Annotated in this window: 54 protein-coding genes (1 of these 54 only partly in view); 18 read left to right on the forward strand and 36 right to left on the reverse strand. The window is 35.0% G+C overall.

Annotated elements, in window-relative coordinates; genetic code table 11:
• Positions 1-49: 49 nt before the first annotated feature.
• The 6 genes from EHC72_RS13455 to EHC72_RS13480 form a co-directional block, all read right to left on the reverse strand.
• Positions 50-1,696 (reverse strand): Ig-like domain-containing domain, encoded by a 1,647-nt coding sequence (locus EHC72_RS13455; RefSeq protein WP_131538231.1) that lies wholly within the window; start codon positions 1,694-1,696, stop codon positions 50-52.
• Between the two features lie 121 nt (positions 1,697-1,817).
• On the reverse strand, positions 1,818-3,680 hold the full coding sequence (gene mnmG / locus EHC72_RS13460) for a tRNA uridine-5-carboxymethylaminomethyl(34) synthesis enzyme MnmG (protein WP_131538232.1): 1,863 nt from the start codon (positions 3,678-3,680) through the stop codon (positions 1,818-1,820).
• 123 nt (positions 3,681-3,803) lie between these two features.
• A complete protein-coding gene (locus EHC72_RS13465; protein WP_131538233.1) occupies positions 3,804-5,663 on the reverse strand; it encodes an ABC-F family ATP-binding cassette domain-containing protein in 1,860 nt (619 codons plus the stop codon).
• A 229-nt stretch (positions 5,664-5,892) separates the two neighbouring features.
• Positions 5,893-6,522 (reverse strand): GIN domain-containing protein, encoded by a 630-nt coding sequence (locus EHC72_RS13470; RefSeq protein WP_131538234.1) that lies wholly within the window; start codon positions 6,520-6,522, stop codon positions 5,893-5,895.
• Between the two features lie 334 nt (positions 6,523-6,856).
• A complete protein-coding gene (ybeY, locus tag EHC72_RS13475; protein WP_131538235.1) occupies positions 6,857-7,294 on the reverse strand; it encodes an rRNA maturation RNase YbeY in 438 nt (145 codons plus the stop codon).
• A gap of 51 nt (positions 7,295-7,345) precedes the next feature.
• Positions 7,346-10,660 (reverse strand): DUF4175 family protein, encoded by a 3,315-nt coding sequence (locus EHC72_RS13480; protein ID WP_131538236.1) that lies wholly within the window; start codon positions 10,658-10,660, stop codon positions 7,346-7,348.
• 171 nt (positions 10,661-10,831) lie between these two features.
• On the opposite strand from EHC72_RS13480, the gene EHC72_RS13485 reads away from it, so the two are divergent.
• Both EHC72_RS13485 and EHC72_RS13490 read left to right on the forward strand, forming a co-directional pair.
• Positions 10,832-12,337 (forward strand): glycerophosphodiester phosphodiesterase family protein, encoded by a 1,506-nt coding sequence (locus EHC72_RS13485; RefSeq protein ID WP_131538237.1) that lies wholly within the window; start codon positions 10,832-10,834, stop codon positions 12,335-12,337.
• Positions 12,338-12,468: 131 nt separating this feature from the next.
• Complete coding sequence (locus EHC72_RS13490; protein WP_131538238.1) at positions 12,469-14,844, forward strand: phosphocholine-specific phospholipase C; 2,376 nt, start codon at positions 12,469-12,471, stop codon at positions 14,842-14,844.
• A gap of 63 nt (positions 14,845-14,907) precedes the next feature.
• Here EHC72_RS13490 and EHC72_RS13495 read toward each other — a convergent pair whose 3' ends face one another.
• From EHC72_RS13495 to EHC72_RS13510, 5 genes are all read right to left on the reverse strand, one after another.
• Positions 14,908-15,123 (reverse strand): hypothetical protein, encoded by a 216-nt coding sequence (locus EHC72_RS13495; RefSeq protein WP_131538239.1) that lies wholly within the window; start codon positions 15,121-15,123, stop codon positions 14,908-14,910.
• Between the two features lie 204 nt (positions 15,124-15,327).
• Entirely contained in the window at positions 15,328-15,897 is a 570-nt protein-coding gene (locus tag EHC72_RS13500; RefSeq protein ID WP_131538240.1) for a DUF2911 domain-containing protein, read from the reverse strand.
• Positions 15,898-15,967: 70 nt separating this feature from the next.
• Positions 15,968-16,153 (reverse strand): hypothetical protein, encoded by a 186-nt coding sequence (locus EHC72_RS13505; protein WP_131538241.1) that lies wholly within the window; start codon positions 16,151-16,153, stop codon positions 15,968-15,970.
• 60 nt (positions 16,154-16,213) lie between these two features.
• Positions 16,214-16,879, reverse strand: coding sequence for a polysaccharide deacetylase family protein (locus EHC72_RS23105; RefSeq protein ID WP_246029424.1), 666 nt, complete (start codon positions 16,877-16,879; stop codon positions 16,214-16,216).
• A gap of 59 nt (positions 16,880-16,938) precedes the next feature.
• A complete protein-coding gene (locus EHC72_RS13510; RefSeq protein WP_246029425.1) occupies positions 16,939-18,726 on the reverse strand; it encodes a glycoside hydrolase family 9 protein in 1,788 nt (595 codons plus the stop codon).
• A 115-nt stretch (positions 18,727-18,841) separates the two neighbouring features.
• On the opposite strand from EHC72_RS13510, the gene EHC72_RS13515 reads away from it, so the two are divergent.
• From EHC72_RS13515 to EHC72_RS13535, 5 genes are all read left to right on the forward strand, one after another.
• Entirely contained in the window at positions 18,842-19,468 is a 627-nt protein-coding gene (locus EHC72_RS13515) for a TetR/AcrR family transcriptional regulator (RefSeq protein WP_131538242.1), read from the forward strand.
• Positions 19,465-20,784, forward strand: coding sequence for a TolC family protein (locus EHC72_RS13520; protein ID WP_131538243.1), 1,320 nt, complete (start codon positions 19,465-19,467; stop codon positions 20,782-20,784). The genes EHC72_RS13515 and EHC72_RS13520 overlap by 4 nt, the downstream gene beginning before the upstream one ends.
• 8 nt (positions 20,785-20,792) lie before the next feature.
• Complete coding sequence (locus EHC72_RS13525; RefSeq protein ID WP_131538244.1) at positions 20,793-21,872, forward strand: HlyD family secretion protein; 1,080 nt, start codon at positions 20,793-20,795, stop codon at positions 21,870-21,872.
• Between the two features lie 9 nt (positions 21,873-21,881).
• Complete coding sequence (locus tag EHC72_RS13530) at positions 21,882-23,429, forward strand: DHA2 family efflux MFS transporter permease subunit (protein WP_131538245.1); 1,548 nt, start codon at positions 21,882-21,884, stop codon at positions 23,427-23,429.
• Between the two features lie 261 nt (positions 23,430-23,690).
• Positions 23,691-26,276, forward strand: a complete 2,586-nt coding sequence (locus EHC72_RS13535; RefSeq protein ID WP_131538246.1) for a phosphoenolpyruvate carboxylase — start codon at positions 23,691-23,693, stop codon at positions 26,274-26,276.
• 50 nt (positions 26,277-26,326) lie between these two features.
• Here the strand turns inward: EHC72_RS13535 and EHC72_RS13540 are convergent, their stop codons facing one another.
• The 7 genes from EHC72_RS13540 to EHC72_RS13570 all read right to left on the reverse strand — a co-directional run bounded on the left by EHC72_RS13540 (position 26,327) and on the right by EHC72_RS13570 (position 33,589).
• A complete protein-coding gene (locus EHC72_RS13540) occupies positions 26,327-27,331 on the reverse strand; it encodes an aldo/keto reductase (RefSeq protein ID WP_131538247.1) in 1,005 nt (334 codons plus the stop codon).
• 95 nt (positions 27,332-27,426) lie between these two features.
• Entirely contained in the window at positions 27,427-28,323 is an 897-nt protein-coding gene (locus EHC72_RS13545; protein ID WP_131538248.1) for a helix-turn-helix domain-containing protein, read from the reverse strand.
• Positions 28,324-28,482: 159 nt separating this feature from the next.
• On the reverse strand, positions 28,483-28,731 hold the full coding sequence (locus tag EHC72_RS13550; protein WP_131538249.1) for a DUF6952 family protein: 249 nt from the start codon (positions 28,729-28,731) through the stop codon (positions 28,483-28,485).
• On the reverse strand, positions 28,731-29,039 hold the full coding sequence (locus EHC72_RS13555; protein WP_131538250.1) for a thioredoxin family protein: 309 nt from the start codon (positions 29,037-29,039) through the stop codon (positions 28,731-28,733). The genes EHC72_RS13550 and EHC72_RS13555 overlap by 1 nt, the downstream gene beginning before the upstream one ends.
• A gap of 14 nt (positions 29,040-29,053) precedes the next feature.
• Complete coding sequence (locus tag EHC72_RS13560; protein ID WP_131538251.1) at positions 29,054-29,686, reverse strand: peroxiredoxin; 633 nt, start codon at positions 29,684-29,686, stop codon at positions 29,054-29,056.
• Positions 29,687-29,929: 243 nt separating this feature from the next.
• The gene (locus EHC72_RS13565; protein WP_165585826.1) at positions 29,930-32,302 is read right to left on the reverse strand and encodes a S9 family peptidase; all 2,373 of its coding nucleotides are present in this window, start codon (positions 32,300-32,302) and stop codon (positions 29,930-29,932) included.
• Between the two features lie 102 nt (positions 32,303-32,404).
• Entirely contained in the window at positions 32,405-33,589 is a 1,185-nt protein-coding gene (locus EHC72_RS13570; RefSeq protein WP_131538252.1) for a hypothetical protein, read from the reverse strand.
• A 170-nt stretch (positions 33,590-33,759) separates the two neighbouring features.
• Between EHC72_RS13570 and EHC72_RS13575 the strand changes: the two genes are divergently transcribed.
• Genes EHC72_RS13575 through EHC72_RS13585 form a run of 3 tightly spaced genes read left to right on the forward strand, consistent with a single transcriptional unit; the run spans position 33,760 to position 36,145 of the window.
• Entirely contained in the window at positions 33,760-35,145 is a 1,386-nt protein-coding gene (locus EHC72_RS13575; RefSeq protein ID WP_165585828.1) for an aldehyde dehydrogenase family protein, read from the forward strand.
• Entirely contained in the window at positions 35,124-35,678 is a 555-nt protein-coding gene (locus tag EHC72_RS13580) for a YfiT family bacillithiol transferase (RefSeq protein ID WP_246029426.1), read from the forward strand. The genes EHC72_RS13575 and EHC72_RS13580 overlap by 22 nt, the downstream gene beginning before the upstream one ends.
• The gene (locus EHC72_RS13585; RefSeq protein ID WP_131538254.1) at positions 35,675-36,145 is read left to right on the forward strand and encodes a DUF6265 family protein; all 471 of its coding nucleotides are present in this window, start codon (positions 35,675-35,677) and stop codon (positions 36,143-36,145) included. Before EHC72_RS13580 ends, EHC72_RS13585 begins: the two co-directional genes overlap by 4 nt.
• Positions 36,146-36,153: 8 nt before the next feature.
• Here the strand turns inward: EHC72_RS13585 and ygiD are convergent, their stop codons facing one another.
• The 7 genes from ygiD to EHC72_RS13620 form a co-directional block, all read right to left on the reverse strand.
• Positions 36,154-36,978, reverse strand: coding sequence for a 4,5-DOPA-extradiol-dioxygenase (gene ygiD / locus EHC72_RS13590; protein ID WP_131538255.1), 825 nt, complete (start codon positions 36,976-36,978; stop codon positions 36,154-36,156).
• An 81-nt stretch (positions 36,979-37,059) separates the two neighbouring features.
• Positions 37,060-37,632 carry a YceI family protein gene (locus EHC72_RS13595; protein ID WP_131538256.1) on the reverse strand — a complete coding sequence of 191 codons (573 nt, stop codon included), beginning with the start codon at positions 37,630-37,632 and terminating at the stop codon, positions 37,060-37,062.
• 128 nt (positions 37,633-37,760) lie between these two features.
• On the reverse strand, positions 37,761-38,321 hold the full coding sequence (locus tag EHC72_RS13600) for a helix-turn-helix domain-containing protein (protein WP_131538257.1): 561 nt from the start codon (positions 38,319-38,321) through the stop codon (positions 37,761-37,763).
• Positions 38,321-38,824 carry a DUF3347 domain-containing protein gene (locus EHC72_RS13605; protein ID WP_131538258.1) on the reverse strand — a complete coding sequence of 168 codons (504 nt, stop codon included), beginning with the start codon at positions 38,822-38,824 and terminating at the stop codon, positions 38,321-38,323. The genes EHC72_RS13600 and EHC72_RS13605 overlap by 1 nt, the downstream gene beginning before the upstream one ends.
• Positions 38,825-38,831: 7 nt before the next feature.
• Positions 38,832-39,647: a hypothetical protein gene (locus tag EHC72_RS13610; protein WP_131538259.1), complete on the reverse strand. Its 816-nt coding sequence runs from the start codon at positions 39,645-39,647 to the stop codon at positions 38,832-38,834.
• A complete protein-coding gene (locus EHC72_RS13615) occupies positions 39,647-40,183 on the reverse strand; it encodes a heavy-metal-associated domain-containing protein (protein WP_131538260.1) in 537 nt (178 codons plus the stop codon). The genes EHC72_RS13610 and EHC72_RS13615 overlap by 1 nt, the downstream gene beginning before the upstream one ends.
• A 244-nt stretch (positions 40,184-40,427) precedes the next feature.
• A complete protein-coding gene (locus EHC72_RS13620) occupies positions 40,428-40,829 on the reverse strand; it encodes an HYC_CC_PP family protein (protein WP_131538261.1) in 402 nt (133 codons plus the stop codon).
• Positions 40,830-40,922: 93 nt separating this feature from the next.
• Here EHC72_RS13620 and EHC72_RS13625 point away from each other — a divergent pair, with 93 nt between their 5' ends.
• From EHC72_RS13625 to EHC72_RS13640, 4 genes are all read left to right on the forward strand, one after another.
• Entirely contained in the window at positions 40,923-41,630 is a 708-nt protein-coding gene (locus EHC72_RS13625; RefSeq protein WP_131538262.1) for a peptidylprolyl isomerase, read from the forward strand.
• A 15-nt stretch (positions 41,631-41,645) separates the two neighbouring features.
• Positions 41,646-42,413 (forward strand): exodeoxyribonuclease III, encoded by a 768-nt coding sequence (locus EHC72_RS13630; protein WP_131538263.1) that lies wholly within the window; start codon positions 41,646-41,648, stop codon positions 42,411-42,413.
• An 80-nt stretch (positions 42,414-42,493) separates the two neighbouring features.
• Positions 42,494-43,732, forward strand: coding sequence for an imidazolonepropionase (hutI, locus tag EHC72_RS13635; RefSeq protein ID WP_131538264.1), 1,239 nt, complete (start codon positions 42,494-42,496; stop codon positions 43,730-43,732).
• On the forward strand, positions 43,725-44,678 hold the full coding sequence (locus EHC72_RS13640; RefSeq protein WP_131538265.1) for a formimidoylglutamase: 954 nt from the start codon (positions 43,725-43,727) through the stop codon (positions 44,676-44,678). The genes hutI and EHC72_RS13640 overlap by 8 nt, the downstream gene beginning before the upstream one ends.
• Positions 44,679-44,682: 4 nt before the next feature.
• Here EHC72_RS13640 and EHC72_RS22690 read toward each other — a convergent pair whose 3' ends face one another.
• The 10 genes from EHC72_RS22690 to EHC72_RS13685 form a co-directional block, all read right to left on the reverse strand.
• Complete coding sequence (locus tag EHC72_RS22690; protein ID WP_165585827.1) at positions 44,683-44,841, reverse strand: hypothetical protein; 159 nt, start codon at positions 44,839-44,841, stop codon at positions 44,683-44,685.
• Positions 44,842-44,849: 8 nt separating this feature from the next.
• The gene (locus tag EHC72_RS13645; RefSeq protein ID WP_131538266.1) at positions 44,850-45,410 is read right to left on the reverse strand and encodes a 5-formyltetrahydrofolate cyclo-ligase; all 561 of its coding nucleotides are present in this window, start codon (positions 45,408-45,410) and stop codon (positions 44,850-44,852) included.
• A 112-nt stretch (positions 45,411-45,522) separates the two neighbouring features.
• The gene (efp, locus tag EHC72_RS13650) at positions 45,523-46,083 is read right to left on the reverse strand and encodes an elongation factor P (protein ID WP_131538267.1); all 561 of its coding nucleotides are present in this window, start codon (positions 46,081-46,083) and stop codon (positions 45,523-45,525) included.
• A 339-nt stretch (positions 46,084-46,422) separates the two neighbouring features.
• Positions 46,423-46,983: an elongation factor P gene (gene efp, locus EHC72_RS13655; protein ID WP_131538268.1), complete on the reverse strand. Its 561-nt coding sequence runs from the start codon at positions 46,981-46,983 to the stop codon at positions 46,423-46,425.
• Between the two features lie 345 nt (positions 46,984-47,328).
• Positions 47,329-47,952, reverse strand: coding sequence for an ABC transporter ATP-binding protein (locus EHC72_RS13660; protein ID WP_131538269.1), 624 nt, complete (start codon positions 47,950-47,952; stop codon positions 47,329-47,331).
• Positions 47,952-48,413, reverse strand: coding sequence for a GNAT family N-acetyltransferase (locus EHC72_RS13665; RefSeq protein ID WP_131538270.1), 462 nt, complete (start codon positions 48,411-48,413; stop codon positions 47,952-47,954). The genes EHC72_RS13660 and EHC72_RS13665 overlap by 1 nt, the downstream gene beginning before the upstream one ends.
• Before the next feature lie 15 nt (positions 48,414-48,428).
• On the reverse strand, positions 48,429-49,214 hold the full coding sequence (gene lpxA / locus EHC72_RS13670) for an acyl-ACP--UDP-N-acetylglucosamine O-acyltransferase (protein WP_131538271.1): 786 nt from the start codon (positions 49,212-49,214) through the stop codon (positions 48,429-48,431).
• Positions 49,214-50,626: a bifunctional UDP-3-O-[3-hydroxymyristoyl] N-acetylglucosamine deacetylase/3-hydroxyacyl-ACP dehydratase gene (locus tag EHC72_RS13675; RefSeq protein ID WP_131538272.1), complete on the reverse strand. Its 1,413-nt coding sequence runs from the start codon at positions 50,624-50,626 to the stop codon at positions 49,214-49,216. The genes lpxA and EHC72_RS13675 overlap by 1 nt, the downstream gene beginning before the upstream one ends.
• Complete coding sequence (gene lpxD, locus EHC72_RS13680; protein ID WP_131538273.1) at positions 50,616-51,692, reverse strand: UDP-3-O-(3-hydroxymyristoyl)glucosamine N-acyltransferase; 1,077 nt, start codon at positions 51,690-51,692, stop codon at positions 50,616-50,618. Before lpxD ends, EHC72_RS13675 begins: the two co-directional genes overlap by 11 nt.
• A gap of 122 nt (positions 51,693-51,814) precedes the next feature.
• Positions 51,815-53,038, reverse strand: coding sequence for an HD domain-containing protein (locus EHC72_RS13685; protein ID WP_131538274.1), 1,224 nt, complete (start codon positions 53,036-53,038; stop codon positions 51,815-51,817).
• A gap of 111 nt (positions 53,039-53,149) precedes the next feature.
• Here EHC72_RS13685 and porX point away from each other — a divergent pair, with 111 nt between their 5' ends.
• The 4 genes from porX to EHC72_RS13705 all read left to right on the forward strand — a co-directional run bounded on the left by porX (position 53,150) and on the right by EHC72_RS13705 (position 57,298).
• Entirely contained in the window at positions 53,150-54,706 is a 1,557-nt protein-coding gene (gene porX, locus EHC72_RS13690) for a T9SS response regulator signal transducer PorX (protein WP_131538275.1), read from the forward strand.
• Positions 54,707-54,865: 159 nt separating this feature from the next.
• Positions 54,866-55,282, forward strand: a complete 417-nt coding sequence (gene tsaE, locus EHC72_RS13695) for a tRNA (adenosine(37)-N6)-threonylcarbamoyltransferase complex ATPase subunit type 1 TsaE (RefSeq protein ID WP_131538276.1) — start codon at positions 54,866-54,868, stop codon at positions 55,280-55,282.
• A 95-nt stretch (positions 55,283-55,377) separates the two neighbouring features.
• Positions 55,378-56,607 carry an alanine dehydrogenase gene (locus EHC72_RS13700; RefSeq protein ID WP_131538277.1) on the forward strand — a complete coding sequence of 410 codons (1,230 nt, stop codon included), beginning with the start codon at positions 55,378-55,380 and terminating at the stop codon, positions 56,605-56,607.
• 7 nt (positions 56,608-56,614) lie between these two features.
• Positions 56,615-57,298, forward strand: a complete 684-nt coding sequence (locus EHC72_RS13705; protein ID WP_131538278.1) for a M15 family metallopeptidase — start codon at positions 56,615-56,617, stop codon at positions 57,296-57,298.
• Here EHC72_RS13705 and EHC72_RS13710 read toward each other — a convergent pair.
• On the reverse strand, positions 57,293-57,671 hold the 3' portion of the coding sequence (locus EHC72_RS13710) for a phosphoglycerate mutase family protein (protein ID WP_131538279.1). 137 nt of this gene lie beyond the right edge of the window; only the last 379 of its 516 coding nucleotides appear in the window; its start codon lies beyond the right edge, outside the window — the gene reads right to left on this strand; its stop codon occupies positions 57,293-57,295. The two genes, EHC72_RS13705 and EHC72_RS13710, sit on opposite strands and share 6 nt — an antisense overlap.

Below are 57,671 nucleotides of genomic sequence, written 5' to 3' on the forward strand. Positions count from 1 at the left end.
AATTATAAAAAGGACTTTTGTTTGAAGTCTTAAATAATCTAATAGTTTTTTAAGGAGAAGTAGGTGCTACGGGTATAACCAATTTCTCCTCCCTTTCCCAGTTTGCCCTTAAAGACATTTCTGTAGGCGAATACCATATTTTTTCTGGTTGAAAACCTTGTTTTAAATTTCCAGTATCCCAAATTCCATTTTTATTATCATCATAAACTACCCGTATCATATATTTTGCAGCCGGATAATTGGCAAAAATAATAGTCGAATTTTTATGGATCACCGTTGATTTAATCGGTACTTTCTTCTCATTTATAAATTCAACAATATAACTTTTAGTGGTATCAGGAACTTCTACCTTCAAAGATAGTGTACCATAACTATCTGCTGTTTCCAATTTGAAGTTTTTCTTAAACTCTTTATTTTTTGCATTAAAAATACCTGTGAATGCCCCAGCTCCAAATGTAAGTTCATAGCTTCTTTTTTGCTTCCATGGATATTTTATATGGTACTTTAAAAAATCGGTGCTATCCTTAATTAACTCAAAATTAGTTCTTTTAACAGAATCCTCAAGTAATACGACTTTGCTTGCATCAGCAGCCGTAATAGGGAGGCCAAATGTTAAAGTATAAGATTGAAAAGGATTTAGTTTATTGTTTGTTAAGTTATCCGATGCAATCACATCTCTTGTATAAGTATCTCTTTTAGCCCTTGTAAAATTGATCGTTTGTAAAACTTTACCTTGATCTTGGATGGCTACTTTAACCGAATCAAAACTTAAATCGTTGAGCCATACCTTGGCTGTGTCGTTGGTTTTATTGAAGAAAACCTTCTTATCTGAATCAATAGTCGGCGGGTCGGTTACAACTATTTTAGGGCTCTTTAATTGCTGATTAAATGTTAATGTAATGCTACCATCGTTATTTAGTTTTCGATCAAGCACTCTAAATTCAGGAGCTAATTCTTTAAAAGTTTCTAAATTTATGTTATCCAGGTTTTTATCTAAAACCAATGGCTCTTTATGGAAACCTATTTCATCAGATATTTGCTGATATATTTTATCTCCGCCACCACTTGCTTCTTTAAGCGCATAAATTTTATATTTCCCTTTTCTTAAGTTATTCAATTTATAATTTCCAGAACTATCTGTTAAGGTGTAAATAGAAGGGCGCTTTTTTCCGAATAAAGTATCTCGTTCAATCGGTAAAATAAATACAGTTACATCTTTTTCTGCTTCTGCAGTTAAAGCACTGGTTACTTTTCCGCTAATGCTTAAAGAGTCAATTGTTGGGCCAGTAGAAAATACGTAACTCAAATTTTTAACCACATTATTTTCATTAACGTCTGCAATGGCTTTACCAAAATTTAGAGTATAGGTTGTATTTTTTTCTAAAGAATCCTGCAAAGTAATTTCTAATCTTTTCTGACGCTTTTTTAAAAGTGGCGCTCTTTCCTGATCTGGAGAAATTGAAAATTCTTTAAATTCATCTTTGATATTAAAATACTCATCAAATTCAATTACAATTTTTTTCTCCTTAAAATTCAAAGTCTGATTTTTTGGAGTCATGCTTAAAATTTTAGGAGGCGTTGTATCTTTCGGTCCACCTTGAGGTGTTTGGATACTTGCACAAGCAGAAAGTAGGAGCAGGGTTAGTACAACCACAAAATTAACAGGGCTAAAATACTGGTGTCTTAAATTTGGCATCTTTTAAACGTTCTGCTTAATTTTTATTGTTTTTTGAATATTATGATTAAAGAATGTTTTTATGTTCTTAAATCGCTTTATTTAAAGTCAATATAAAAACATATAAGTTATTGATAATCAATTACTTATTAATATATACCATTAAAACCGATATATCTGAAGGAGAAACACCAGAAATTCTAGAAGCTTGACCTAAAGTACGAGGTTTTATTTTAAATAATTTTTCTCTGGCTTCTTTTGAGATGGAAACAATTTTATTATAATCAAAATCTGGATTGATTTCTTTGTCTTCCATTTTCATCATTTTCTCTACAATATCGTTTTCTTTTTCAAAATAGCTTTCGTATTTAATTTTGATCTCTGCTTGCTCAATTGTTTCTTTGTCTAACGATGAAGTTTTATCAGCCAGCGGTTTACTCACTTTTATTAAATCTAAAAGACCAACTTGCGGACGACTCACCAAACTATGTAGTTTTACATTTTGATTTAAAGCGCTTGATCCTAAACTTTCAAGCATTGGATTTGCATCAGCCATTTCAATTCCTTGAGTTCTGGTAAATTTTACCAATGCATCGGCATTGGCTATTTTTTGATTTACTTTTTCTAAGCGCTCATCACTAATTAAACCTAACTGATGACCAATAGGGGAAAGGCGAATATCTGCATTATCTTGCCTTAATAATAATCTATGCTCGGCTCTTGATGTAAACATACGATAAGGTTCTTCCGTACCCTTAGTTACTAAATCATCAATTAATACACCAATATAACTTTCTGATCTTTTCATAATCAGTTCGTGTTTATCGGTTATTTTTTGATGTGCATTTATTCCTGCCATAAATCCTTGGCAAGCTGCTTCTTCATAACCAGTTGTTCCATTAATTTGCCCAGCTAAAAATAAATTAGAAATTAATTTAGTTTCCAATGTTAAAGACAATTGGGTAGGTGGAAAGAAATCGTATTCTATCGCGTAACCTGGTCTAAACATTTTTGCTTGCTCAAATCCTGGAATTTGTCTTAAAGCTTTAAATTGTACATCTTCTGGTAGAGATGTAGAAAAACCATTAACATAAATTTCGCAAGTGTCCCATCCTTCAGGTTCAACAAAAATTTGATGTCTATCGCGTTCAGCAAAGCGGTTAATTTTATCTTCAATAGATGGGCAATATCTTGGTCCTAATCCTTTAATACGTCCAGTAAACATAGGAGACTTTTCGAAGCCTTCTTTTAAAGTTTCATGTACTTCACTGTTGGTATAAGTGATCCAGCAACAACGTTGGTCCGTTGGTAATTTAGTATCTGTGAAAGAGAACTTGCCACGATCCTGATCGCCCCATTGCTCTTCCATTTTAGTATAATCTAAACTTCTTCCATCAACACGGGGTGGGGTGCCGGTTTTCATTCTGCCAGCTTCCATACCCAATTCTACTAACTGTTCTGTAATACCAGTGGATGATCTTTCTGCGGTACGACCGCCACCAAATTTCTTTTCTCCAATATGAATTACGCCATTTAAAAAGGTACCATTAGTTAGTACTACAGCTTTACTTTCTATCTCTATACCAAGAGAGGTTTTAACTCCATATACGGTATTATCTTTAACAAGTAAACCTACAACACTATCTTGCCATAGGTCTAAGTTTGGGGTTCTTTCTAAAGCTAAACGCCATTCTTCGGCAAAGCGCATTCTATCAATCTGTGCTCTTGGACTCCACATTGCAGGGCCTTTAGATTGATTAAGCATTCTGAATTGAATAGTTGTTTTATCTGAGATAATACCCGAGTATCCACCCAGGGCATCAACCTCACGCACAATCTGTCCTTTGGCTACGCCACCCATAGCAGGGTTACAACTCATTTGGGCGATGGTGCCCATATTCATTGTTATAAGCAAAACAGAAGAGCCTAGGTTAGCAGCAGCAGCGGCAGCTTCACATCCTGCGTGCCCTGCACCAACTACAATTAAATCGTATTTTGAAAACATTTTTATCTTATTTCCTTAATTGTTCCACGTGGAACAATTTGTTTTTTTACTCTAATTTTCTTTTAAATTCTAATGTTCCACGTGAAACATAAACGCAGAAACGACTTTAGAATTGTTTTAGTTTTATTCTGAAAGTTCTAACCAACGCAAAGTATATTCATCAAGCGCTACCTTTAAAGAATCTATTTCGTTTGTAACTTCTTGGATTTTGATATAATCTGTTGCGTCTATTTTTAATAAACTTTCTGTTAATGCGGCAATCTTTTCTTCCGTTAAAGACATTGCCTTTTCGCTATCTTCTAATTCTTTTTGCTCTTTAAAACTTAATTTTTTTACAGTTTTAGTCGGAGCTTCTGGAGTAGGGGTAGAGGCTTTTTTTGTTTCAACTTTAACCTTTGGTTGGTCTAAACTTATTCTATATTCAGAATAATTTCCATTGTAGATTTTAACAACACCTTCGCCTTCCATAATGAAAAGTTGATCGCTCATTTTATCAAGAAGATATCTATCGTGAGAAACCAACATCAGAATACCAGGGAAGTTTTCTAAAAATTCTTCCAGTACGTTTAAAGTATCAATATCTAAATCGTTGGTTGGCTCATCTAAAATTAAGAAGTTTGGGTTCTGCATTAAAACCTTCATTAGGTTTAAACGTTTCTTTTCACCACCACTTAATTTTTCTACCATGCCATGTTGCTTCTTTGGTGGAAATAGAAAAAGTGTTAAAAGTGCAGACGCAGTAATAATAGAACCATCTGCCATTTTGATATATTCGGCATCAGATTTTACAATATCAATTACTCTTTCTTTTGGATCAAAAGTTAAACCGCCTTGTTTGTAATAACCAAAAACAGTAGTTTCTCCTGTGTCAACTTTACCAGCATCTGGAGTTAACTGACTTGTAATAATATTTAGAAGTGTAGATTTTCCCGTTCCATTTTTACCAGCCAAGCCAATTCTATCTCCTTTTTTAAAGGTATAACTAAAATCATTGATAATAGGGCGGCCATCAAACGCTTTAGCAACATGTTCAATCTCAATAATCTTACCGCCTTGCCTCGCCATCTTCATATTAAGGGTAACACTCTGATTATCAGACTTTTTCTTTGTTTTTTCCTCTAAATCGTAAAAAGCATTGATTCTTGCATTAGATTTTGTGCCTCGCGCCTGTGGCATCCTCCTCATCCACTCCAATTCTTTCTTTAATAGCTGTTGGTTCTTATGTAAAACCGTTGCATCTAAGGCTTCCCTTTCGCTTTTCTTTTCTAGGAAGTAAGCATAATTTCCGTTGTAATTAAAAATTCTGCCACGATCTAACTCTACAATGGTATTGCAAACGTTATCTAAAAAGTAACGATCGTGTGTAACCAATAGAATGGTTTTTTGTCCAGTAGTTAATAGTTTTTCTAACCATTCAATGGTGTCAATATCCAAGTGATTGGTTGGTTCATCTAAAACTAAAATTTCAGGATCTTCAATTAAAAGTTTAGCCAAGGCCAAACGTTTCTTTTGCCCTCCAGAAAGCGTAGATATTTTTTGTTGCAAATGGGTTATGCCCATTCTGTTCAAAATGGTCTTAATCTCATGCTCATATTCCCATGCATTATGCTCGCTTAATTCTTCATACAAACGATTAAGAGTGCGTTCATCAGGATTAGGGTTTTCGATTAGTTCCTCATATTCTTTTATCAACTGTTGTTGCTTATTTTCTAAAGAGAAAATAAAATCACTTATAGAATCACCTTCATTAAACTGAGGGTCCTGATCTAAAAAGCCAATTTTAACAGCTTTATTTTTTACAATTTTACCTTCGAGGGGAGGAAATCTTTCGGCAAGTAATTTCAATAATGTACTCTTACCTGCACCATTAATACCTACAAGCGCTACGCGTTGACCGGAATTAATACCCAGGGTTAAATTTTTAAATAGCCATTCGTCATGGTAACCATGACCTAAGCCTTCTGCCGCAATTAAAGTGCTCAAAGTTTTTTGTGTTTCGGATTTTTATAAAAGAAAATTACAGCAAAAGTAAGTATAAAATATTTGGATATAGAAACCTGGAAAACGCTTATTACAAATCAACTACTTATAATTAAGTAATTAGAGCATTATGAAGGATAGAAATGGCCTTAAAAAACAAAAACAGCTAGAGGAATCGCTCCTCCGCTGTTTGATCATTAACTAAAACTAAACTTTATCTTTATTTGATGGATTAGAATAATGTTTCTAATAAATCAACTTTTAAATCATCGTAACGGGATGCATTGTATGTATTTACTGGAGTAGTACTTACGTTGGTATCTCCGGCTGAGAAATTATTCATGTTTACTTTTGCAATTGTGCCTAAAACCGCTGTATAGCTTTCTGTAGATCCACTTAACTTTAAAGATGCGCCATTGTTAACTACTGTATTTAAATTTACCGTATTTGTATTGATATCTGCAGTTGCTAAATCGTTTAAGGAAACTTTAAGATTTAATAAATTAAAGGTTCCGCTGGTGCTTACACTTGAGTTATTTGAAGCTTCTATTGAAGATATATTGTTTACGTGTGCAATAACCGTTAGTGTTTCTTTGTTGAAGGAACTGATACGTAGTTCACCATTTTGTTGTTGAACTAAAGCATTTTTGGTATAGTAACTATCGTAAACCTGAACGCTTTCTTTAGCATCCTGAACAAGAATTAATTTTACATTGCCACTGATGCTGATTTTACTTATATTTTTTACCGACGTGATGTTGGTATAACTAGAATTGTTTTCTGCTGCATTAACTGCTGTTGCTGATGTTAGAACTATTGCTGTTAAAGCTGTTGCGAATAATGTTTTGATAGAAGTTTTCATAACTGTATATTTTTAATTTTTTAAATCTTTTTGTTGTTGTTTTGAATATAAGACGGTGATTGTTATTAAACGTTTCACCCGATTTGCGTGTATTATACCAGCATGAGTTAATTATAGACGAACGCCCGTAATTATTAGACGAACGGGAGATAAAAATTTGTTTAAAAAGTAAAAAACACTGAATAATAAGAAAATAGAAGGCTGTACTTCAATAATTATTCAGAATGCGAAATGAATTTATTCTTTGAAGAATAAAGGAAAGACTAATAGGATAGAAGAAAATTATCTTCTGGCTGTTAAAGGTGTGTTAGTAGTGGAAAGTGATTTAGAACGCTTAAATCAGCTCAAATTCGGTTCTTAAAGCAAGGTATTCATCTTCCTTTTGCGTCATTAGGGTTTTTGCAGGCTTTCCTTTATCCTTATAGCCTAATAGATGCAGGGTTCCGTGAATCATAATGCGACAAACTTCATCAAAAGGTGTGGTTTTAAAAGTAGCTGCATTTTCGTTAACACGATCTATGCTAATGAAAATATCACTCACAATATGTTTTTCTTTCTCAGAGTTATCAAAGGTGATAATATCTGTGTAAGTATCATGGTTTAAATATTGTTGATTGATGCCAAGTAAATACTCGTCGCTGCAAAAGATGAAATTAAGTTCTTGCAATTTATACCCTTCTTTTTCGATAGAAGCTTTAAGCCACTTTCTGATTTTAATCTTTTGAGGCAGGTTATAACTTATTTCTTCTGAGAAAAATTGTATTGCAGGCATATTTCTATTATTAAAGCGGCAAATTTAATAATTAATATTTATAGGATAGAGTTACTGCGCTGTTCTTAAAGATTTCAAATATTCTGCAATTTTATTTTTATAGTAATAGTTTAAAGATGGGGGCAATTTTTGCAATACATCTGTACCATTTTGCTGTTGTTTTTTGTACTGATCTAGCATTTTTTGATATGATGGCGGAAACTCTTTTGCTGCCTTACTTTCTCTTTTGCTATCTTCATCCTGGTCTCGTTCTGCTTTTTCGGCATCCAATAATTTGGTTAAAAGTTCTTTTTGGCGTTGCATGGTTTCTTGTTGTAGGCGCTTATTTACCAAGTCAGATTCTGTTTGTTTCATTTCCTTAATAGCCTCATTTAAATTTCCCATTTTACCCGTACCATCCTTATTATCTTCGCGGTTAATTTTTTCAAGCGCCTGCCTTATCATCTGTTGCTGTTGAGCCATTTTACCAAACTCTTTACTCATTTCACCTTTACCAACAGTACCCTGATTACCAGATTTTTGCATTTGTTCTCTGGCTTTTTGCATACTTTTATTTAGTTGCTCCTGCATTTGAGAGAGTTGTTTCATACTTTGCTTTTGCTTGCCTTTACCACCTTTAGAGTTTTTAGACATATTTTGCAACTGATTTAAAGCTTCACTCAACATTAACGTTAAGTTGTTTATAGAAGTCATCGTAAACTGTTGATATCTATTGGCTTCTGGAGTTCTTCTCTCTCCTAAACTTTCTAAACTTTTATCGAGGTTAAAATTTATTTTATTCATTTCCTCGTTTACGCTCGATTCAATTTGCGGTACACGTTTGCTTAAAGCATATAAACTATCAGCAATGGTTTTAAGGTTATCCTTAATGTTGCGTTGTTTTTGAACGTTGCCAATATAAGATGGATCAGCAGCTGTCATTTTCTTGAGCGTTAGCATTACTTTTTCCTGCTCAAATGAAGTATTTAAAAGATTTTCTAGTAAACGACGGAGTTCTTTGGCATTTAAGTTATTTTCCATTTCTTCACCCTGCTGCTGCATGTCGCTCATCTTTTTTGATAGCTTTTCCATTTGTTCGGCAGCTTTCTGCTGTTTTTGACTAGCAGTTTTAGAATCCTTATTGTCTAATGCTTCTTTACTATCTTTTTGTTCTTTCTGTATATCCTGCAAATCTTTTTCAGGATTTTCAAATGGATTTGGTCGCTCCAAACCCTGGTTCTTTTTCTCCAGCTCTTTAATATCTTTCTTTAAGTCGTTAAGTTCCTTATTTAAAGCATCTTGCTTTTCCTTTAAACTATTAATATCCTGCTTTTTGTCTTTGCTTTTTTCACCTAGTTCTTTTTGTTGTTTGGCAAGATCATTTAGTCTATCAATATCATTTTGAAGATTTTGCTCAAACTCCAATTGTTTGTAAAGCTCCAAAATCCGATCTAATTCATTTTTTAGCGTTTTATTATCCAACTGCATTTTAGAAAGTTCATTCTGTGTTTGGTCTTTATTGCGCTCATTCATCAGGTTTTGAAGTTTCTGCAATAAATCCTTAGTTTTTTCATCTAAAACGTTGTCGAATAAATCTTTAATCTGTTTTTGTTTCTCTAAAAGCTCTTCGGTTTGCTGTTGGTCTTCTTGTTTTTGTTGTCCGTTTTTATCATTTAAATCTTTAATTTCTTTAACTGCCTCTTCAAGTTGTTTTTGTTTATCAAGCAGTTGTTCAATTTGCTTTTTATCCTCAAAAGAAATCTGTTTTTTATCAATTAAACTTTCGGCAACTTTTTTACTTTCCCTTTCAATAGTTGAAGCCAAGCGAATAGCCGATTGCATTTTTTGTTTTAAAGCCTGGTTGTTGGCATTTATTTGATCAACGCTTTCTTTTTTACTAGGCTGTTTAAAGGTTTTAATTTCAGAGCGGGTAACTTTTGCACCATTTACAGCATCATTATCTGCAATTTCAAAATAATACTCAAGGCTTTGACCTGCTTTTAATGAAGTTGTTTTTAAATCCCAGAAGTAAAAAAAATGATTTTCAGGAACATTACTTTTTATCGGAATGTTTTTGGTTACTGTTGATATAACCTTATTATTTTCTTTAATGTTGTACTTAAAACTTAGTCTGCTAAAGCCATAATCATCGGTAACCTGACCAGAAAAATATAATGCTTTATTGCTTACAGAATCTGGTTTTTCTTCTACTGATATGCCTGGCGACTGATCTTTTATCACCGTAATTTGATGGGAGAGGGAATCGCTTAAGGTTATAAATTCGTTTTTGGGTGTAATGCTATATTTCGAGTTGGTTTTTATAATAGCATTAAATGCCGATTCATTACTTTGTATGTTTAAAAGATGCGCTGTTCCATTTAAGGTAAATAATAGTTGGTTACTTTTAGCCGTTTTAAAGTTCCATGTAATTTTTGTTCCTTCAGGTAAAAGCAAATCGCCAACATTTGAAATTTCTTCATTCTTTTTGCCCAAATATGCAGGATAATTTAACAGTGCGGTAACACCTAATAACTCAGGACGAGGTTTTACGGTAATTGTAAAAGTTGAAGAACTAAATCCACCGCCTTTAAAAATCAATTTCTTATCGGTTTGAATATTTTTTATGAGGTAGTTAAACTGGCTGATATTAATTTTTTCGAGTTTATAAGTGTTCTTGCCATCCTCTACATATACCTCTTGTGGTAATTCGTTCCCACTTAATTTCAAATTCAGCGTTAAATCATCTCCCTGAGTAGCTGTTAGCTTCTTATTTAAAAGGCTGAAATCAAACGGCGCTTTGGGCGCAATGTATTCATTGTATTTTAAAAAGCTATGCGTACCTTCTTTTAAAATGGCAGGCGCAACAATGCCAATTAATAAGATGATGGATAGGGGAATAAACAGGTATTTTAAATATTTTCTATTGTCATTAATTCTTACTGCGGTGTAAAACGGAACGGGTTTTAATTCGAGTATTTTCTGATCAATACTAGCCAAAATTAACTGGTTATTTTCAGGAAGTGTTTCTGCTTGTTTGTGGAGTTGTAAGGTATTTAATAGTTTATCCTTTATATCTGCAAAATGGTTTCCAATAATAATAGATGCTTCATCAAAAGAAATGTGTTTGCCTAATTTCAGCATAGCCAACAAAGGTTTCACAATTAAAATACCAATTAGGAAGACACCGATTAAAAGGTAAGCAAAAAAGATAAATGTCTTAAAATCTGCCCCTGGATGCAGGTAATATAAACTTAAGAAAACAAGGAGGTAAAGGCCCAGCAATATCGCGGCAACATAAATGCTTCCCCGTAAAATTTTATTTAAATAAAACTTTCGGATAAACTCATCTATCTTTTTAATCAGCTCGTTATAATTGTTGCCAGCCATATTTGTAAATGTAAAAATATATGAACTGGATAAAAAGAAAAATAATAAATAACCACGAAACATTATTTGGTTTACTGTGCTTACATTGCGTTAATGTAACAACATCATAAAGTTAACTTTTGATTTATATAAATAATCTATTTTTGGGTTTATTGAATGATCCCAAATACGATGAAATCTTTTTCTACACTTTTACTAATTATGATGGTAACATCAGCATCTTTTGCCCAAAAATTTAACTGGAATAAAAACCAGGTTATTGCACATCGCGGCGCATGGAAAAAAAATAATCTACCTCAAAACTCCATAGCCTCTTTAAATGAGGCGGTTAAGATTGGATGTTATGGCTCTGAGTTTGATGTTTGGATGACAGTGGATAATATTTTAGTTGTAAATCACGACCCAGAGTTTCAAGGTTTAACCATAGAAAAAGTTACCTACGCCGAGTTGCTTACTAAAACAATGACGAACGGAGAAAAAATTCCAACGTTAGAAAGTTATCTTTTGGCAGGTAAAAAGCAAAAAACTACAAAGTTGATTTTAGAAATTAAACCATCCTTAATTAGTAAGGAGCGTGGTTTAAATGTAACCAACAAATCTATTGAGATGGTTCAAAAACTAAAGGCCGTTGATTGGGTAGAGTACATCAGTTTTGATTATGACTATTGTAAACGCGTTTTAGAATTGCTGCCAAATGCAAAAGTTGCTTACTTAAACGGAGATAAAACAGCTGAACAATTAAAGGCCGATAAATTAACAGGAGCTGATTATTATTATAGCGTTTACCAAAAAGATAACTGGATAGAAAATGCCCAAAAACTTGGTTTAACCGTAAATGCATGGACAGTTAATACCGTACCCGAAATGCAATGGCTTTTAGCACACAACGTTGAATATATTACAACTAATGAGCCTGAATTACTTTTTGAAGAAATAAAAAAAGCACCCATAGCTTTAGGGTGGAAACTTAAATGGGCTGATGAATTTAATGATAAAGGATTGCCATTAACTAAAAACTGGAACTATGATATTGGAGGAAAAGGATGGGGAAATAACGAATTACAATATTATACGGAAGCAGATACAGCAAATGCCGTTATTAAAAAAGGAAACTTAAATATTACAGCTATTAAGGCTGATAAAGAAAGTAATCATTACACTTCTGCACGTTTGGTTACCAAAAATAAATTCGACTTTAAATATGGTCGTGTAGAAGTTAGAGCAATTTTGCCTAAAGGAAGAGGGCTTTGGCCAGCAATATGGATGCTGCCAACAGATTGGAAATATGGTAATTGGCCAAAAAGTGGTGAAATAGATATTATGGAACATGTTGGTTACGAACCAGATACTGTTTATGGAAGTGTGCATACAGAGAAATTTAATCACGTTATTCATACGCAAGTTACCAAAGGCATTAAAATAGAAAATCTTTACAATGCGTACCATGTTTACGGCGTGGAATGGACTAAGGATAAAATCGAATTCTTTATAGATGACCAGAAATTTTTAACTTTTAAAAATTCAGGAAAAGGAGCAGGAGAATGGCCATTTGATCAAAACTTCCATGTGATTTTAAATTTAGCCGTTGGAGGCAATTGGGGTGGTAAAAATGGAATAGATGAAACTATATTTCCGGCAACTATGAAAGTGGATTATGTAAGGGTATTTGAAAAATAGATGAATAAAGGCCCTATAAATACCCGTTTCTAGGGTTCACTTTTGTGCGAAATTTGCATCAATCTCATTACATGTTTTTAAATTAATACGCTTTGTCTAAATTGCGGTATCTAAGCTATATTGTATAAATTATGGACTCACGTAGAGAATTTTTAAAAAAGGCAGCTTTATTTGCCGGAGCTACGGGTATGGTTAATGCCCTGCCCAGCTCTGTAGTTAAAGCAATGTCAATCAATCCCGAGCCTGGGAGCACGTTTTACGATGCAGAGCACATTGTGTTTTTAATGCAGGAAAACCGATCATTCGATCATATGTTTGGCGCAATGAAAGGGGTACGAGGGTTTAACGATCCGCATCCGCATATTCAGCCCGATGGTAATAAAGTTTGGCTGCAAAAAGATTTGGCAGGCTACACTTATGCCCCTTTTCATGTGGATATTAATAAAACTAAAATTACCTGGCAAGGTGGTTTGCCGCATTCGTGGAACGATCAGGTGGCTGCTAGAAATGGCGGACGATATGATAAGTGGTTACCCATTAAATCGCCGATGACTTTGGCGCATTACGATAGGAACGATATTCCTTTTTATTATGCCATGGCTGATGCTTTTACGGTTTGTGACCAGCATTTTTGTTCGTCTTTAACTGGAACAACCCCAAACAGGTTATTTTTCTTTACAGGAACTATTAGAGGTGAAAAAAGCGAAAATAAAATTGCCGTAGTTAATAACGACCAGGCAGAATCACAAAACAATGTTTTTGTAGATTGGCCAACTTTTCAAGAAACCTTGGAAGATAATGGTATTGATTGGAGAGTTTATCAAAATGAACTTTGGACATCTAAACTTCCGGAGGGAGAGATTGATGATTGGTTAGGTAATTATGGTGATAACCCATTAGAGTATATCAGCAGACATAATGTAAAGTTATCTGCCTATTTCAGAAAAAACGGAGATAATACTGTTAAGCCAGCATTGAGCGCTAAAGAAGTGCAGGCAAAATATGATAAACTTTCTCAAAAAGAAAAAAACTTAATTGATAAGGCTTTCCAAACCAATATCGATCAGTCTGATTATTTAGAGCTTGCGCCTTTTACTTTTACCAATGATAAGGGCGAAAAGGAAACAATTAATATTCCGAAAGGAGATATTTTTCATCAATTTAGAAAAGATGTAGATAGCGGAAAACTCCCTCCAGTATCTTGGTTGGTTGCACCTCAACGTTTTTCTGACCACACCAGCTCACCTCTTTATGGTACTTGGTATGTAAGTGAAGCTTTGGATATTTTAACCAAAAACCCAGAGGTTTGGAAGAAAACTATTTTCATTTTAACATATGATGAAAATGATGGTTATTTTGATCATCAACCGCCATTTGTAGTGCCAAACCCGAACGATGCTTCTTCAGGAAAGGTTTCTCAAGGAATTAATTACGCTACAGATTTTGAAGCCAGAAAAGGAAGTCCGATTGGAATGGGATATCGTGTACCGATGGTTGTTGCTTCGCCATGGAGTAAAGGTGGTTTTGTAAATTCGCAGGTTTTAGACCATACTTCTTCGCTCATGTTTATGGAGAAATGGCTAACAAAAAAAACCGGTAAAAATATAAAGAGCAATAATATTAGCGATTGGAGAAGGGCAGTTTCCGGAGATCTAACTTCAGTTTTCAGACCTTATAATGGAGAAGCAATAAAATCTCCTGATCCATTAAAACGCGAGGTTGTAGTTACAAATATTGGTAATGCTAAAAATAAACCCGCTCAGATAGGGCCAACGGCATTAAACAAGAATGAAGTTGCTAAAATTAATAAGAACGAAGCTTTTTCTGTACAAACTTCGGCGTACATGCCAAAACAAGAAAAAGGAGCAAAGCCAGCCTGTGCATTGCCATACCACTTAAATGTAGATGCTGAATTAATTAATAACGAAATTGAAATTTCTTTTCAATCCGTTAAAACGTTATTTGGTAATGCTTTAGAAACTGTTGGAGCACCTTTTAATATGAGTACTGTTTCTAAATTTAAAGGAGTTGATGGTAAAGTTTGGGCTTACACAGTTAAAAGTGGTGATGTTATAAAAGATAAAATTAGTTTAGATGATTTTGACAATAACATTTATGATTTTTCGATAACCGGTCCAAATGGCTTCTACAGGGTTTTTAAAGGAGATAAGAAGAACGCCCATTTAAATATTAAAGCTTTTGCAGAGCAGAATGGATTGGTTACAAAAAAATTAACAGGAAGTTTAGTTTTTTCTTTTGATAATAAAGGTGCTTTACCCGTTACATTGCAAATTGTAGATAATAAGTATAAAGCTGCTCCGCAAAATGTTGTAATTAAGCCAAAATCTAGTACAATGGTTGTGCTAAACCTTTCTAAAAATGGTAATTGGTATGATTTCAGCATCTCCCAATTAGGTAATACTTTGTTCAAACATCGGTATGCAGGAAAAATAGAAACTGGAGATATTACAACAACAGACCCGTTTATGGGGGCAGAAATACATTAAAATTCTGTTAAATAACAAAGGCTTTGCAATTTGTAAAGCCTTTGTTATTATATGCTAAAGCAATTAATTTAATGGTTTTGGTGTGCCACAATCAGCTCCAGAGCCTGATTCTAAGCCTGGTATAGCGCCATCTGGGCAATAGCTTGTACAAGAATGGCTTGATTTTACAGCACCTATAATGCAAAAACAACTACAGCCCGCAGGCGGAATTTTACCACCACCCATTACGTTTTTTAGCTCTGTTCTCGATAATTTTTGGAATTCTTTTAAATTTTTCATGGTTTTGTTTTTAAATGTTAGTTATTTAAAAAAATGATTTGGTTCAAAGCGTTACTATAAAAATACACTAACGCTCTTATCAAATATACAAAACCGCTTAATAATTAGTTTGTTGCCGCTGATTAATGTTACAAACATTTGCTTTGCGCATACGCGTTAACATTTAAATAACCATTATAAAAGAAAATGTAAGAAATAAAAAAACTAAAATAAAACAGGAAGTTCTACTTGTGTTTTATCCCATCCGGCAATTAAGTTTGCACCACTTTCAGTTTTAACAAAAGTTAAAGAGAAATACTCTATTGGTTTAGCTAAAACCTTAGCAGGAACTTCTACACGCACAATATCTTTTGATTGATCGTAACTAAAAGCGCCCCATTTATCGGTTTGGCTATTGATGATAAGTACCCATTTATCCTTGTCAGGAATGGCAAACAAGCTGTAGGTACCAGCTTTAATTTTCTTGCCTCCAATACTTACTTTCTTGAAAAATTTAATTTCAGTATTTTCATTGGCGCCAAAACGCCAAACTTTACCATACTGTTCTAAAACGCCAAAAATTTCACGTCCTTTTTTTTGCGGACGTGAATAAATAACTTTTATTACAGGTTTAGAAACGTCACCATCTTTAGCTTTAGGTGCGTTTAAAGGAAAGTAAACAATATCTGCAGGACTTGGATCTGCTACTGCAAATTTAATCTCGTCTTTTGCGGCTTCCTGAGCCTTTACTCCAAGACATAAAAAAGCGAAAACAACAATAAAGATATTCCTCATCTGCTGCGAATTATTTTATAAAGTATGAAATAAAGAGGTAAACAGCCTCTGATTTGAAAAAACTAATGAATTAGTATTTTCTGCCTTTTACAATAGCATTTAAAAATAAGCCTGCTGATAACAAACCTAAAATTGCACCTACGAAAGCAAAAATATAACTCTGGGTAATGATTACTGCTGTTAAAACACCAAAAATTAAGCCCAAAGCATAATAAAGCCAGTTGAAATTGTTGCTGCTGTTTTCTTGTACACTCATGTTTTTTATTATTTGGAGGCAAAGTTAATATTTATTTTAAATTTTAATTTGCCATAATAGTTAATCCTTTAATAAATTATCAATTCTGACAATTTCATATTGGTTTTCTTTTAAATAGAGGATCAACTCAGGTAACTGATTGTAAAATTTATCTATCCTTCGGGGGTCAGTACCAATGTGTAACAACAAAATAAAGCCATTTAAACCATTGGGCTTTGTTTGATTGTAACTTATAATAGAATTAAAAATTTCATTACTGTTTCGATAACTTTTACTCATTTCGGGATAAGTATAGTCTGCGTTTGAACGGGTACCGGGTGTAAAGTTAATCAGCTTAAAACCTAATTTTTCTGTCCAAAGGGAAATTGCTTTGTTGTACCACTCGTATGGAGGTAGGAAAAACTTAGTCGAAGATTTATTTATTCCGAAAGTAGCCATTGCCTGATAGTTGGCTTTTAAATCCTTTTCAAATTCTTGTTGGGTTACGAGTAAACTATCGCGTTTATTCCAATCGCAGTAAAGCAAATGCTGATCAGAATGTGGCCCTAAATAATGACCATCTTTTTTTAAGCCAGCAATTAAAGTTTTGAATTTAACGTTTCTATAAAAATTTCCTGTTAAAAAGAATGAAGCCTTTACCTTTTCTTTTTTTAAGGTTTTGGCAATAAAATCACCGCCATCTGCAAATTCATCACCTGTAAAAACAAGGGCAATTTTTTTCTTCAAAGAATCACCACGAATGGTTGCGCCTAAATTAATGGTTTCGCCCCGAGCTGTTGGGGCTACTACTTTTTTGGCTTGGATTGAGCCTCCTTCGCTGCCAATAAATAAATTAAGGAAGCAGTACCGTCCATCGTTGGTTCATTAGTGCTGTAATCGCCATAATCATCATGGTAAACGGCTAAATCACTTTGGAAAGAGGCGTATTCGTCTGCATCAGAAAGTTTTATTCCAATTAATCCTTTATAAATATTGGTGTAAACAGGGCCATCAACCAATCCACCATCGATAGGGTAATTTTTTAAATGTGTAAAAGCCGAGTGCGGATCAATTGGAGTATCGCCCCAGCTTGGTAAGCCATAAACCATGCTAGTTCCCCATGGGTTGCAGCCAAAAATCCAATCGAAATTTGCTTGCTCCAATTCGGCAAAAGTATGGTTTTCGGTTAAATCTGCATACCAATTACATTGCATGGCGAAGGCAACCGTTAAATTATTGCTGCACCAAACAAAAGGAATGCCCCGATAAAAAGCATTTTCTTTTGCTCTGTTCCAAACCTGCTCAATACCCTGTTTGTAATAGCCAGTAATTTTATTTTTCTCTTCTCCGTTAAGCTGTTTCGCCAACTCATAGTGGCCAAGGTTTATAAATGGATAATATTGATAATGTGCGGCGGTATCTTTAAGCATCCATGGCGTGGTTTTTTCCATTTCAGCATAATTTAATGCACTGTTTTTCCCTTTCTGAAAACTTAAAGCGGCTGCCAGTTCCATATCATCAGTCCAGTTATCTTCCGCATATATATAAGGTGATTTAACGGAAACCGTTTGCGTTACTCCAGGTTTTTGTAAAGCAAATTGCCACGCTGTTTTAGCTTTTTGGTTAAGCAATTTTGAATAATTCTTATCCCGGTTAAATAATGCTGAACCCAATTTAAAAGCACTACTAAATTTAGCCGCGGTAGAACTGGTTCCAGTTGTGTTATTCATAAATTTACCCCGTTGCTGCGGCTCTCCAGTTATAAAATATAGTGGGCGCTCAAAACCTTTCCCGTATTGGTTATCCTCCTTCGGGATTCGCATGGTAGAATGGTCACGATCATCCGCCAGTTGATTAAACATAATATCTTTTCGCGGATGCATTTTCAGCAACCAATCAAGTCCCCACTTGGCTTCATCTAAAATATCGGGCATTCCATTTTTTCCATCCAGTCCATTAGCTTGTTTTTTATCTCCAAATACTTGAGGAAAATCTCGGTAGGCCATTAACAAATGATAAGTTGCATTGGCAGATGTTGTGCTGTATTGAAGGTAATCACTAGCATCGTGCCAGCCGCCAGAAGCATTAAAGTGCGTACTATCTTTTATTCCAGCTTTTTGGCCGTATAAAGCAAATCCATCATGTGTATGGCAACTATCCTTTAAATACGGGTTAAAACCGCTGCGTTGCTGGCGCATATAGCGAAGACAAAAGTCTGCCGCACCTTTATAAACATCATCGTTAATTAACAGCAGGGGAGATAAAATGCCATTTGCCCTGATGTAAAACTGACCCTTTAATTTAAAGTCGGAAAAGTTTAGTCGAGCTGTTTTTGTAAATGGACCATAAGCCCCGAAACCATTAATATTGGTAGAAGAATAAACAACTTTTGAACTTTCTTTTTCTAAAATCTCAAAACGTGTGGGGTTTTCATTGGTTTTAGTTGCCCAAACGGCAACCTTAACAGCTTGAGTAGGATAGCCCAACAAGTTTATCCTGATCCAGCTTTGTGGTTCTTTTTCTTTTACATTAAACGAGGAAAGTAGATATACAGCAAATCCAAATGCTAACAAACAAATGCATTTAATTTTCATAAAGCGGGAAGATTAGTTCTTTCAAAATTAGGGTTTTATCAAGGAATTGTAAAAGATGCATGGAAACATTTGGTAATTAATCAATCGTTTGATTAATTTTGTGTCATCAAAAGAAATGAAAACAGAAAAGATAGATAAAAAGCAAGCCATTCTTGAAGCAGCCGAAAAGCTGTTTTGCGAGACTGGGTACGAAGGTACTTCCACTCGCCAGATTGCAAAAGAATCTGGAGCAAATATGGCAATGATTAATTACTATTTCGGTTCTAAAGAAGGTGTTTTTGTTGAGATTATGAACGAGCGTATTGCTGGTTTTGCCTCTCAGTTAAAAATCATTAATGAAGATAAGATTTCATCATTGGAAAAACTGCATCGGGTAATTGAAGGTTATGTAAACCGAACCCTAAGTAACCCAGCTTTTCACAAAATGATGCACAGGGAATTGTCTTTAACTCAAAGACCAGAAATGTACGATAAAATTAAAGATGCAATGAGTCAAAACATGTTGCTTATCGATCGTATTATAAGTGGAGGTATTGAGGATGGCACTTTTAACAAAGTTGATGTTAGGATGGTAATTGCCACTATTATGGGCACCATTACAAACATTGTTATTGCGCCTAATAAGGTGATGCCTTGTTCACACTTTGACCTTAACAACCCGAAAGATAAAAAAATGATTAGAGACAGAGCAATAACTCATTTACAAGATTTAACAACAGTTTATTTAACAACAAAAAGATGATACCCAAATCAATCAGATTAATGCTTGCGGCATCATTAATTCCAGCGGCTTTATTTGCACAAAGTACGAAGGAATTAAATATTAACCAGGCAATAGAACTTGGCATAGCCAATAGCAAAAACTTAAAACTCTCTCAAAACAAAATCGATCAAGCTGTTGCGCAGCTTGCAGTTGTAAAGGATAATGCGTTGCCAACTGCAAACGCAAGTTTTATGTACAACCACGCAGAAATTCCAACAAACACGTTTAGCTTGGGCGAAGGTACCAGCGCATTCCATTTACCAAAAAGGGCCGATGCTTTTGTAGGTACAGCTGCTGTACAAGAATTGGTTTACGGTGGTGGTAAATTACGATACGCAAAAGAATCAACCAAATTACTTGCCGATGTTGCCCGTTTAGATGCCGATAAAAGCAAAGAAGAAATTACTTACGCTGTAATTAACACTTATTATTCTTTGTATAAAGTGTTGCAAAGCAAGAAAGTTGTTAATCAAAACTTAGAGTCAATTGCGGCTCAAATAAAACAGGCACAGCGCTTTTTTGATCAGGGTATTGTAACCAAAAATGATGTTTTACGTTTCCAGTTGCAACAAGCTAATGTTTCACTTACCGAAATGGATATTGAAAGCAATCGTAAAATCATTAATTATAATTTGGATATTTTATTAGGCTTGCCAGAAAATACTGAAGTTAAAATTGCTGATCCTGATGGAAGCTTAAAAGTAGCTGGTGCATTAAATGATTATATTGGTTTAGCATTGGCAAACCGCCAGGAACTGAAACAACTTGATGTGCAAAACAAAGTTGCCGATTTCAATATTAAAACAGTAAAAGCAAATACTTTACCAACAGTTGGTGTGGGTGCAAACCTTTATTACATTAACCCAAGTGGCAGTTTTATCCCACCAGTAAATCAATATTTACTTCCGGTTACTTTGGGTGCAACGGTTAGCTGGAATATTGGTAGCCTTTGGACTAATAAAAACAAAGTATCTGAAGCTAAAATTCAGCAGAGCGAAATCAATATTCAGAAAGATATTTTATCAGATCAGGTAAAAACCGACATCAATAAAAATTACCAAAACTATCAGGTTGCAATTGATAAGATTAAAGTTTTAGAAACTTCTATCGCCCAGGCAACTGAAAATGATAAGTTATTGGCATCGAAATATAAAAACAATGTGGCTTCTGTTACCGATAGGATCGATGCAGAAACTTTATTATACCAAGCAAAAATAAACTTAGAAATAGCTAAAGCTGATGCAGGTTTAGCTTACTATACATTACTAAAATCAACAGGAAAAATAACGCAATAAATACAGCAATGACAACTGAAAAGAAAAAAAAGAACTTAGTAGTACCCATCATTTTAGGCGTTTTACTAGTAATAGGTGTGGTATTCGGTATCACAGAGTGGAATTATTATAGCAAACACGTAGATACGGATGATGCTCAGATTGATGGCGATATCAGTCCTGTTGTTGCTCGTGTTGGCGGTTATGTTAAGGATATTAATTTTGAAGAAAATACGCACGTAGCCGAAGGACAGGTTTTGGTTAAACTTGATGATAACGATTACAAAGTTAAATTAGAGCAAGCTCAATCTGGTCAAAAAGGTGCAAGTGCAGGTGTTGGTGTTGCAGAATCACAAATTGTGGCTACACAAGCGAATACTGGTACTGCAAAAGCCAACGTAGAAGCGGCTAAATCAAATGTTCAGGCAGCAAATGTTAAAGTAAACTTAGCGCAGAAAGATTATAACCGTTACGAAAACTTGGTAAAAGATGGTTCAATAACGCAACAAGCATTCGATCAGGCAAAAGCTAATAAAGAATCTGCAGAGGCAGCAAAACAATCAGCTTTGGCAGCCTATCAAGCGGCTCAAGATCAATACAACGCAGCGGTTAAACAAGTTGGTACTACTCAATCACAATTGGCAGTAAGCAGCAATGTAATTAGCCAACGCCAAAGTGATATCGATTTTGCAAAACTTCAATTATCATACACAGATATTAAAGCACCAGCTTCGGGCATTGTTTCTAAAAAGAATGTTCAAAAAGGACAATTAGTTCAAGCTGGTCAATCTTTATTCTCTATCGTTAACGATGGCAGTATTTACGTAACAGCTAACTTTAAAGAAACTCAATTGGAAAAAATTAAATCAGGATCTAAGGTAGAGATTGAAGTTGATGCGTATCCAAATGAAAAAATTGAAGGTGAAGTTTATAATTTTTCTCCAATTACAGGGGCAAAAGGCTCTTTATTACCTCCAGATAATGCTACAGGTAACTTTGTTAAGGTAGTACAACGTGTGCCGGTTAAAATTAAAATTCATCCATCAAAAGAGTTGTTATCAAAACTACGTCCTGGAATGAGCGTAAAAGCATCAGTATCTACTAAATAAAAAATTAAAATGGCCGAAGTAGGTTTAAAAAAGTGGGTTATTACCTTTACGGTGATCACTGCTTCATTGTTGGAGCTGATTGATACAACTATCGTAAACGTAGCAATTCCACAAATACAAGGAAACCTGGGCGCTACATTGGAGGATGTTGCCTGGCTTTCTACAGGCTATGCGGTAGCAAACGTTATCGTATTGCCAATGTCTGGCTGGCTGGGAAACCGGTTCGGCAGGAAAAATTATTTTCTTACCTCCATTATTGTTTTTACACTCGTTTCATTTTTGTGCGGTAACGCCACCTCATTAAACGAACTAATTTTATTCAGAATTATCCAGGGACTTGCTGGTGGTGGTTTAATATCAACCGCACAAGCCATTTTAATTGAAACCTGGCCACGTGAAGATGTGGGTATTGCAACAGCCTTATTTGGTTTGGGTGCAGTAGTTGGACCAACCGTTGGACCAACAATTGGTGGATATATTTTGGATATTAGTTCTTGGCCGTGGATTTTTTATGTGAATATTCCCGTCGGAATACTCGCCGCCTACTGTACTTACACCTTTGTGCGAGCGACTCCGAAAGAAGGGCAGGGCCAACCTGTCGATTGGTGGGGTATTGCACTTTTGGCAATTGCAGTAGGTAGTTTACAAACCGTTTTAGAAAAAGGTGAAAGCGAAGATTGGTTTGCAACGCCATATATTACAGCTTTGGCAGCAGCAGCGGTATTTGGATTATTGCTCTTTATTTGGAGAGAAACAACCACAGACCACCCAATTGTGAACTTTAAAATTATGCGCCACAGAAGTTTCTCTGTGGGGATGTTTACTTCCTTTATTTTAGGATTTGGTTTGTATGGTTCCGTATTCGTGTTCCCTGTTTTCTGTCAAAACTTACTCGGGTTTTCAGCGCTGCAAACAGGAGAGCTTTTATTCCCCGGTGGCTTGTGTACCATTGTAATGATGCCATTTATTGGTATTATGCTTAAGAAAGGTATACCAGCGCAGTTTATGGCAACAGTAGGAATGTTCTTATTCTTCGTTTTTTGCTGGATGTTGAGCAATTCTACACTACAATCCGGTACCGGTGATTTCTTTTTACCGTTGGTAATTAGAGGGGTGGGTATGGCTTTATTGTTTGTACCACTAACTACACTAGCTATTCAGGATTTAAAAGGACCTGAAATAGGACAAGGATCTGGTTTAAATAACATGATGCGTCAATTAGGTGGTTCATTTGGTATTGCAGCCTTAACTACTCTAATTCACGTTCGCCAAGGTTTTCATAGAAGTAACCTTTTAACTAATGTAAACGAATATAATCCAGCTTTTGTAGAGCGCTTTAATATTTTAATTAAAGGTTTTATGGCAAAAGGACAAAGCTTTTTGGATGCTAAAATAATGGCAGCAAGAGCAATGGAAGGAATTATAACCAAGCAAACCATGTTACTTACTTATGATGATGCTTATTGGGTTGCAGGATTAATTATGCTATTCTCAATTCCTTTATTATATCTTCAAAAGTTTAAGAAAAATGTAGAAATTCCTGCAGATGTGCATTAAGTTTGCAAGAAAATGCCATTAAAATTGGCAATAAATAAAAACAGCCGGTGTATTTTATTACATCGGCTGTTTTAACCCAAAAAATTAACAATCAATGCAATGCCCTTAAACATTGCAAATGTTCTTATTCAAGTATCAAATACCCAAATAAGATTCTAAAATTAAAATTTATTCTGCAATTTTCCAAATAGTTGCCTGTGTAATTTTAATAGTTTAAGCATTTTTTGTAGTATTACCATATACAAAACTATTGATTAAGCTATGCCTAAACTTCGTTTAACAACTCAGCGGGAATCCATTTTTAATAATGAGGTCATCTCAAAATTTGAGCTTTTTAACAGTCTTTTTCTAACCCTTCCATTTTATAAAATTAAGGACACAGGAACGTTATTGCCCCTGTTTTTTAAGAGCTGTGAAGAAGGAATAAAGCAAGACCAAAAGCCTGCCCAAATTATTGAAGAGTTTTTTGCGAAATACACCAGTTATACGGAAAGTACAGATATTATTGATTTACTTTTTCGCTTTATACAGTACATCGAACGCCAGGTAGTACTTTTTGATGCCGTTGAAGATGCATCTTTCACCAAATTAAATACTACAGATGAGCAGAGTACGCTTTCTTTTATTTTAAAAAAGAATGCCGATAATAAACCGATGCTTGCCAAAATTGAGAAACTTATTGATGAGCTTTCTTTGCGTTTGGTATTAACAGCGCACCCAACCCAGTTTTACCCAGGTAGCGTTTTGGCAATCATTACCGATTTAACTGCAGCTATAAGAGATAATAACATTACAGCAATGAACTCTTTGTTGCAGCAATTGGGTAAAACGCCATTTTTTAATAAAAAATCTCCAACACCTGTTGATGAAGCTTTAAACCTTGCCTGGTTTTTAGAAAATACTTTTTATTTTGCTGCGGCAAATATTCAGGAAGAAATAGATCAAAATCTTGACGAATATAATTTAGAAACTAAGAAAATTTTAGAATTAGGTTTTTGGCCGGGTGGCGATAGAGACGGAAACCCAAATATCCATTCGGATACAACTTTAGAAGTTTCTAAAATGTTGCGCCAAATTCTATTCCGTTGTTATTATCGTGATTTCCGTGTAATTAAACGTCGCATTACCTTTAGAGGGGTTGAAGAAAACATTGCAATTTTACACGATGTGCTTTATAAAAATGCTTTTGATCAAACCTGTGAGATCGAAGATATTTCTGACGCTTTAAGAGAAAACCTCAACAAAATAAAAGAAACTTTACTGATAGAGCACGATGGTTTATTTGTAGACCTTGTGAATGATTTAATCAGGAAAATTGATTTATATGGAAATTATTTCGCCTCGTTGGATATAAGACAAGATAGCCGAGTGCTGCGTAATGTACACGCATATTGCAGGCAAAATAAGCCAATTTCATCGCTTTATCCATTAAATTACGATCAATTATCAGAAGAAGAAAAGCTTAAAGTAATTTCATTTAAAGAAGCAAGTATTAATTATGCCACCGAAGCGGATGATTTAATTAAGGATACCATTGAAACCATAAAGGAGATTAAAGGCATCCAAAAACGCAACGGAGAAAAAGCATGCCATAGATTTATCATTAGTAACTGCCAGCAAGCAACGGATATTCTTCAGCTGGTAGAACTATTTCTTTGGAACGGTTGGAGTAAAGATAATTTAACAATTGATTTTGTGCCTCTTTTCGAAACCGTAGCAGATTTGAAGGGCGCAGCAAAAATTATGGATACACTTTACAGTAATCCATTTTATAAAACACATTTAGCCAACCGAGGAAACAAGCAACATATTATGCTTGGATATTCTGACAGTACAAAAGATGGCGGTTATTTAATGGCTAATTGGTCTATTTTTAATGGAAAAACTTCTTTAACAGCCGTATCAGATAAGCATAATATTCAGCTCGCATTTTTTGATGGTCGTGGAGGGCCGCCTGCCCGTGGTGGTGGTAAAACACACCGTTTCTACGCATCAATGGGTAAAGAAATTGCAAATAAAAATATGCAATTAACCGTTCAGGGGCAAACCATCAGTTCGCAATACGGATCGGTAGAAAGTGCAGAATTTAATATCGAGCAATTAATTAATGCTGGCCTAACCTCTGGTTTGAAAGAAAAGCATAACATCCTTTTAGACGAAGAAAATAAAACGCTTTTAGATGAAATGGCTGAAGATAGTTACAAAGCTTTTGTTGATTTGCGTGAGCATCCGCTATTTGTAAGCTACCTGGAAAAACTATCTCCGTTGAAATTATTATCACAGGTAAATATTAGCAGCAGACCAGTGAAAAGAAATGGCGGTGGCGAAATGAAATTAGAAGATTTAAGAGCCATTAGCTTTGTTACGGCCTGGAGCATGCTAAAACAAAACGTACCCGGTTTTTACGGAATGGGTACTTCTTTAAAAAACCAGGAAAAGGCGGGCAATTGGGATAAAGTGGTTAAGGTTTACCAGGATTCTGACTACTTAAAAACGATTGTAGATAACTGTATGATGAGTATGAGCAAATCTGATTTCACCATTACAGCTCATTTAGCCAACGATAAGGAGTTTGGCGCCTTTTGGACTCAACTACACGATGAGTTTGAATTAGCTAAGGAGATGCTTTTAAAACTATCAGGACAGCCAACTTTAATGGCTAATTATCCTGTAGATAAAAAATCAATTGCAACTCGTGAAAAAATTATTCTTCCGTTGGTGTTGATTCAGCATTTTGCTTTGGAAAAATTACAGCATAATCATGCAGAAAAGGAACAGCACGCTTTAGAAAAATTAGCGGTTAGAACTGTGTTTGGTATTGTGAACGCTGGCAGAAATCTAGCGTAATTTATTTCTAATCAAACCCCGCAGGTTTTAAAACCTATGGGGTTTATTGTTTATTTATTAACCATTTTTAGGGAGCCTTCACTATATCTTGCTCCTGTATCTGGGAATTTACTCAATAATCCATCAATTGCTTTAAAATCATCAGCAGATAAGCTCACGTTTATAGCGTCTACATTTTCTTCCAGATATTTTCTTTTCTTAGTTCCCGGAATCGGAATAATATCATCGCCTTGACCCAACACCCATGCAAGTGCTAATTGTGTAGGAGTTACTTCTTTACTTTTAGCAATTTCTGCGAAGCCATTTACCAGTTTCAGGTTATTTTCAAAGTGCTTGCCTTCAAAACGTGGTAAGGTTCTTCTGAAATCTGTTTCAGCAAAATTATCTGTTTGGCTAATAGTGGTTGTAACCAAACCACGTGCTAGTGGGCTGTAAGGAATTAAACTGATGCCAAGTTCTCTAATCGTCGATAAAATTTCGCCTTCAACATCTCTTGTCAAAAGAGAATATTCGCTTTGTAGCGCAGCGATGGGATGAACGGCATGTGCTTTTCTAATCGATACAGGCGATGCCTCAGAAAGCCCTAAATAACGCACTTTGCCTTCTTTTACCAATTCTGCCATTGCACCTACCGTATCCTCAATAGGTACATTTGGATCTACCCTATGGGCATAATAAAGGTCAATTGTATCTATTTTAAGCCTCTTTAAACTTTTTTCTACAGCCGTTTTAATATATGCAGGCGAGGCATCGAAATAAGTATTAGCAGAGTTGCTAGGCCCAGCTTCATCATTTTTAAACCTGAAACCAAACTTAGTTGCTATAAAAATTTTATCACGGTTTGGAACGAGCACTTTTGAAATAAGGGTTTCATTATCGCCATTGGCATACATATCTGCCGTATCCCAAAAATTTATTCCTAAATCCAATGCTTTGTGCAAAGTAGCAATTGATTCTTCATCATCTGTTGGGCCGTAAGCAAAGCTCATGCCCATGCAACCTAAACCCAATGCCGAAAGTTGTTCTTCTGTTTTACCTAATTTTCTGTATTTCATAATCGTAGTATTTCTTTATTGTTGATTAAACAAAATTACAGCACATACAGATAAAAGGAATTAAGTTAATCTAACCAAAAGTTATAAAAATCAAACTATTGTACTCTAAAAGTACTTGGCGTAATTAAAGCATGCTTTTTAAAGAAATTATTAAAATAGGCCGGGTACTCAAACCCAAGGCAGTTTGCAATTTCAGCAACATTCCAGTCGGTATGTTTAAGCAAAGCCTTTGCCTCAGCCATAACCCGGTCTGCTATGTGCAGGCCCGTTGTTTTTCCGGTAATTTGTTTTACCGCACGATTTAAATGGTTAACGTGTACCGATAATTTGAGGGCAAAATCATTTGGCGTTTTTAATGATAAGTAATGTTTAGGTGTATCAATAGGAAACTGTCGCTCCAAAAGCTCCAGAAACAAATTGGTAATCCGCGAAGTTGCATTAGCATGTTTAAAATAGTTTTGTGCAGGTTGCATTTTCATCGCTTCATGGATAAGCAAATGCACGTAAGATTGTAGTAGCTCTGTTTTATGCAAGTATTCTGTTTCAATTTCCTGCATCATTGATTCATAAATAGAGTTTACTTTTTCCTGCTGTTTTTCGTCCAGAAAAAATACCGGATTACTTCCAACTTTAAAAAGAGGCGATTCTAAAACACTATTCTGATGACTTTCTGTATGGATAAAACCTTCCGTGAAAAGACAAAAATAACCACTTTGATCTTCTGAAGCAGGTTCCCAGGAATAAGGAATCATGGGATTAGAAAACATTAAGGCAGGGCGATCTATTTTAATGCCCTTATTGGCGTAATAAAGTGTTCCCTCGCCAATCACTAGTGATATTTTATAGAAATCGCGACGATTATAAGCTGTTGCTGACGTACCACAATTATAATTTCGGGCCTGTACATTAAATTGCTGCGGTTTATAGTTGTTGCCTAATAAATAACCTGGTGCAATTCTATTGTAGAAATCTTCTATCGTTTCCGTTTTCATAATTTAAAGTTATAAAAATCAAACCATATTAATTAGGCAATCGAAAGCACTATTTTAAATCTGTTGGTTAATGTTCAGGCTCAACAAAACAAAAAAACCTCACAAAATTAAATCTGTGAGGGTTTTTTATCTTAATAAAAAGAATTCGTTGTAAGAGAATTATCTATCAATAGATCCCATAACTTTTTGTCCGAAAGCATTAAGCGCATCTTTTTCTACAGCTCCATCTTTTACCATTTGATGTACTTCAAGCGCACCACAAATATTGGTAATCATTTCGCCTGCTACATCAACCTCATGCTCGCTTACGCCTCTAAATTCGCAAAAAGCCTCTAAAACTTCTAATGTTGTTTCGAGTTGTTCAGGAGTGGTATTTTGGAATAATTGTCTTATTACTGGAATCTTCATTACTTTATTTTATTAAATAATTCTACTAAACCTTCTGCTTTGTTGGTTTGAACCTGATCTACCAAAGATCCGCCATCAAAGGCTGCAAATGTTGGCAAGTTATCTACGTTGGCAAATTTGCGGGAGTTTGGAAATTTCTCAGCATCAACAATTAAGAAAGCAACATCTTCATTCTCTGCAGCCAATTTCTTAAACTTCGGCTTCATGATTCTGCAATTACCACACCATGATGCAGCATACTGAACCATAACCTTGCTGTTATCGGCTAAATATTGTTGAAGATTATCTTCTGTTAATTCTAAAAACATATTGTTTTATTTAATTAGTTTGCAGCTAAATATTCAGCTACGCCAGTTCTGTTAGCGTTCATTGCTTCTTTTCCTTCTTCCCAGTTTGCAGGACAAACCTCGCCGTGTTTTTGAACGTGAGCATAAGCATCAATTAAACGTAAATATTCTTTAACGTTTCTACCAAGTGGCATATCGTTTACACTTTCGTGGAAAACCTTACCAGTTTCGTCGATTAAGTAAGTTGCTCTGAAAGAAACATTTGAACCTGTAAATACTTCATTTCCTTCTTCATCGTATTCAACCTCTTGATCAAGAATGCCTAAAATGTTAGATAAATGTCTATGCGTATCAGCTAAAATTGGATAAGTTACACCTTCAATACCACCGTTATCTTTTGGAGTGTTTAACCATGCAAAGTGAACCTCATTTGTATCGCATGATGCACCAATAACAATTGTATTTCTTTTTTCAAACTCAGGTAAAGCCGCTTGAAAAGCGTGTAATTCTGTAGGGCAAACGAAAGTAAAATCTTTTGGATACCAGAATAATAATACTTTACTGTTTTTATTTACAGCTTCTTCAAATACATTGATTTTCAAGTCATCACCCATATCTGACATTGCATCAATACTAACACTCGGGAATTTTTTACCTACTATTGCCATAATTTTTTGTCTTTAATTTTGTGCCACAAAGGTAAGGCTAAATCACTTGCCAATCAACCCAGTTTAAGTAATTGTTCATTGTATTTATTGATAACAATATAGTTAAAAACTATAATTATTATAAAATGTATAAAGGTCGGCTATCTTTCTTTTAGAGATCTTAATTATAGCAATGATATAATGTATTGGAAGGTATTCGAATCAAAACAAAAAAGCCTCCCAAGTTATCAGGAGGCTTTAATTTTATTTCTTCAATGTGTTTTCATACAACTTAAAAATTCGCTTATATTCATCCGTCCAGCTACTTGGCTCAACAAATCCATGATCTTCTACCGGATAAACGGCAAGTTCCCAGTTGTTTTTACCCAATTCAATAAATCGCTGTGTAATTCTAACAATATCTTGAAAGTGAACATTCACATCAACCATTCCGTGAGCCATTAATAAATTCCCTTTCAATTTATCGGCAAAGTAAATAGGGGAGCTTTGTTTGTATGCTATAGGATCATTAAAAGGCTCATTTAAAATATTAGACGTGTACCCATGATTATAATGTGCCCAATCAGTAACAGACCTCAATGCTGCTCCACTTGAAAAAACATCCGATTCGTTAAACATGGCCATTAGCGTAATAAAACCTCCGTAAGAGCCTCCGTATAAGCCAACGTGTTTAGGGTTAACGCCATATTTTTCAACTAAAAGTTTAACACCATCCACTTGATCTGTTAAATCTTTTCCACCCATATGGCGATAAATTCCGGTACGGTGATCGCGACCATAACCAGAGCTTCCAGTATAATCTATATCGATTACGGTATAACCATTATCGGCTAGTAAATTGTTAAACATATACTCACGAAAGTATTGGCTCCAACCATAATGTACGTTTTGAAGGTAACCCGCACCGTGTACAAAAACCACCGCTGGATGGTTAGGATCTGGGTTTTCTGATTTATAAACCCTTGCATAAACATCAGCGCCATATCTGTTTTTATAGCTAACCAAATCTGGCTGACGCCATTTGTATGAGTTAAATTCTGTTGTAGTAGATTGAGTGATTTTTACAGCCTTAGCCCCAGGTTTATTGGCTTGTAGATATAATTCCCAGGGTTTATCCATAAATGAATAATTAATGGCGATCCATTTTTCATCAGGTGAAAGCGTAATTTCGTTTAAGCCCTTCATACTGGTTATTTGAATGGGCTCGCCTCCGTTCACACCAATTTTAAAGAAATTGGTTATACCCGGATGTTCCTTATTCGCAGTAAAATAGAAAGTGCTTTTATCCTTAGATAATTTTAAGGTTTGCACTTCCCATTTCCCTGAAGTTAATTGTTTTTGATCACCGGTAGCGATGTTGGCAATGTATAAATGTGAGTAGCCAGTAGCTTCACTTTGAAAATAAAAACGATTGTTATCAATCCAGCCAACATTGCCAGAATAATAGCCGCCAATTCCAGGTCCTGCGATCCAAGCTTCGTCACGTTGGCGGTTAACCAAAGAAAGGTTGCCGGTATAAGCATCGAGCCTCAAAATCCAACGATCTTTATTATCTGCAGAAACAGCAATCATAATTCCTGCACTTCCACTTTCGTTCCATATAGGGCCAAAAAGATTTACATTTCTATCTTCGTTTTTCTTTTTAGCTTCTTCAAGCGCTTTAGGATAATCTTTTAAATAATCTGGCAAATCTTTTATCCCAGGAATAGTTGCTGTTTGAATTAAGTAAACAGAATCCTTTTGGGTATCATAAATGAAATTTTGAGATGTACTTTCATTTTCGCCAACCTTTGCACGTCCAGGAATGTCTTCGGTGTAACCAGAAGAAGTAACGTAATTAGGAACAATTGTGTTGTGGTTATTCTGCGCCGGAATGGTAAGTTTATACGTAATAAAATGCCCATCAGGACTAATGGTTTGCCCATTTAGAAACTTTTCTTCCGTATAAATTTCTTTTAAAGATTTCGCGTCTGCCACAAAACGACCTCTGCCATTTCTAGGTTTATCCTTGCTTTCGGCATTTCTCTTTTTAATAATATCGAATAATTCAGTTTGTTCCGCTTTTAACCATTTGTCCTGTTCAGAAATTTTAGCATCTGGTTTGGAAGTTTTTTTACCCTTAACAAAATTTGTTAATTGCTTGGTTTCAGCAGATTGAAGATTGATTTCATAAAGGTTATCTTCCTTTTGGAAAACAATGTTACCATTTGTTAGAAAAACGGGATTACTTTCTCGCTCAATTGTATTGGTTAATCGGGTTTCTTTATTGGTTTTAAAGTTTTGAAGATAAATATCTCCACTTTTTTCAACCAAACCCATTGTGTTGCCTTTGTTGTAAATGTAATTTAGGCTCAATAGTTTTTCATCTTCCTTATCTACCGCTTTTATTGGTTTTGTAGATGTTGCCGAAACTTTAAATAATTCTTCTTTGGCTTTATTTTCAGGATTCCAGTTAAAGTACAAGGTTTTACTATCAGCTGTCCAACGGTAATTGCTTGGTGCAACGCCCATCCATTTAGGATCACGCATAATTTTATCAACTGTAAGTGGAGCAATTTGTTGTGCAAAAGCATATTCGCCTGAGCAAAGCAAAAGGAAAAGTAAATATTTCTTCATGAAGTTAGGTTTGGATGCCGCAATTTAGATAAAGCGTATGCCAATTTCATAAGGAAATGGAAATGTTACAACACAAAGTAATAAACGAAAGCCTAGGTAATTTTAACGGATTATTCTACCATCTTTATCTACGTTTATCCTATCAAAAGGTTTTAAATAGTCATTTATCACAACAGAAAACTCACGCCGAGTTAATACCTTTTTTAAGTCGTACTTAGAATCAAATTTGTAAGCCTTGTTCCAATTTTTCTCTAATTCAGTTTTAGTTGCTTCTACGGATTTATTGCCAACATAACACACCAATGAAATTAAATTTTCTAAGTTAATGGGTACGTTCTGATAATCATCAAACCAAATTTGCGCTTTATAGTAGTAATCCTTCAAGGGTTGCTTAATTTCATCATAATTAACATCTTTTGATGGATTGAAATATATCTTCTCACCTCTAAAATCGGCTTTTATAATACCAGTTATTCCTATTTTTTGCATGGCAAGCCAATTTGAATCAGTTGTTTTAACATCATCAAAAGGAATTAATGGAAGTTTATAGCTCAGCAATTCGCCCTGGATACCTTTTAAATTTGATAAACTCGTTTTGGTTTTATAAAAAGCAGCATAGGCAGCTGTTGCTCCAGCGGCTTGGCCAACTTCAATGCTTTCGGCAGGTATAACTAGTAAATTTTCCTGATTGGGAATAAGCAAATTGTATAACGAAAGATAATGCTCGCTATGATTTAAGCCTGCAACCGTGGTACGATATAAATTTTCATTGTAGCTTAAAAGCTTGGTTTGTGCAGGTTTTAAATCATTAATTTTTTCGGCAGAAGGAATTTTTTCGGCATCCCCGGCAACAATTAAAACTTTAACCTTTATGTTTTTGTCGTTAGTTAATTTAACGTCCCAGCCATTTCCCGAACGCTTAATTTCTTGAAAAGGGCTATTGTTGATTATCCTAAAAAGCCTGGCGCTATCTATAATTTCTTTTTCCCCTTTTTTCTTTTTAGGAGGTTTTTGATCTACCTCGGGTAAGCCCATGGAAGCAAGGTCTTTTGCCCGCACAATGAGATACATTTTTTTTACCTCTTCTGATTTTCCTTCACTTGCCTTCTTAATATCAAAAGGGTTTTTTTGAGTTAAAATAATGGTTTTTACTCCCGAACGAGATGCTTGTAAACCCGCAGAATAAGCAGCATCGCCGCTACCTAAAACCAATACATCTGTTTTTATGGTTTGCGCATTTAGAATAAAAGGAATGAATAATGCTAAAACAGAAAACAATTTCTTCATTTTCGAGATTTAAAATTAACCGCAATATGCTTTAAATGAATGAAATTTTAATGAAATGATTTCATTTTAACTAAATTTAACTCAGAAGGAAGATCTTTAATACAAGTTTTTTAAACACCAGTTAATGTATTTCGGAAGCTCAAAATAGCTATAATAAAATGGAAGAAAAAATGAAGGCAGTTTTTGCTCAACAACAGAAATACAAATTCGAATTACGTAAAACGGACGCGAAAACACGAAGTTCCAAACTTAAAAAACTTAAGCAGGCGTTACAAGATTTTGAAGAGGAAATTTATGCTGCATTGCAAAAAGATTTGCGTAAAAGCAGGTTTGAAACCGCCGTTACAGAATTGTTTTTTACTTATGCGGAGATTGACCATGCTATTAAAAAGCTAAGAAGCTGGATGAAGCCAAAATCTGTTAGTAAAACCTTAAGTAACTTTTTCGCAGGCAATAAAATTTACTACGAACCAAAAGGAGTATGCCTAATTATTGCCCCATGGAATTACCCTTTGCAGCTAATAATGAGCCCGTTAATTTCTGCTATTGCAGCCGGAAATTGTGCAATTTTAAAACCATCTGAACTAAGTAGCACCACGGCGCAAGTAATTAATAAGCTCATTTCTAAAACATTTGATCCACAGGAAATAGCTTGTTTTGAAGGCGGTGCGGAAGTTTCAACCGCTTTGTTGGATTTACCATTTGATCATATATTTTTTACAGGAAGTACGGCTATTGGAAAAGTTGTAATGACAGCCGCAGCCAAAAATTTAACCTCAGTTACACTAGAACTTGGAGGGAAATCTCCAGTGATTGTGGATAATACTACAGACTTGAAAAAGGCAGCTGAAAAAATTGCCTGGGGTAAATTGGTAAATGCCGGACAAACCTGTATTGCACCAGATTACGTTTTGATAAATAAAAATCTGGAATTAGATTTTATAAATTATTATAAAATTGCAACGGAAAAAATGTTTTTTAACGGGAGTGTAATTAATACGGACACTTACGGCAAAATCATAAATGAAAAGCAGTTTAATCGACTAAACGGATTATTAAGAAACGCAATAAAAGAAGGAGCAAAGCTGGCTTGGGGTGGTGAAATTGATGAGCAAAATTTAACTATAAATCCAACATTGTTAACAGGAGTTGATGCCCAAAATCCGATAATGCAGGAAGAAATATTTGGCCCGATTTTACCCGTAATTACTTATAATAATTTACAGGAGGCGATAGACTTTATTAATAGGAAAGATAAGCCGCTGGCACTTTACATTTTTAGCGATAGCACCAAACACAAAGAAAAAATAATAAGAGAAACATCCGCAGGTGGTACTTGTGTTAATGATGTTTTGGTTCACATAAGCAATCCTAATTTGCCTTTTGGTGGTGTAAATAGCAGTGGTATTGGGAGTTGCCACGGAATATTTGGTTTCAAAAATTTCTCACACGAACGGGCAGTTGTTTTTCAATCTAAACTTGGCCTAACAAAAATGATTTATCCTCCATATCAGGAAAAGCTGGGGTTGTTAAAATGGTTAAAGAAATTGATGTAACTTTAAATATGGATTTAGAAAAGCTAAAATATCCAATTGGAAAGTTTATAATGCCCGAAATTTTTGATGAACGCCAGATGGAATCCTGGATTTCAGAAATTGAGGCTTTGCCCGAACAAATAAAACAGGCAACCGAAACTTTAAATGAGGATGAATTAAATAAAACTTATCGTCCGGGTGGTTGGACATTGCGACAAGTTGTACATCATATTCCTGATAGCCATATGAATGCATACATTAGGTTTAAGCAAGCCATAACAGAGGATATTCCTATTATCAGGCCGTATTATGAAGAACGTTGGGCAGAAACAGAAGAGGCAAAAAATGGAAATATTGAACTTTCATTAACACTTTTAGCGGGTTTACATCAACGATGGGTCGTGTTTCTTAAAACATTAAATCCTGAAGAATATCAACGTAAATACATCCACCCAGCAATTGGAAAAGAATTAACTTTAGCTAATATGCTTGGTACTTATGCTTGGCATGGAAAGCACCATCTTGCTCACATTACTAACGCTATAAAGAAATGAAAATCATAAAATTATTCTTATTGCTTACTTTTTGTATAGGTTTAGGGGCCAAGGCACAAAGTCAGTTGCCTAAAACTTTTAGCTTCCTCAATGGAGCTTGGAAGATGGAAACTTCCAAAGGAAAAATTATAGAATGTTGGACTGAAAATGCCGATAAAACGCTAAAAGGGCAGAGTTATAGTGTAAATGTAAAAGGAGATAGTTTGCTCATGGAAACATTGGTGATTAAAAAAGTAGGCAACGATGTGTTTTATTGTTCTACAGTTAATGGGCAAAATGACGGAAATGAAATTTGCTTTAAATTGGTTTCAACTGAAAATAAAACCTATGTTTTCGAAAACTTAGCTCACGATTTCCCTCAAAGAATTGTTTATCAAAATCAAGGGAAAGACAGTTTATTGGCTTGGATAGAAGGAACAAAGAACGGGCAAAGCAGAAAAGCGGAGTTTAAATATAAGCGAAATTAATTCGTATTTTATCCTACCAATACAGATGTCATTGTAAGCGAACCGCCAACTGCTTTATCGTTAAAAAAGGATAATTCTTCTTTATCATTCTTTAGCCCAAGCGTATAAATTAACGGTAAATAGTGTTCTGGTGTTGGGATGGCAAGCATTGCTTCGGCACCCATACTGCGATAATTAATTAAAGGTTTATGATCGCCATTGGCAATGAGTTTTTTAAATTTATCGTTCATTTCTATAGCCCAGTCGTAACCACCACCATTAATCATTTCCCAACTTAACATGCGCAAATTATGTACCATATTGCCGCTACCTAATACCAATACACCCTTTTTGCGGAGTGCATAAATTTCTCTTGCAATTTCATAATGCTGCTCAGGAGATTTTGTGTAGTCAATGCTTAATTGTAAAACAGGAATATCTGCTTCTGGATACATGTGGCGAACAACAGTCCATGCACCATGATCCAAGCCCCAATCGTGGTCTAAACCAACATTTGTAGAATGAATTAAACTTGGAATTTCTGCTGCCAATTCTGGATTTCCCGGAGCGGGATATTGAACATCAAAAAGTTGCTGCGGAAAGCCCCCAAAGTCATGTATTGTTGACGGAAAATCCATGGCGGTAACAAAAGTGCCATGTGTATACCAATGCGCCGAAACTACAAGAACAGCCTTTGGAACAGGAATATTTTTTGCCAAATCAGCCCAACTTTTACTAAACTCATTTACTTCAATACCGTTCATGGGTGAGCCATGACCAATAAAAAGTGTCGGCATTAGATCGGTTTGAGCCAAGCCTTGAGTAAAATTCCTGAATTGAGATAGTGTTGACATGATTTTTGCGTGTCATCCTGAACTTGTCGAAGAATATTTAATACGTTTCGACAAGCTCAAAGTGACAGATTTTAGATTAATTTATTTTGACTGAACAAACTCCAGATTCAATTTTATTGCAACATCTTTAGCAACGCCTGCTCCAGTTGGATCATATTTAATATTATAATCCAATCTGTTAATTAACGTAGATGCAGCAAAACCAGCTTTAGTATTTCCTTGTTGATCTTTGGCGGTACCACCATAAACTACAGCAAATTTTACATCCTTTGTAACATCACGAATGGTCAGTTTTCCACTTAATTCGTAGTTATTTCCACTTAATTTTTTGAATGAAGTACTTTCAAATTTCATAGAAGGAAACTTCTCTGCGTTGAAAAAATCGTCAGTTTTTAAATGACCATCTCTCATATCCACACCAGTAGTAATGCTATTTACATCAACGGTGAAATTAATTTTAGCATCTGTTAAATCGGGTTTAGAGGCAACAACAGCCCCATCAAATTTTTTGAAAGAACCCTCAACAAAGGAAATTCCCATGTGCTTAACAGAGAAGCTTACAAACGAATGCATTGGATCTATTTTCCAGCTCGTTTGCGCAAAAGAAGCTACACTAATTGAGGTAGCAATCAGAAATAAGAATAATTTTTTCATAGTAATTTTTTATAAAAAGAACTTGATTTTTAGTTCTTTATGTTTATTGATAAAGCAAAATTACTACTAAACTAATCGCTTAAGTATTGATGTATGATAAGAAAACTAATCGCTAATGATAAGTAGATTTAAATCTTATCTAAAGTTTTGCGCTGATCTTTTGCTGAAGCTTTATACTCAGAAGGAGTGGCGCCAGTTACCTTTTTAAATTGAGCAGAAAGGTGGGCAACGCTACTATAATTGAGTTGATAAGCAATTTGGCTCAAGGTAAGTTCTCCATAGCTCAACATTTCCTTTGCTTTCTCAATTTTTTGTGCAATAAAATATTTCTCTATCGTTTGGCTTTCAACTTCAGAAAATATGCTACTAATATGGTTATATTCAGCATTAAGCTGATTACTTAAATAAGCCGATAAATTAACTTTTAAAGTATCCTGGTTGTAATGAACTAAGTTAATGATAAGTGTTTTAATCTGTTCAGCCAGTTGCATTTTCTTATCTTCAAGCAAATCAAAGCCCATTGGGTTTAACCTTTCAGCAATCCTTTCTTTATCATTTGCGCTTATAGGTTCAAGAAAAGTAACTTCTCCCAATTCAACCGCAATAGGGTTAAAGCCAAGCTTTTCCAGCTCAGCCTTAACCACCATTTTACAACGATCACATACCATATTTTTGATATGTAATTTCATTAATTAGCTTTTATAGTTTCACTAACATCGCCACATTCAAACATCATTTTTCCATAATATGGGTTTTCGATATTTTCTTTTTCATTTAACCAGCTCGCTTTCGCCATTGGGCAATGCTGTACGTAAACGGTTGCGGTATTAAACTTTACAGCTTTTAAAGTTTTAATCATTGCATAAGAAATGTTCTCAAATGATTTTCTTTGTGCTTTTATGTCTTTAGATGCAGAAAGCGTTTTTGCATTCGTTTTAATAACTGCTGCCTGTTCCATCCAAATTTTGTGTGCAGCATCAGGTATATCAGTATGCGGAACAGCGTCTACTTTAGCCAATAAAACCTTCGATTTTTCAATCGCTACATCTTTTTTATCTGTAGCCAAAGCATTTTTTACATCGTAATACGCCGTTAATACCTGATTAAAAGCTTCATCAGTTTTAGTTTGAGCGAAACTGAATTTTGTTGAGAAGATAGCTACGAAAGCCACCATAAATAATATTTTTTTCATTTTGATTTTATTTTAAAACATTAAAAAAGTTAAATTCTGCACGGATCATGTACATATTTTTAGTGTACCGTCCTTCTAAATTTCCAGCCGCCTGAAAGCGGTAACCTAAGTCAATTCTGGTTGTACTGTTTAAAATCATCTGAACCGCAGGCGCTAAATCCAGATAAGATTTTCCACTTTGAGGATCAGTCTTACCCAACAATTCAAGATAAACATTAAAATTGGGTTGTTTATAATCTTTGTAAACCACAGGCAAAACTAAATAGCCGGATGATAAACTATAAGAAAACATATTCTTCGGCTCGGGTATGCCTACAACTTGTCTTTCGTTATTTTGAAATGCATGCGCATAACCCAATGTTGCGGATAATGCAAGTTTGTGTAAAAGTTGAGTGAAAATTAATCCACCCTGCAATCCGCTGTTATCACCCTCAAGGTTTATATCCCTTGTGTAAGTTGGACGTTTACTGGTACTAATTCTCCCGAATGCCGCTGCCCTGAAATGACTTTGAGCCTCATCCATAGAAAGAAACCTGTATTTAGCATACAAACTACCGCCTTCAAGCCTATAATTTCCATCCATATCAGATAAGAAAGCTTGAGCATGCATCATCAGGTTTTTATTAAAACCAACCATCACTTCAGGAATGGTTCTACTTACAAAACCAGGATCATTAAACATGCCCTCATTGGTAATCCTAACCCCAATAGATTTGGACGGCATATTGCTCGCTGGCTCGGTAAAAACGTACAATTCCTGACTAAAAGCAGTTGTAATGGCGCCGAATATGACCAGTGCCAGTACGCATAGTTTTTTCATCATTAAGAAATGCTTAAGTGATAAATTCTGGTCTTTTTGCCATTTACAATACCGCTACCACTAGCGTAAGCATCAGAATTAACAGAAGAAGCTTGTTTTTTAAATTGAGAACCTGAAACGAAATCTTTATCAATAACCGTTGCTTTTACCGTGCCATTTAAAGTTTTGTTTTTTGCATTTGAAAAACGATAAACATTTCCATCTACTATTGCCTGACCTTTTTCATCAACTTTTACTTGATTAAAATTAAATTCTGCAGTTAAATGACCAACCGAAAAACCTGCATCCTGTACTTTTTTACGTACCTGATCTAAATTGATATCAGCACCCTTTTTAAAAGTTAAAACAAAGATGTTTTTATTTAAGTCTGCCTTAATTGAACCAATGAAATCAAGTGTTTTTAAAGATTTTTCTGTCGCGTTGGAGCACATTGAACAAGTTAAACCCGTAACCTGTAAATCTGCTGTTGAAATTTGTTGTGCCGATACTTTTGCGGCAAAAAAGAGCATAATAATGCTTAATATTTTAAATGCTTTCATGATTTTTTTTAAAAATTAGAATATAAAATTTATGCTAATAGTATTGAACAGATCCAAACGATATAGCAAATTAATGCTGAGAAAATCAGCAGATCGATTGTTAATTGGGTTTATACACTTTAAGCAATTTGCCCGAGCCCTCGTCTCCCTGAATTTATTTCAGGGTCTTTGTGGTAGGAAAGATGCCGAAATGAATTCAGCATGACGGTTTTACTAAAAAAGCTTAAATGAATAAACCTTAATCCTAATTTCTAAAAATGCAATTGAAAATATGAAGAGAGAGCCGCGAAGATAATGGCGGAGCTTTATTTGCAATTTTATTGAAAAACTGCGGGGTAATATTTTGAATAAAATTTATTACAGGTTGTTGAAGAAAAAGCTGAATAGAAAACAATTTCGGCATTTGTACTTCTGCCTCGCCTTGATGGCTATCTTTAACTTTAACGCTTACTTCTGTGTTTTTACAGCACCCATCATCCTTTTTTGCCAAAGGAATATCTTTACAAAGTTTGCAAGAGATTTCACTACTAAAGAAATGAACGTTAGCTAGTTTTCCACCACAAAAATGTAAACTCATAGCCAAACCAATAACACTAACCGCATAGAATACGGCCATAGATAGTGCTATTTTTTGTTTAACTTTCATTAATACAAAGGTATGTGAAAAAATATTGAATTAGTGTTGTATTTATTTAATGAATTTCATTTTTTAATTTAATTTAGCCAAAACACAATTAAAATGAAACGATTATTATTGTTCTTATGCACATTTTCTGTGCTTTCGGCATTTGCTGCTAAACCCCAATACCAGTATGTACGCATAAAAACCCAATACGGAGAATGTATTGTTAAATTATACAATGAAACGCCTTTACACAGAGATAATTTTATTAAGCTTACAAAATCTGGTTTTTACAATGGAACATTATTTCACCGTGTAATTAAAGATTTTATGATTCAGGGCGGAGATCCTGATTCTAAAACGGCTAAACCAGATTCACTTTTAGGTAATGGCGATGTTGGTTATACCATCCCAGCAGAATTTCGTGATAGTTTATTTCATAAAAAAGGAGTATTGGCGGCAGCAAGAGATAATAATCCTGAAAAAGCATCAAGCGGATGCCAGTTTTATTTAGTGCAAGGGAAAGTTTTTACCGATGAACAGTTGAACAGTCTGGAAGAAAAACGCTTGAAATTTAAAATCCCTGAATGGCAAAGACAAATTTATAAAACCATTGGCGGCACACCACATTTGGATAGGAATTATACCGTTTATGGAGAAATTGTAGTTGGCTTGGATATGATTGATAAAATCGCCGCCTTAACTACAGATAAAAATAATAGGCCAAAAGAAGATGTGAAAATGGAGATTACTTTGCTGAAAAAAAGAGAAGCCAAAAAGCTGGAGAAGCAACTTTTGCAAGATTCTCTAAAAGTTAAATCTTAAGCAAAACATACTTAAATGAAGATTATTTCTTATAACGTTAACGGTATTCGGGCCGCAAGTACTAAAAATTTTTTTGGTTGGTTGCAGGCAACAAATGCCGATATGATTTGCTTGCAAGAGGTTAAAGCATTACCAGTTCAAATCCCTGAAATTATTGCTTTGATAGAACAACTTGGATATCATCATTATTGGTTTCCTGCAGAAAAAAAAGGTTATAGCGGGGTTGCTATTTTAACAAAAGTAAAACCTAACCATGTAGAATATGGCTGCGGAGAGGAATGGATTGATAAGGAGGGAAGAGTTTTAAGAGCTGGTTTTGATGACTTTTCTTTAATAAGCTTGTATATGCCGTCGGGCTCTAGCGGAGATGAGCGACAAGTAAAAAAATATGAGTTTATGCGCTTCTTCGACCACTATATTGGAGATTTGCGTAAACAAATTCCTAATTTAATTGTGAGTGGCGACTATAATATTTGCCATACGGCAATGGATATTCATAATCCAAAATCGAACGCCAACTCTTCTGGTTTTTTGCCAGAAGAACGGGAGTGGATGCAATTATTTTTAGATAATGGCTTCATTGATACCTTTCGCCATTTTAATAAAGACCCACATCATTATACCTGGTGGAGTTATAGGGCAGGCTCAAGAGGGAAGAATCTAGGTTGGCGCATCGACTATCATTTGGCAACAAAGCCGATGGAAAGCCGTTTAAAAAATGTGAGAATTCTTGCAGATGCAATACATTCAGATCATTGCCCGGTTTTATTAGAACTGGAATAATGATTGTTTTTTTGGTTGATATTAGATAACAGATTAACCAGCTTGAACAGAAAACTAATTTAGAAACTAACCAAATCAAAATGCTAATCACAAACATAAAAGGTCTTGTTGGCTTGCACCCTAAAGAAAAATTGGTTCTTCGCGGAAGTGAAATGACAAATTTACCCATTTTAGAAAACGCCTGGCTTTTAATTGAATGTGGTTTGATAAAGGATTTTGGAAAAATGGATCAAATTCCTGCTTCGGTTTCAAGTTTGCCAGCCATTAATGTACAAGGAAAATATGTTTTTCCATCCTGGTGTGATAGTCACACACACATTGTTTTTGCCGCATCGCGAGAGGAAGAATTTGCAATGAAAATTGAAGGCAAAAGCTACGAGGAAATTGCTGCAGCGGGTGGAGGAATATTAAATTCGGCCCGTAAATTACAAACAGCAACGGAGGATGAATTATTTAAAAGTGCTTCAAACAGGCTACAACAAATGATTATGTTGGGTACTGGTGCCGTTGAAATTAAAAGTGGATATGGCTTAACGGTAGAAAGTGAATTAAAAATGCTTCGGGTTATTCAGCGTTTAAAACAATATTTTCCTATTCCTATTAAAGCAACTTTTTTAGCCGCACATGCTTATCCAACCGAATATAAAGACAATCATAAAGGCTATATTGATTTAATAATTAACGAAATGTTGCCTAAAATTGCTGCAGAAAATCTAGCAGATTATATAGATGTATTTTGTGAAAAAGGCTTCTTTTCTGTAGAAGAAACCGATCTTATTTTACAAGCAGGTGCAAAATTCGGACTTAAACCTAAAATCCACGCCAATCAATTATCAATTTCTGGTGGAGTAGAAGTTGGCGTTAAAAATAAGGCTGTTTCTGTAGATCATCTGGAAGAAACAGACGAACATGTAATTAATAGTTTAAAAAAAGCCAGTACAATTGTAACCTTATTGCCCTCGTGCTCGTTTTATTTGAGTATTCCGTTTGCTAATGCTAAAGGATTTATTGCCGCAAACCTACCTGTTGCGTTAGCTACAGATTATAATCCGGGCTCAACGCCATCAGGAAATATGAATTTTGTAGTGTCTCTGGCTTGCATAAAAATGAAAATACTGCCTGAGCAAGCAATAAATGCGGCTACCTTAAACGGAGCTGCAGCAATGGAGATTAGCGAAATAGTAGGAAGCATTTCCATTGGTAAAAAAGCGAATTTATTTATAACCAAACCAATGTCGTCCGTGGCCTATTTACCGTACAGCTTTGGGCAACCGCAAATAGAAACGGTTATTTTAAACGGGAAAATTTATAATGGATAGTTTTAAACTATACACACAGCAAGATATTGATAAGCTCTTAATTAGTAGAGCAGGAGAAGTTAAACTTGCAGAAAAGGTGCAGGTGGTTAACTCATTGGATGAAATAAAATCATCAAAGGCCAAATTTGTTTTGTTGGGCATTCCTGAAGATATTGGAGTAAGGGCAAATTATGGCATCGCAGGGGCTGCATCTAGCTGGAAACCAAGTCTTATTGCGATTCTGAATATTCAAAGCAATAAATTTCTTCATGGAGATCAACTTTTGGTTTTAGGTCATTTCGAAATTGAAGAACCCAAGGATATTTCCATAGAAGGTTTAAGAAATAAGGTTTTGGAAATAGATGATTTGGTATTCCCTATCATTGAAAAAATCGTTGCTGCGGGTAAAGTTCCAATTGTAATTGGTGGCGGGCATAATAATGCTTATCCAATTATTAAAGGATCATCTTTGGCATTAAAAAAAGCTATTGATGTGATTAATATCGATGCGCATGCCGATTTACGTACCATGGAAGGCAGGCACAGTGGTAATGGATTTTCTTATGCCTTGAATGAAGGCTTTTTAGAGAAATACTCTATTTATGGCTTGCATCAAAATTACAATAATGAAGCAATTTTGAACCAAATTGAAGAAGATCCAAAATTAGATGCTGTATTTTTTGATGATGTTTTAAAGGGATCAGACTATTTAACTTTGCTGGCAGATCTAAACGAAAATCCAGGTTTGGAAATAGATTTAGATTGTATCCAAAATGTGCTTTCAAGTGCCGAAACACCTTCAGGCTTTTCTGTAAATGATATCAGGAAGTTAATATTAACGAGTAATAAAAAATATACTTACCTGCACTTAACCGAAGGGGCATCAAGAATGTTGGATGGGCGAGTAGATAAGTTAACCTCCAAGCTTATTGCTTATTTGGTGAGTGACTTTATCAAAAGTCAATAATTTTTTACAAGTGTTCAGCCTCGTATTTTTCGCCAGCTTTTAACATCATTTCAATCTGTTTTAAATCTTCAGCGGTTAATTCTTCCTTTTCCTGTAGTTCGAAAACGGCAATCATATTATCTTCGTATTGTTTTTCTGTTTTTATAACGATTTCCTTTTCCATGATTGTGTTTAAAAAGCTATAGTTTCTGTTGGTGTAATGCAAAAATCCAATCGGATATCATTTTCATGTACATCATCTATTTTATCAATTGCAGGGCTCAAAGATAAGCCTATTTTTTGAGCATTTATATTTTGTAAAAACCGATCGTAAAAACCCTTTCCATAACCCACACGATAACCATTTTTATCAAAAGCGAGTAGTGGAATAATCACAACATCAATGTCGCCATTGTGCACAACTCCTTTTTGAGGTTCAAGAATGTTGTAAAGATTTTTCTTTAAATCATTCAGACCTAAATATTCATGATTTGTCATTAAAGCCGTTTCAAAATCAGCTTTTGGCACAATAATTTTAACTTTTGGATGAGTTTGCTGTAGCCAGTTGATCAGTATAAAGGTATTAGGTTCTCTTTTTTCTGTTATGGGTAAAAAGATGTGAAGCGTTTTAATCTTATCGAAATCAAGCGTTTTAAATTGATCTAAGAGCTGATTGTTTAATTGGTCGTAATCAACATCGTTTATTGTCAATCTTTCTTTTAAAGCTTGTTTCCTGATTTCTGCTTTTAACATAATCACAAAGTTAAAGATTTTATGCTCATTAGATTTCTTAATCAAAGCCTTGTTAAACAAAAAAGCCTTTAAAGTTGAATCTTTAAAGGCTTTAAGTAATTTATTATAAAAATTATTTTACACGCTCAACATATTCGCCGGTACGGGTATCAATTTTAATTTTGTCTCCTTGATTAACAAACATTGGAACTTTAACCTCAACACCATTTTCAAGTGTCGCAGCTTTAAGTGCGTTTGTGGATGTATCACCTTTAACTGCAGGCTCAGAATAAGTAATTTCGAACTCAGCAAAGTTTGGTAATTGAGCCATAATTGCTTCGTCACTTTCCATTGAAACAATAATGTTCATCCCTTCCTTTAAAAATTTAATAGCAGAACCAAATAAAGCTTTTTCAACATTAAATTGTTCGTAGCTGCTATTATCCATTACCACTAAATAATCACCTTCTTCATATAAATATTGGTAATCATTAGTTTCTACGCGGCAAATTTCTACAGCTTCGTCAGTATTCATACGAGCCTCAACAATTCTACCCGATTTAATGTTACGGAATTTACCAGTGTAAAATGCGCCGCCTTTTCCTGGTGTACGGTGATTCCATTCGTCAACAGTAACCAGTTCGTTGTTTATACGAAGGATGTTACCGGTTTTTATTTCTGATGCTTTTGCCATATTGTCTTATCCTAAATTGGATTTTATATTTCAGTTTTTCGTGACGGCAAAGGTAAAATTATTTTAGTAAAAATATAGGGCAATTTCTTTGCGTTAGGTATTTATTAGCCTCTTTTAGAGAGATATTCGTTTAAAGAAGGCGTTTTATAAAGCTTTGGAAAGCAGAGTTTGAGATTTTTCTCGCTTTGCAAGTCCTCCTTTTCCTTCTACTTCTATAAAAAAGTTTCGGGAATCCGTTCAATCGGTTTAATTAGGAGGATAACTTTAATGAGGTGGTTTTAACGAACATAAAAAAGTCCCTGATGCTTATTCAGGGACTTTAAAACGATTTTTAATCTATTATTTTACACGTTCCATATAGTCGCCAGTTTTTGTATCAACTTTGACTTTATCACCTTGGTTAATGAATAGAGGTACTCTAATTTCGGCCCCAGTTTCAACGGTAGCATATTTTTGTGCACTGGTAGAGGTGTCGCCTTTTACAGCAGGCTCAGTATAGGTAATTTCTAGCTCAACACTGTTTGGTAATTGTGCAACAATTGGCTCTTCGCTTTCAAAAGCTATGGTAACGTTCATCCCTTCTTTAAGGAACTTTACTGCAGAACCGAAAAGCAATTTTGGGATATTGTGCTGATCGAAAGTTGTATTATCCATTACTACTAAATAATCACCATCCTCATATAAATATTGATAATCGCTGGTTTCTACACGACAAATAGTAACCTCTTCATCTGTACGGAAACGATATTCTACAATTTTACCCGTTTTTACATTTCTCATACGAGCCTGATAAAATGCTCTTAAATTTCCAGGCGTGCGGTGGATATACTCTTCTACACTAACCAACTCTCCGTTAAAACGAAGAACATTTCCGCTTTTTACTTCTGATGCTTTTGCCATGTTTTGTTAGAAATAATCTTTTTTGATTCGATTTTGAAAGGCAAAGGTAAAAAAATTAACAAAAAAGCTAATATAAAAGAAATGCCTTTGGGAACCACTCCAAAGGCATAATCAACCTAAACCTCAAACTAAACTATGAAAAACTCTTTTGCCTGTTACGGCGATATATTTTGATTCTGCAAGCAGAAATAAATTCGTTTCCTTGAAGAGAATTAATTAATAAAATGTTTCTCTTTTTGGTGGTGCAAAGGTAAGAACTATTTATGAATTACAAAATAATTTTTTAAAAATTTATTTATAATACAAATGTATGACAAAACAGACGTTAAAGGAGAATCTTGTTTTTTAGTTATTTTGCTTATAATCAGCTATTTGAAGCTGTTCTGAGCAGAAATCGTATTCCTGAATTTGATTTGAACCAATTATCGTTAACCTATCTTTCGCAAAATTCTCAATCAGTTCTCGGTACCAATTTATACCTTGAACGTCTAAATTGCTGGTTGGTTCATCTAAAAATAAAATTGGGGTGTTGGTGCAACAGGCAAGAGCAAGTTTGGTTCTTTGCTTCATTCCTGAAGAAAAGTACTTAATTTCTTTGTTCGCAGATTTCTCAAAGCCAAGTATCGTAATTAGCTCTTTTGCATTTACACCCGACGCATAATTTTTGAACTTAAAATGGAAATCAATAATCTCTCTTAAAGTAAAAGTTTCGATAAGCTCTAAATAGGGAGCCGCTAAACTAATATGTTGGTAAATTTCTTCAACAGGAATTTCTTTTTCATCGCTGTAGGTAATTTCACCTGCTGATGGGGTTAAACTTCCGGTTAATACGCTCAATAAAGTAGATTTACCCGAACCATTAGGCCCTAAAATGGCATAACTTTTTCCCGTGACAAATTCCGTCGTCAGGTTTTTGAAAATCCACTCTTTGTTAAATCTTCGACCAACGTTATTTAGGCTAATCTTCATTAGATACTTAAGTTTTTAGACATGCAAACGCTATTTTCTACGCCGATATATTGTCCATAGTTTGGAATGATATCGTAACCAGCTTTATGGTAAAGGGCAATTGCTTCGGGTTGCTTTTTGCCTGTTTCTAAAACACAATTGGTAAAGCCGAGCTCAAAGGCCCAGCTTTCCAATTCGTTTAAAATTTTAGCTGCTATTCCCTGCTTTCTGTTATCAAGATGAACAAACATCCGTTTAACCTCAACAGCAGTCTTAGAAAATGGCTTTATGGCGCCACAGCCAATAGGAGTATTATTTTTGTAGGCAACAACAACTTCTTTAATTGCATCTATTTTATTAAACTGCGCATAAAAAACATGTTCTTCGCCGTCTCTAATGCTTAAATCTTTATCCAGTAAAACCACCAGTTCTTTAAAATCTGGGTGATTTGAATCGGTTTTGATTAGCGTTACAGTATTCAAACTTTAAAATTATTATTAGCTCCCCATGCCGAAGCCCTTCATTACACCACGGTTTGAGTTACGAATAAAATCTACAATTTCATCGCGGATTTCCGTTGGTTTAAATTCAGCCTCAATCATATCCAAAGCTTTGGTTACGTTATTATGCTTTACAAAAAGAACGCGATAAATTTCCTGAATTTCGTCAATTTGTTCGTTTGTAAAACCTCTTCTGCGCAAACCAACAGAGTTAATACCAGCATAAGAAAGTGGCTCACGTGCTGCTTTAACATAAGGCGGTACATCTTTACGAACCAATGAACCACCAGTTACAAAAGCATATGATCCAACTTTAACAAATTGGTGGATTGCAACCAAACCTGCTAAAACAACATTATTGCCAATAGTTATGTGCCCGGCTAATGTGGTGCTGTTTGAAAAAATACAATTGTTACCCACTTCACAATCATGTGCGATGTGAGAGTAAGCCTGAATTAAACAGTTGCTACCAATTGTTGTTTTCCATTTATCTTTTGTACCACGGTTAATGGTTACACATTCTCTAATGGTTGTATTATCACCAATTTCTGCGGTTGTAACTTCGCCAGCAAACTTTAAATCCTGTGGTTCGCCAGATATTACGGCACCAGGAAAAATACGGCAGTTTTTACCAATACGTGCGCCATCCATAATGGTTACGTTAGAACCAATCCAGGTGCCTTCTCCAATCTCTACATCTTTGTGTATTACAACAAAGGGTTCGATTACTACGTTTTCGGCAATTTTAGCCTGGGGATGAATATATGCTAATGGTTGTATCATTATAGTGCCGGTTCTGTTTGTTTAATTTTAGAAATTTGGGCCATCATTTCGGCCTCTACAACAATCTTTTCGCCAACCATACCAACGCCTTTCATTTGTGCAATGCCTCTTCTAATAGGTTCTAGTAAATCACAACGGAAAACAATAGTATCTCCAGGAAGCACTTGTGCTCTGAAACGTACATTGTCTATCTTTAAAAAGTAAGTTAAGTAATTTCTTGGATCAGGAACGGTACTTAAAACTAAAATTCCGCCTACCTGTGCCATAGCTTCAATTTGGATAACGCCAGGAAAAACTGGGGCGCCAGGAAAATGGCCTTTAAAGAACTCTTCATTCATGGTTACGTTTTTAACGCCTACAACATGGTTTTTAGAAAGTTCTAAAATTTTATCTACAAATAAAAATGGTTGACGATGAGGCAAAATGTCCATAATCTGAACTACGTCGTACAATGGTTTTGCGCTTGGATCGTACACTTTTTGTATTTTCTTGTTTTTTTCTTTTTTGATTGCTGCTTTAATTTTTTTAGCAAAAGCAACGTTTGCGGCATGCCCAGGGCGTGCAGCCATAATGTGCCCTTTAAGGTGCATTCCAACTAAAGCTAAATCGCCAATCATATCCAAAAGTTTATGGCGGGCTGGCTCGTTTTGGTAACGCAATTCCATATTGTTTAATATCCCTTGTGGAGCTACATCAATATCAGCACGGTTAAATAATTTTGCAAGGTGATTTAATTCATCCTTAGTTACCTCTTTATCTACAATTACGATTGCGTTATTTAAATCGCCACCTTTAATAAGGTTATGTTGTAATTGATATTCTAATTCGTGCAAGAAACAGAAGGTACGGCAAGAAGCAATTTCCTTTTTAAACTCCGCAATGGTGCTAATACCAGCGTGCTGACTGCCCAAAACAGGAGAGTTATAATCTATCATGCAGGTAAAACGGTAATCATCCAATGGCATCGCCACGATTTCTACTTTTCTATCTGCTTCAGTATAAGTAATGTTATGTGGAATTGTAAAATACTCACGATCTGCATTTTGTTCAATTGCGCCAACTTCTTCAAGCAAATCAATAAACTGAATAGAGCTTCCGTCCATAATTGGAGTTTCAGGGCCATCAAGTTTAATTAAAACGTTATCAAGGTCCATACCTATTAACGAAGCCATTACATGCTCTACAGTACTTACACTAGCACCATTTTGGGTAAGCGTAGTTCCGCGAGATGTATCGGTTACATTATCGGCATCTGCTTCGATGATGGGATGGCCATCAAGGTCGATACGTTGAAATTTGAAGCCATGGTTCTCTGGCGCAGGGCAAAATGTAAGGGTAACATTTGCTCCGGTATGTAAACCAACACCAGATACAGATGTTTCTTTTTTAATCGTTTTTTGTCTAACGTTCATTGTGTATTGTATTCTTTTCCAACTCGGATGTAAGTTTTTTTAATTCTTCCTCAAGAGCGTTAATTCTTTTTTCAACATCCGGTAGGTGTTTAAAAATCACTGAGGCACGCATCCAGTTGCGTAAAGGTTGGGCCGGGCTACCGTGCCATTGTTTATTTTCTTCTGTTATATTAAAGTTGATTCCTGCTTGTGCGCCAATTTGTGTGCCTTTGGCTAAACTTAAATGACCAGCAATACCTACCTGACCACCAATTACACTATTAGCGCCAATTTTTGTACTTCCAGATACGCCGGATTGAGCAGCTAAAACAGTGTTTTCACCAATTTCAGCATTGTGTGCAATTTGAATTAAATTATCAATTTTTGCGCCTTTTTTTATAGTTGTAGAACCCATTGTTGCTCTATCAACCGTTGTATTGGCTCCAATTTCTACGTCATCTTCAATTATAACGTTACCAATTTGGGGTATTTTATTGTAAGTTCCATCTTTTTGTGGGGCAAATCCGAACCCATCACTACCGATTACGGTGTTGGAATGAATAACCACACGATTTCCAATAATAGAATTGTGGTAAATTTTAACACCAGGAAAAAAAGTACAATTGCTACCAATTTTCGAGTTTGCACCAATAAAAGTTTGTGTTTTTATTTTGGTTCCGTCGGCAATCTCCACATTTTCTGCTATGTAAGAAAATGCTCCAATAAATACATTCTTCCCAATTTTAGCTGATGGATCTACAAAGGCAAGCTTATCAATACCAGATTGATCTGCCTGGGCATTTACAGCTTCATTGTACTTATCCAGTAAAATGGTAAAAGAACTATATGGATTATCAACGCGGATTAAAGTACTTGTATAATCCTGTGTGGGGTTAAAATCTTTAGAAACAATAACAACAGAGGCCTGTGTAGAGTACAAAAAGTTTTCATATTTAGGATTGGAAAGAAAAGACAAAGAGCCTTCTTTCCCATCTTCTATCTTAGAGAGTTCGGTTACAGCTACATCTGGGTTACCATCAATGGAACCGTTTAGAAACTCGCTTATCTGCTTGGCAGTAAATTGCATCGTACAAAGGTAAATGTTAAATTGATATGAACAAAAAAACCTGTTAGGGTTAATAAGTGTATATTTTACACAATAATAAGACTAAAAACGGCAGTTAAAATTAAATATTTTGTTAAAAAGGCTTAAATCCCTCTCGGGTAGCAGAGAATATATTTCTCTACCGTTTTTTGCAGTGACTCCAAATTCGATAAATCCGATGCTTTTGCAATATCTACAATATCGTTATTTTTCATTAAAATTTTAATATTTCCAACTCCAGCGTTGTATGCTCTGTTTTTAATCGACTCTGTAAACACGAAATACCGGGCTTCTTCTGGGTTAATATCCAGTAGATTAACAGCTGCGTTTTGCAAAAACTGAATTCTGTCTTCATTGGCAATTTCATTTCCCATTTCTACTTTATACAAATTTCTCGAAGTGAGCATCCGGCATAATGTAGATAAAATTTTGTCAGGATGTTTAGCCCAAACTTTTACCGCTGCGTATATATCCTGATCGTCCAAATTGGTAAAATGCTCTAAATGGGTGTGTCCATTAAAAAAATCATCCTCAGTAATATTATTTTTAAGGAAGTGACTTAAAGAAGGAGAAGCAAATAAATTTTCTCCATTAACGGATAATTGTTTAGCCCTTTCTAGCAGTTTAACCAAAAGCATTTCTCCAGAGATAACTGTTTTGTGCAAATAAACCTGCCAATACATCAGCCTGCGGGCGATTAAGAATTTCTCAATAGAATAAATACCTTTTTCTTCAATTACCAGATCATCGGCATAAACATTAAACATTTTAATAATCCTGTCGAAACTAATTACGCCCTCGCTTACGCCTGTAAAAAAGCTATCACGATTTAAGTAATCCATTCTATCCAAATCCAACTGACCGGAGATTAGCTGGTGAAGAAACTTTTTAGGATGTGTACCATTAAAAACTTCAATAGCCTGCGTTAATCGACCACCAAAATGTGCATTTAGTTCCTGCATTAATCTGGCAGAAATATCTTCATGTTTTATTCCCGTAACCAGTGAATGTTCCAATGCATGCGAAAAAGGACCATGGCCAATATCGTGTAGTAAAATGGCTAAAGTGGCAGCTTCTTCTTCTGCGGGTGTTATAAGATGATCTTTACTTCTTAAAATTTCTATTGCCAAGCTCATTAAATGCATAGCGCCCAATGCATGATGAAAACGCGTATGAAGTGCACCCGGATAGACCAAATGCGTCATTCCGAGCTGTTTAATATAACGTAAGCGTTGGAAATACGGATGAGAAATTACATCGTAAACTAATTCTGACGGGATGCTTATGAACCCATAAACAGGATCATTTATTATTTTCTTCTTATTCAATCGTTAAAAATAGTTAAATAGATAGATACGGTACAAAAATTGCTATTTTTATTTATACTTTGATTTGCCTGCAAATATATAACGGCAATAATCACCTATTTTTACAATAACATGCAAGAAACTAAAATTTTATGGGCTGATGATGAAATCGACCTATTAAAACCACATATATTATTACTGAATGATAAAGGTTACAATGTAACTACTTTTACAAATGGTAACGATGCGCTCGAAGCTTTTGGCAAGGCACATTTTGATCTTGTTTTTTTGGATGAAAACATGCCAGGAATGAGCGGTATTGAAACACTTTCGGCCATTAAGAATTTAAACCCTGATGTACCCGTTGTTTTAATTACTAAAAGTGAAGAGGAAAACCTGATGGAGGATGCCATTGGAAGCAAAATTGATGATTATTTAATTAAGCCAGTAAACCCTAAACAGGTTTTATTAACCATTAAAAAGTTAATTGATAATAAACGTTTGGTGAGCGAGAAAACATCAATGGCTTATCAACAGGATTTTAGGCGTTTGGGCATGACCCTTGGCGATAAATTAAGCTATGAAGAGTGGGTTGATGTTTATAAAAAAATCGTTTTCTGGGAATTAGAGCTCGAAAAATTGGATGATCCGCAAATGCATGAAATTTTAACCATGCAAAAACAGGAAGCCAATACACAGTTTTCAAAATTTATTGAAGAGCATTATTTAAACTGGATTAAGGAAAAGGACAAGGCGCCATTACTTTCAAACGAATTGCTAAAGAAAAAAGCTTTCCCGCATATTAATGAAACCACGCCTGTATTTTTCATCTTGATTGATAACCTTCGTTACGATCAATGGAAAATTATAAACCCATTAATTTCTGAGTATTTCCGCATTGATGAGGAGGATATGTACACCAGTATTTTGCCAACAGCAACGCAATACGCTCGTAACGCAATATTTTCTGGCTTAATGCCTTTAGATATGGAAAAACGTTTTCCAAGTTTATGGCAAAATGATGATGATGAGGGCGGTAAAAATATGCACGAAGAAGCATTTTTGGCCGATAATATTAAACGTAGCTTAAGAAAAGATTGTAAATTCAGTTATAATAAAATTTTAACTTTTGAGCAAGGAAAGGATTTGGTCGATCAAACTAACAACCTGTTGAAAAATGATTTTAATGCAATTGTTTTCAACTTTGTTGATATGTTAAGTCATGCTCGTACCGATATGCAAATGATTAGAGAGCTTGCAAATGATGATGCCGCTTACCGCTCATTAACATTATCATGGTTTGAGCATTCTCCTTTATTTGATTTGCTGAAGAAAATATCTCAGAAAAAAGTTAAGGTTATCATCACCACGGATCACGGAACTATTCGCGTTAAAAAACCGGTTAAAGTTATTGGTGATAGAAGTACTAACACTAATTTAAGGTACAAACAAGGTAGAAATTTGAACTTTAATGCTAAGGAAGTTTTCTTAATAAAAAATCCTCACGATGCCTTGCTACCAAAAATTAACATCAGTAGTAGTTACATTTTTGCAAGAGAGGATAGTTATTTCGTTTATCCGAATAATTATAACCAGTTTGTGAATTATTATAATGAAACTTTCCAGCACGGAGGTATTTCTTTGGAAGAAATGATTATTCCGGTTGTAACTTACTCACCAAGAAATTAAATTTTTGCCACGGAAACACGAAATTCACAGCATTAATAAGCTGTATATTCTGTATTTCCGTGGCAATATTTTTGCTCCAGGCTATCTAATCTAAATTATTGATAAAGCTTTTTGTTTATTCAAAGGCTAACTTTTTTACTTTTGCATATATTTTTTAAAATGAAGTTAGAAGTTAAAAGTTTAGCCGATTTGCCAAATGTTGCCAATCAGCTTTTAGATTTTGCAGGTAATCAAAAGGTTTTCATATTTGAAGGCGATATGGGAGCAGGTAAAACTACTTTTATAAAAGTTTTTTGCGAGACTTTGGGCGTAAAAGATGTGGTTTCGAGCCCAACTTATTCTATTGTAAATGAATATGAAAGTGTTAATGGACCAGTTTATCATTTCGATTTTTACAGAATAAAGGATATTCAGGAAGCCTATGATTTAGGTTATGAGGAATATTTTTATGGTAATGGAATTTGTTTAATCGAATGGCCAGAAAGGGTAGAAGAGTTGCTGCCGGATCATTTTATAGAAGTAGAAATTACAATTATTGACGAAAGTCAAAGAACGATAACATTTTCTTCAAAATAGTGATAAACATTAGGTTGATTGTTATTTAGTTAGCTAAATTTTAGGAGATTTTCCGTATCTTCATCAACCTAAAATAAATAAACATTTACTACATCATGGCTACAGGATTAAGAGAAGGAATGGCCGATATAGCTCGCCAGGGTTTACTTCAAACTCAGGAAGCGACGCTGGAAACCAAGAACAAAAAAAATCATCTTAATATTGGCATCCCCAAAGAAATTTCTTTTCAGGAAAATAGAATTGCCCTAACGCCATTATCCGTTGCTTTATTGGTTAATAACGGTCACCGTGTTATTTTAGAAAGCGGTGCAGGTATTGCTGCAAATTTTTCTGATAGCGAATATGCCGAACAAGGTGCCAAAATTGCTTACGATAAAAAGGAAGTTTTTGACTCGGATATTCTGGTAAAAATTGCTCCGCCCATGCTGGAAGAAATCGCCATGATGCATAAGGGGCAAACCTTAATTTCTTCCTTGCAAACCGGAACTTTAAAACAAGAATATCTAAAGGCTTTAATGCATAAAAAGATTAATGCTTTATGTTTTGAGCACCTGCGTGATGAAGGTAATGTACTAAGTGTAGTTAGGGCAATGAGCGAAATTGTGGGCTCTACATCTATATTAATTGCTGCAGAATATTTAAGTAATGTAACCGGTGGGAAAGGTTTAATGCTTGGTGGTTTTACGGGTGTGCCGCCGACTGAAATTGTAATTTTAGGGGCTGGTACAGTTGGTGAGTATGCCGCAAGAACTGCATTGGCTTTAGGCGCCGAGGTTAAGGTTTTTGATAGCTCTATTTATCGTTTACGCAGGTTACAAAATAATTTGGGCAATAGCCGTGTATTTACTTCGGTTATGCAGCCTATTGTTTTAAATAAGGCTATTGTTACTTGTGATGTTGTTATTGGCGCAATAAGGGCAACACATGGTAGGAGCCCTTGTATTGTTATGGAAGAAACTGTTGCCAGAATGAAGCCACACTCTGTTGTGATAGATGTAAGCATAGACCAAGGTGGATGTTTTGAAACTTCTGAAGTAACCAACCATACAAACCCAGTTTTTAGAAAGTACGATGTAATACATTATTGTGTACCTAATATTGCATCCAGGGTTCCACGAACGGCATCTTATGCGCTGACAAATATTTTTGCGCCAATTTTGCTCGAAATTGGAGATTCAGGGGGCTTAATGAACATGGTATGGAATAATCCTGGTATTCGTGAAGCTTTATATATTTATCAAGGTAATGTAACTAGCAAAGATTTGGCAGATATGTTTAATTTACCATTTAAAGATTTGGAACTATTGGTGGTTTCTAACCAATAAATTAATTATGAAAATTAGTTTTTTAACCCTGTTTATATTTTTCTCACTGGCTGTCGGTGCTCAGAATAAACCTTCAGCTATTAAAAAACTGGTTGTTGTAAATTCTTATAATCAGTATTTAGTTTCTGTTAAAACTAACCCGAATAATGAGTTAATAGAAATCAAAAAAGCCATTCCAAACATAAAACTGGATATTCGTTATGCAACGACTAATAATTTTATGAAACAGGTAATGTACAAGCAGGCAAGGGCTTTTGCAAGAAAACCTGTGGTAGAATCATTAAAAAGAATACAGGCCGATTTAAATAAAAAAGGTTATGGTTTGAAAATTTTTGACGGCTACAGACCATACACAATTACCGTAGCATTTTACAAAAAAGCGAGTGATAAAAATTTTGTAGCCAACCCAAATAAAGGCTCAAAGCATAACAGAGGTTGTGCTGTAGATTTAACCTTGATTAACCTAAAAACGGGTAAAGAAATTGCCATGCCTACACCGTATGATAGTTTTGCTGCAGCAGCAGCAGCTAACTATGAAAATGTAAGTGCTGAACTAAAAAAGAACCGCAACTTTTTAATCAATGCCATGCAAAAACATGGTTTTAAAGTTCTACCTAATGAATGGTGGCACTTCGATTTTAATGGATGGCAAAACTACGATTTAATGGATATTCCTTTTGAAAAACTATAGGTGGTGTGGCCTGCCGTATTGATCCATTTTAACCCTTGCTTTATCTCCTTTTAAAGTTAAATGAAAAATATAATCGTAATCATCATCGGTTAACTCCTCTTTAGGTCTTTTACCTCCAAAGGCTTCAATAAGTTCTAAAACGGTATTAGAATGACCAGCGATAATAACGGTTTTTCCTTCAAAATTCTTTTTAACATTTTCTACCAACTCCTTAGTTTCGGTTACATCATAATCGGTAATGGTTATTTTATTTTTTGCAATTAAAGAATCCAACGTTTGGTGTGTTCTATTGTAAGGTGTGCTAAATGCTGCGTTGAATTTTTCCTTTTTAAGAAATCTATTTAAATCGCCTGCTCTTATTTTTCCTTCGTCA

The organism is Pedobacter nototheniae (assembly GCF_004335085.1).
Classification (GTDB): Bacteria; Bacteroidota; Bacteroidia; order Sphingobacteriales; family Sphingobacteriaceae; genus Pedobacter; species Pedobacter nototheniae.

Coding starts and splice junctions, on each gene's coding strand:
- EHC72_RS13455 (WP_131538231.1), bottom strand. CDS start 1,696: ATGCCAAATTTAAGACACCAGTATTTTAGCCCTGTTAATTTTGTGGTT.
- mnmG (WP_131538232.1), bottom strand. CDS start 3,680: ATGTTTTCAAAATACGATTTAATTGTAGTTGGTGCAGGGCACGCAGGA.
- EHC72_RS13470 (WP_131538234.1), bottom strand. CDS start 6,522: ATGAAAACTTCTATCAAAACATTATTCGCAACAGCTTTAACAGCAATA.
- ybeY (WP_131538235.1), bottom strand. CDS start 7,294: ATGCCTGCAATACAATTTTTCTCAGAAGAAATAAGTTATAACCTGCCT.
- EHC72_RS13480 (WP_131538236.1), bottom strand. CDS start 10,660: ATGGCTGGCAACAATTATAACGAGCTGATTAAAAAGATAGATGAGTTT.
- EHC72_RS13485 (WP_131538237.1), top strand. CDS start 10,832: ATGAAATCTTTTTCTACACTTTTACTAATTATGATGGTAACATCAGCA.
- EHC72_RS13490 (WP_131538238.1), top strand. CDS start 12,469: ATGGACTCACGTAGAGAATTTTTAAAAAAGGCAGCTTTATTTGCCGGA.
- EHC72_RS13495 (WP_131538239.1), bottom strand. CDS start 15,123: ATGAAAAATTTAAAAGAATTCCAAAAATTATCGAGAACAGAGCTAAAA.
- EHC72_RS13500 (WP_131538240.1), bottom strand. CDS start 15,897: ATGAGGAATATCTTTATTGTTGTTTTCGCTTTTTTATGTCTTGGAGTA.
- EHC72_RS13505 (WP_131538241.1), bottom strand. CDS start 16,153: ATGAGTGTACAAGAAAACAGCAGCAACAATTTCAACTGGCTTTATTAT.
- EHC72_RS13510 (WP_246029425.1), bottom strand. CDS start 18,726: ATGAAAATTAAATGCATTTGTTTGTTAGCATTTGGATTTGCTGTATAT.
- EHC72_RS13515 (WP_131538242.1), top strand. CDS start 18,842: ATGAAAACAGAAAAGATAGATAAAAAGCAAGCCATTCTTGAAGCAGCC.
- EHC72_RS13520 (WP_131538243.1), top strand. CDS start 19,465: ATGATACCCAAATCAATCAGATTAATGCTTGCGGCATCATTAATTCCA.
- EHC72_RS13525 (WP_131538244.1), top strand. CDS start 20,793: ATGACAACTGAAAAGAAAAAAAAGAACTTAGTAGTACCCATCATTTTA.
- EHC72_RS13530 (WP_131538245.1), top strand. CDS start 21,882: ATGGCCGAAGTAGGTTTAAAAAAGTGGGTTATTACCTTTACGGTGATC.
- EHC72_RS13535 (WP_131538246.1), top strand. CDS start 23,691: ATGCCTAAACTTCGTTTAACAACTCAGCGGGAATCCATTTTTAATAAT.
- EHC72_RS13540 (WP_131538247.1), bottom strand. CDS start 27,331: ATGAAATACAGAAAATTAGGTAAAACAGAAGAACAACTTTCGGCATTG.
- EHC72_RS13545 (WP_131538248.1), bottom strand. CDS start 28,323: ATGAAAACGGAAACGATAGAAGATTTCTACAATAGAATTGCACCAGGT.
- EHC72_RS13550 (WP_131538249.1), bottom strand. CDS start 28,731: ATGAAGATTCCAGTAATAAGACAATTATTCCAAAATACCACTCCTGAA.
- EHC72_RS13555 (WP_131538250.1), bottom strand. CDS start 29,039: ATGTTTTTAGAATTAACAGAAGATAATCTTCAACAATATTTAGCCGAT.
- EHC72_RS13560 (WP_131538251.1), bottom strand. CDS start 29,686: ATGGCAATAGTAGGTAAAAAATTCCCGAGTGTTAGTATTGATGCAATG.
- EHC72_RS13565 (WP_165585826.1), bottom strand. CDS start 32,302: ATGAAGAAATATTTACTTTTCCTTTTGCTTTGCTCAGGCGAATATGCT.
- EHC72_RS13570 (WP_131538252.1), bottom strand. CDS start 33,589: ATGAAGAAATTGTTTTCTGTTTTAGCATTATTCATTCCTTTTATTCTA.
- EHC72_RS13575 (WP_165585828.1), top strand. CDS start 33,760: ATGAAGGCAGTTTTTGCTCAACAACAGAAATACAAATTCGAATTACGT.
- EHC72_RS13580 (WP_246029426.1), top strand. CDS start 35,124: ATGGTTAAAGAAATTGATGTAACTTTAAATATGGATTTAGAAAAGCTA.
- EHC72_RS13585 (WP_131538254.1), top strand. CDS start 35,675: ATGAAAATCATAAAATTATTCTTATTGCTTACTTTTTGTATAGGTTTA.
- ygiD (WP_131538255.1), bottom strand. CDS start 36,978: ATGTCAACACTATCTCAATTCAGGAATTTTACTCAAGGCTTGGCTCAA.
- EHC72_RS13595 (WP_131538256.1), bottom strand. CDS start 37,632: ATGAAAAAATTATTCTTATTTCTGATTGCTACCTCAATTAGTGTAGCT.
- EHC72_RS13600 (WP_131538257.1), bottom strand. CDS start 38,321: ATGAAATTACATATCAAAAATATGGTATGTGATCGTTGTAAAATGGTG.
- EHC72_RS13605 (WP_131538258.1), bottom strand. CDS start 38,824: ATGAAAAAAATATTATTTATGGTGGCTTTCGTAGCTATCTTCTCAACA.
- EHC72_RS13610 (WP_131538259.1), bottom strand. CDS start 39,647: ATGATGAAAAAACTATGCGTACTGGCACTGGTCATATTCGGCGCCATT.
- EHC72_RS13615 (WP_131538260.1), bottom strand. CDS start 40,183: ATGAAAGCATTTAAAATATTAAGCATTATTATGCTCTTTTTTGCCGCA.
- EHC72_RS13620 (WP_131538261.1), bottom strand. CDS start 40,829: ATGAAAGTTAAACAAAAAATAGCACTATCTATGGCCGTATTCTATGCG.
- EHC72_RS13625 (WP_131538262.1), top strand. CDS start 40,923: ATGAAACGATTATTATTGTTCTTATGCACATTTTCTGTGCTTTCGGCA.
- EHC72_RS13630 (WP_131538263.1), top strand. CDS start 41,646: ATGAAGATTATTTCTTATAACGTTAACGGTATTCGGGCCGCAAGTACT.
- hutI (WP_131538264.1), top strand. CDS start 42,494: ATGCTAATCACAAACATAAAAGGTCTTGTTGGCTTGCACCCTAAAGAA.
- EHC72_RS13640 (WP_131538265.1), top strand. CDS start 43,725: ATGGATAGTTTTAAACTATACACACAGCAAGATATTGATAAGCTCTTA.
- EHC72_RS22690 (WP_165585827.1), bottom strand. CDS start 44,841: ATGGAAAAGGAAATCGTTATAAAAACAGAAAAACAATACGAAGATAAT.
- EHC72_RS13645 (WP_131538266.1), bottom strand. CDS start 45,410: ATGTTAAAAGCAGAAATCAGGAAACAAGCTTTAAAAGAAAGATTGACA.
- efp (WP_131538267.1), bottom strand. CDS start 46,083: ATGGCAAAAGCATCAGAAATAAAAACCGGTAACATCCTTCGTATAAAC.
- efp (WP_131538268.1), bottom strand. CDS start 46,983: ATGGCAAAAGCATCAGAAGTAAAAAGCGGAAATGTTCTTCGTTTTAAC.
- EHC72_RS13660 (WP_131538269.1), bottom strand. CDS start 47,952: ATGAAGATTAGCCTAAATAACGTTGGTCGAAGATTTAACAAAGAGTGG.
- lpxA (WP_131538271.1), bottom strand. CDS start 49,214: ATGATACAACCATTAGCATATATTCATCCCCAGGCTAAAATTGCCGAA.
- EHC72_RS13675 (WP_131538272.1), bottom strand. CDS start 50,626: ATGAACGTTAGACAAAAAACGATTAAAAAAGAAACATCTGTATCTGGT.
- lpxD (WP_131538273.1), bottom strand. CDS start 51,692: ATGCAATTTACTGCCAAGCAGATAAGCGAGTTTCTAAACGGTTCCATT.
- porX (WP_131538275.1), top strand. CDS start 53,150: ATGCAAGAAACTAAAATTTTATGGGCTGATGATGAAATCGACCTATTA.
- tsaE (WP_131538276.1), top strand. CDS start 54,866: ATGAAGTTAGAAGTTAAAAGTTTAGCCGATTTGCCAAATGTTGCCAAT.
- EHC72_RS13700 (WP_131538277.1), top strand. CDS start 55,378: ATGGCTACAGGATTAAGAGAAGGAATGGCCGATATAGCTCGCCAGGGT.
- EHC72_RS13705 (WP_131538278.1), top strand. CDS start 56,615: ATGAAAATTAGTTTTTTAACCCTGTTTATATTTTTCTCACTGGCTGTC.